At 73.1% G+C, this 49,928-nt stretch carries 54 protein-coding genes and 1 pseudogene; 25 read left to right on the top strand and 30 right to left on the bottom strand.

Annotated elements, in window-relative coordinates; genetic code table 11:
* Positions 1 to 144 precede the first annotated feature (144 nt).
* From ppdK to ACFRQN_RS12725, 5 genes are all read right to left on the bottom strand, one after another.
* Positions 145 to 2,853 (bottom strand): pyruvate, phosphate dikinase, encoded by a 2,709-nt coding sequence (ppdK, locus tag ACFRQN_RS12745; RefSeq protein ID WP_074000751.1) that lies wholly within the window; start codon positions 2,851 to 2,853, stop codon positions 145 to 147.
* 564 nt (positions 2,854 to 3,417) lie between these two features.
* Positions 3,418 to 4,599, bottom strand: a complete 1,182-nt coding sequence (gene dusB, locus ACFRQN_RS12740; protein WP_049650222.1) for a tRNA dihydrouridine synthase DusB — start codon at positions 4,597 to 4,599, stop codon at positions 3,418 to 3,420.
* Between the two features lie 184 nt (positions 4,600 to 4,783).
* Positions 4,784 to 5,608 carry a DUF4097 family beta strand repeat-containing protein gene (locus tag ACFRQN_RS12735; protein WP_380740174.1) on the bottom strand — a complete coding sequence of 275 codons (825 nt, stop codon included), beginning with the start codon at positions 5,606 to 5,608 and terminating at the stop codon, positions 4,784 to 4,786.
* 2 nt (positions 5,609 to 5,610) lie between these two features.
* On the bottom strand, positions 5,611 to 6,258 hold the full coding sequence (locus tag ACFRQN_RS12730) for a response regulator transcription factor (RefSeq protein ID WP_074000749.1): 648 nt from the start codon (positions 6,256 to 6,258) through the stop codon (positions 5,611 to 5,613).
* Positions 6,246 to 7,460 (bottom strand): histidine kinase, encoded by a 1,215-nt coding sequence (locus tag ACFRQN_RS12725; protein ID WP_380740172.1) that lies wholly within the window; start codon positions 7,458 to 7,460, stop codon positions 6,246 to 6,248. Before ACFRQN_RS12725 ends, ACFRQN_RS12730 begins: the two co-directional genes overlap by 13 nt.
* Before the next feature lie 135 nt (positions 7,461 to 7,595).
* Here ACFRQN_RS12725 and ACFRQN_RS12720 point away from each other — a divergent pair, with 135 nt between their 5' ends.
* On the top strand, positions 7,596 to 8,171 hold the full coding sequence (locus ACFRQN_RS12720) for a hypothetical protein (RefSeq protein ID WP_380740170.1): 576 nt from the start codon (positions 7,596 to 7,598) through the stop codon (positions 8,169 to 8,171).
* A complete protein-coding gene (locus ACFRQN_RS12715; RefSeq protein ID WP_049657058.1) occupies positions 8,168 to 8,557 on the top strand; it encodes a hypothetical protein in 390 nt (129 codons plus the stop codon). Before ACFRQN_RS12720 ends, ACFRQN_RS12715 begins: the two co-directional genes overlap by 4 nt.
* A gap of 43 nt (positions 8,558 to 8,600) precedes the next feature.
* On the opposite strand, the gene ACFRQN_RS12710 is transcribed toward ACFRQN_RS12715, so the two are convergent.
* Complete coding sequence (locus tag ACFRQN_RS12710; protein WP_049657061.1) at positions 8,601 to 9,479, bottom strand: helix-turn-helix transcriptional regulator; 879 nt, start codon at positions 9,477 to 9,479, stop codon at positions 8,601 to 8,603.
* Positions 9,480 to 9,590: 111 nt separating this feature from the next.
* Here ACFRQN_RS12710 and ACFRQN_RS12705 point away from each other — a divergent pair, with 111 nt between their 5' ends.
* A complete protein-coding gene (locus tag ACFRQN_RS12705) occupies positions 9,591 to 11,111 on the top strand; it encodes an MFS transporter (protein ID WP_369808341.1) in 1,521 nt (506 codons plus the stop codon).
* A gap of 142 nt (positions 11,112 to 11,253) precedes the next feature.
* Here the strand turns inward: ACFRQN_RS12705 and ACFRQN_RS12700 are convergent, their stop codons facing one another.
* Together ACFRQN_RS12700 and ACFRQN_RS12695 are read right to left on the bottom strand one after the other, a co-directional pair.
* Positions 11,254 to 12,102 carry an alpha/beta fold hydrolase gene (locus ACFRQN_RS12700; RefSeq protein ID WP_380740168.1) on the bottom strand — a complete coding sequence of 283 codons (849 nt, stop codon included), beginning with the start codon at positions 12,100 to 12,102 and terminating at the stop codon, positions 11,254 to 11,256.
* Positions 12,103 to 12,163: 61 nt separating this feature from the next.
* The gene (locus ACFRQN_RS12695; protein ID WP_117487704.1) at positions 12,164 to 12,535 is read right to left on the bottom strand and encodes a MerR family transcriptional regulator; all 372 of its coding nucleotides are present in this window, start codon (positions 12,533 to 12,535) and stop codon (positions 12,164 to 12,166) included.
* Between the two features lie 78 nt (positions 12,536 to 12,613).
* Here ACFRQN_RS12695 and ACFRQN_RS12690 point away from each other — a divergent pair, with 78 nt between their 5' ends.
* The 3 genes from ACFRQN_RS12690 to ACFRQN_RS12680 are packed head-to-tail and all read left to right on the top strand — an operon-like array spanning position 12,614 to position 14,593.
* On the top strand, positions 12,614 to 13,855 hold the full coding sequence (locus ACFRQN_RS12690) for an MFS transporter (protein WP_380740165.1): 1,242 nt from the start codon (positions 12,614 to 12,616) through the stop codon (positions 13,853 to 13,855).
* Positions 13,856 to 13,886: 31 nt separating this feature from the next.
* A complete protein-coding gene (locus ACFRQN_RS12685; RefSeq protein ID WP_063780313.1) occupies positions 13,887 to 14,180 on the top strand; it encodes a type II toxin-antitoxin system Phd/YefM family antitoxin in 294 nt (97 codons plus the stop codon).
* On the top strand, positions 14,177 to 14,593 hold the full coding sequence (locus ACFRQN_RS12680; protein WP_380740163.1) for a type II toxin-antitoxin system VapC family toxin: 417 nt from the start codon (positions 14,177 to 14,179) through the stop codon (positions 14,591 to 14,593). Before ACFRQN_RS12685 ends, ACFRQN_RS12680 begins: the two co-directional genes overlap by 4 nt.
* A 529-nt stretch (positions 14,594 to 15,122) precedes the next feature.
* Here ACFRQN_RS12680 and ACFRQN_RS12675 read toward each other — a convergent pair.
* Positions 15,123 to 15,719, bottom strand: a complete 597-nt coding sequence (locus ACFRQN_RS12675) for an alpha/beta hydrolase (RefSeq protein WP_380740161.1) — start codon at positions 15,717 to 15,719, stop codon at positions 15,123 to 15,125.
* Positions 15,720 to 16,033: 314 nt separating this feature from the next.
* Entirely contained in the window at positions 16,034 to 16,213 is a 180-nt protein-coding gene (locus ACFRQN_RS12670; RefSeq protein WP_380740177.1) for a hypothetical protein, read from the bottom strand.
* Between ACFRQN_RS12670 and ACFRQN_RS12665 the strand changes: the two are divergent.
* Positions 16,179 to 16,472, top strand: a pseudogene (locus tag ACFRQN_RS12665) (phosphatase PAP2 family protein); the annotation flags it as partial. The gene ACFRQN_RS12670 and the pseudogene ACFRQN_RS12665 sit on opposite strands and share 35 nt — an antisense overlap.
* Positions 16,473 to 16,700: 228 nt before the next feature.
* Here the strand turns inward: ACFRQN_RS12665 and ACFRQN_RS12660 are convergent.
* Positions 16,701 to 17,405 carry a response regulator gene (locus ACFRQN_RS12660; protein ID WP_380740159.1) on the bottom strand — a complete coding sequence of 235 codons (705 nt, stop codon included), beginning with the start codon at positions 17,403 to 17,405 and terminating at the stop codon, positions 16,701 to 16,703.
* 91 nt (positions 17,406 to 17,496) lie between these two features.
* Positions 17,497 to 19,077 (bottom strand): sensor histidine kinase, encoded by a 1,581-nt coding sequence (locus ACFRQN_RS12655; protein WP_198959295.1) that lies wholly within the window; start codon positions 19,075 to 19,077, stop codon positions 17,497 to 17,499.
* A 140-nt stretch (positions 19,078 to 19,217) separates the two neighbouring features.
* Between ACFRQN_RS12655 and ACFRQN_RS12650 the strand changes: the two genes are divergently transcribed.
* The 3 genes from ACFRQN_RS12650 (at position 19,218) to ACFRQN_RS12640 (ending at position 20,627) form a co-directional block, all read left to right on the top strand.
* Positions 19,218 to 19,712 (top strand): MarR family winged helix-turn-helix transcriptional regulator, encoded by a 495-nt coding sequence (locus tag ACFRQN_RS12650; protein WP_074000738.1) that lies wholly within the window; start codon positions 19,218 to 19,220, stop codon positions 19,710 to 19,712.
* Positions 19,709 to 20,242 carry a winged helix DNA-binding protein gene (locus ACFRQN_RS12645; RefSeq protein WP_079271725.1) on the top strand — a complete coding sequence of 178 codons (534 nt, stop codon included), beginning with the start codon at positions 19,709 to 19,711 and terminating at the stop codon, positions 20,240 to 20,242. Before ACFRQN_RS12650 ends, ACFRQN_RS12645 begins: the two co-directional genes overlap by 4 nt.
* 151 nt (positions 20,243 to 20,393) lie before the next feature.
* A complete protein-coding gene (locus ACFRQN_RS12640; RefSeq protein WP_049656043.1) occupies positions 20,394 to 20,627 on the top strand; it encodes a hypothetical protein in 234 nt (77 codons plus the stop codon).
* 23 nt (positions 20,628 to 20,650) lie between these two features.
* Here the strand turns inward: ACFRQN_RS12640 and ACFRQN_RS12635 are convergent, their stop codons facing one another.
* Both ACFRQN_RS12635 and ACFRQN_RS12630 read right to left on the bottom strand, forming a co-directional pair.
* Positions 20,651 to 21,778, bottom strand: coding sequence for a serine hydrolase (locus ACFRQN_RS12635; RefSeq protein ID WP_079271724.1), 1,128 nt, complete (start codon positions 21,776 to 21,778; stop codon positions 20,651 to 20,653).
* Between the two features lie 205 nt (positions 21,779 to 21,983).
* Positions 21,984 to 22,430 carry an Lrp/AsnC family transcriptional regulator gene (locus tag ACFRQN_RS12630; RefSeq protein WP_074000737.1) on the bottom strand — a complete coding sequence of 149 codons (447 nt, stop codon included), beginning with the start codon at positions 22,428 to 22,430 and terminating at the stop codon, positions 21,984 to 21,986.
* A 93-nt stretch (positions 22,431 to 22,523) separates the two neighbouring features.
* On the opposite strand from ACFRQN_RS12630, the gene ACFRQN_RS12625 reads away from it, so the two are divergent.
* The 9 genes from ACFRQN_RS12625 (at position 22,524) to ACFRQN_RS12585 (ending at position 30,464) form a co-directional block, all read left to right on the top strand.
* Entirely contained in the window at positions 22,524 to 23,333 is an 810-nt protein-coding gene (locus ACFRQN_RS12625) for an LLM class flavin-dependent oxidoreductase (RefSeq protein ID WP_074000736.1), read from the top strand.
* Entirely contained in the window at positions 23,330 to 23,767 is a 438-nt protein-coding gene (locus tag ACFRQN_RS12620) for a nucleoside deaminase (RefSeq protein WP_074001150.1), read from the top strand. Before ACFRQN_RS12625 ends, ACFRQN_RS12620 begins: the two co-directional genes overlap by 4 nt.
* A gap of 111 nt (positions 23,768 to 23,878) precedes the next feature.
* Entirely contained in the window at positions 23,879 to 24,448 is a 570-nt protein-coding gene (locus ACFRQN_RS12615) for a DUF6939 family protein (RefSeq protein WP_074001149.1), read from the top strand.
* 217 nt (positions 24,449 to 24,665) lie between these two features.
* The gene (locus tag ACFRQN_RS12610; RefSeq protein WP_074000735.1) at positions 24,666 to 25,523 is read left to right on the top strand and encodes an alpha/beta fold hydrolase; all 858 of its coding nucleotides are present in this window, start codon (positions 24,666 to 24,668) and stop codon (positions 25,521 to 25,523) included.
* Positions 25,524 to 25,620: 97 nt separating this feature from the next.
* Positions 25,621 to 26,277 carry a hypothetical protein gene (locus ACFRQN_RS12605; RefSeq protein WP_074000734.1) on the top strand — a complete coding sequence of 219 codons (657 nt, stop codon included), beginning with the start codon at positions 25,621 to 25,623 and terminating at the stop codon, positions 26,275 to 26,277.
* A 27-nt stretch (positions 26,278 to 26,304) separates the two neighbouring features.
* On the top strand, positions 26,305 to 27,414 hold the full coding sequence (locus ACFRQN_RS12600) for a low specificity L-threonine aldolase (protein WP_074000733.1): 1,110 nt from the start codon (positions 26,305 to 26,307) through the stop codon (positions 27,412 to 27,414).
* A gap of 88 nt (positions 27,415 to 27,502) precedes the next feature.
* Complete coding sequence (locus ACFRQN_RS12595; RefSeq protein WP_079271723.1) at positions 27,503 to 28,081, top strand: NADAR family protein; 579 nt, start codon at positions 27,503 to 27,505, stop codon at positions 28,079 to 28,081.
* Positions 28,078 to 29,238, top strand: a complete 1,161-nt coding sequence (locus ACFRQN_RS12590; RefSeq protein ID WP_074000732.1) for a hypothetical protein — start codon at positions 28,078 to 28,080, stop codon at positions 29,236 to 29,238. Before ACFRQN_RS12595 ends, ACFRQN_RS12590 begins: the two co-directional genes overlap by 4 nt.
* Before the next feature lie 68 nt (positions 29,239 to 29,306).
* Positions 29,307 to 30,464: a hypothetical protein gene (locus tag ACFRQN_RS12585; RefSeq protein ID WP_074000731.1), complete on the top strand. Its 1,158-nt coding sequence runs from the start codon at positions 29,307 to 29,309 to the stop codon at positions 30,462 to 30,464.
* Between the two features lie 177 nt (positions 30,465 to 30,641).
* Here ACFRQN_RS12585 and ACFRQN_RS12580 read toward each other — a convergent pair whose 3' ends face one another.
* Complete coding sequence (locus tag ACFRQN_RS12580) at positions 30,642 to 32,024, bottom strand: glycine--tRNA ligase (RefSeq protein WP_030233601.1); 1,383 nt, start codon at positions 32,022 to 32,024, stop codon at positions 30,642 to 30,644.
* Positions 32,025 to 32,215: 191 nt separating this feature from the next.
* On the opposite strand from ACFRQN_RS12580, the gene ACFRQN_RS12575 reads away from it, so the two are divergent.
* Genes ACFRQN_RS12575 through ACFRQN_RS12560 form a run of 4 tightly spaced genes read left to right on the top strand, consistent with a single transcriptional unit; the run spans position 32,216 to position 35,449 of the window.
* Positions 32,216 to 33,298, top strand: a complete 1,083-nt coding sequence (locus tag ACFRQN_RS12575; protein WP_241852702.1) for a metal ABC transporter substrate-binding protein — start codon at positions 32,216 to 32,218, stop codon at positions 33,296 to 33,298.
* A 14-nt stretch (positions 33,299 to 33,312) separates the two neighbouring features.
* A complete protein-coding gene (locus tag ACFRQN_RS12570; protein ID WP_049651099.1) occupies positions 33,313 to 34,077 on the top strand; it encodes a metal ABC transporter ATP-binding protein in 765 nt (254 codons plus the stop codon).
* Positions 34,074 to 35,003 (top strand): metal ABC transporter permease, encoded by a 930-nt coding sequence (locus tag ACFRQN_RS12565; RefSeq protein ID WP_049651098.1) that lies wholly within the window; start codon positions 34,074 to 34,076, stop codon positions 35,001 to 35,003. The genes ACFRQN_RS12570 and ACFRQN_RS12565 overlap by 4 nt, the downstream gene beginning before the upstream one ends.
* Positions 35,004 to 35,038: 35 nt before the next feature.
* Positions 35,039 to 35,449 carry a Fur family transcriptional regulator gene (locus ACFRQN_RS12560; RefSeq protein WP_049651097.1) on the top strand — a complete coding sequence of 137 codons (411 nt, stop codon included), beginning with the start codon at positions 35,039 to 35,041 and terminating at the stop codon, positions 35,447 to 35,449.
* Positions 35,450 to 35,524: 75 nt separating this feature from the next.
* Here ACFRQN_RS12560 and ACFRQN_RS12555 read toward each other — a convergent pair whose 3' ends face one another.
* From ACFRQN_RS12555 to leuA, 4 genes are all read right to left on the bottom strand, one after another.
* A complete protein-coding gene (locus ACFRQN_RS12555; protein ID WP_049651096.1) occupies positions 35,525 to 36,358 on the bottom strand; it encodes an isoprenyl transferase in 834 nt (277 codons plus the stop codon).
* Between the two features lie 4 nt (positions 36,359 to 36,362).
* On the bottom strand, positions 36,363 to 37,109 hold the full coding sequence (gene recO, locus ACFRQN_RS12550; RefSeq protein WP_049651095.1) for a DNA repair protein RecO: 747 nt from the start codon (positions 37,107 to 37,109) through the stop codon (positions 36,363 to 36,365).
* Positions 37,110 to 37,332: 223 nt separating this feature from the next.
* Entirely contained in the window at positions 37,333 to 37,908 is a 576-nt protein-coding gene (locus ACFRQN_RS12545; RefSeq protein WP_380740156.1) for a TerB family tellurite resistance protein, read from the bottom strand.
* Between the two features lie 359 nt (positions 37,909 to 38,267).
* A complete protein-coding gene (gene leuA, locus ACFRQN_RS12540; protein WP_074000729.1) occupies positions 38,268 to 40,064 on the bottom strand; it encodes a 2-isopropylmalate synthase in 1,797 nt (598 codons plus the stop codon).
* Positions 40,065 to 40,406: 342 nt separating this feature from the next.
* On the opposite strand from leuA, the gene ACFRQN_RS12535 reads away from it, so the two are divergent.
* Both ACFRQN_RS12535 and ACFRQN_RS12530 read left to right on the top strand, forming a co-directional pair.
* Positions 40,407 to 41,426 carry a M4 family metallopeptidase gene (locus ACFRQN_RS12535; RefSeq protein ID WP_074000728.1) on the top strand — a complete coding sequence of 340 codons (1,020 nt, stop codon included), beginning with the start codon at positions 40,407 to 40,409 and terminating at the stop codon, positions 41,424 to 41,426.
* A gap of 124 nt (positions 41,427 to 41,550) precedes the next feature.
* The gene (locus tag ACFRQN_RS12530) at positions 41,551 to 41,817 is read left to right on the top strand and encodes a protealysin inhibitor emfourin (RefSeq protein ID WP_049651101.1); all 267 of its coding nucleotides are present in this window, start codon (positions 41,551 to 41,553) and stop codon (positions 41,815 to 41,817) included.
* A 57-nt stretch (positions 41,818 to 41,874) separates the two neighbouring features.
* Here the strand turns inward: ACFRQN_RS12530 and ACFRQN_RS12525 are convergent, their stop codons facing one another.
* From ACFRQN_RS12525 to ACFRQN_RS12475, 11 genes are all read right to left on the bottom strand, one after another.
* Positions 41,875 to 42,579: an alpha/beta fold hydrolase gene (locus ACFRQN_RS12525; RefSeq protein ID WP_074000727.1), complete on the bottom strand. Its 705-nt coding sequence runs from the start codon at positions 42,577 to 42,579 to the stop codon at positions 41,875 to 41,877.
* Between the two features lie 123 nt (positions 42,580 to 42,702).
* Positions 42,703 to 43,632, bottom strand: coding sequence for a GTPase Era (gene era / locus ACFRQN_RS12520; RefSeq protein WP_049651090.1), 930 nt, complete (start codon positions 43,630 to 43,632; stop codon positions 42,703 to 42,705).
* 70 nt (positions 43,633 to 43,702) lie between these two features.
* A complete protein-coding gene (locus ACFRQN_RS12515) occupies positions 43,703 to 43,879 on the bottom strand; it encodes a hypothetical protein (RefSeq protein ID WP_158077653.1) in 177 nt (58 codons plus the stop codon).
* 180 nt (positions 43,880 to 44,059) lie between these two features.
* Positions 44,060 to 44,413 carry a cytidine deaminase gene (locus tag ACFRQN_RS12510; RefSeq protein WP_049651100.1) on the bottom strand — a complete coding sequence of 118 codons (354 nt, stop codon included), beginning with the start codon at positions 44,411 to 44,413 and terminating at the stop codon, positions 44,060 to 44,062.
* Positions 44,414 to 44,441: 28 nt separating this feature from the next.
* Complete coding sequence (locus tag ACFRQN_RS12505; RefSeq protein WP_049651089.1) at positions 44,442 to 44,993, bottom strand: DUF4383 domain-containing protein; 552 nt, start codon at positions 44,991 to 44,993, stop codon at positions 44,442 to 44,444.
* Positions 44,994 to 45,031: 38 nt separating this feature from the next.
* Positions 45,032 to 45,268, bottom strand: a complete 237-nt coding sequence (locus ACFRQN_RS12500; RefSeq protein ID WP_063780135.1) for a hypothetical protein — start codon at positions 45,266 to 45,268, stop codon at positions 45,032 to 45,034.
* A 33-nt stretch (positions 45,269 to 45,301) separates the two neighbouring features.
* Positions 45,302 to 46,627, bottom strand: coding sequence for a hemolysin family protein (locus tag ACFRQN_RS12495; protein ID WP_049651087.1), 1,326 nt, complete (start codon positions 46,625 to 46,627; stop codon positions 45,302 to 45,304).
* A 19-nt stretch (positions 46,628 to 46,646) separates the two neighbouring features.
* A complete protein-coding gene (gene ybeY / locus ACFRQN_RS12490) occupies positions 46,647 to 47,141 on the bottom strand; it encodes an rRNA maturation RNase YbeY (protein WP_049651086.1) in 495 nt (164 codons plus the stop codon).
* 14 nt (positions 47,142 to 47,155) lie between these two features.
* Positions 47,156 to 48,190: a PhoH family protein gene (locus ACFRQN_RS12485; protein WP_375876428.1), complete on the bottom strand. Its 1,035-nt coding sequence runs from the start codon at positions 48,188 to 48,190 to the stop codon at positions 47,156 to 47,158.
* 316 nt (positions 48,191 to 48,506) lie between these two features.
* Positions 48,507 to 49,430, bottom strand: a complete 924-nt coding sequence (locus ACFRQN_RS12480; protein WP_117487723.1) for a ribonuclease Z — start codon at positions 49,428 to 49,430, stop codon at positions 48,507 to 48,509.
* 6 nt (positions 49,431 to 49,436) lie between these two features.
* Positions 49,437 to 49,790 carry a histidine triad nucleotide-binding protein gene (locus ACFRQN_RS12475; RefSeq protein WP_049651083.1) on the bottom strand — a complete coding sequence of 118 codons (354 nt, stop codon included), beginning with the start codon at positions 49,788 to 49,790 and terminating at the stop codon, positions 49,437 to 49,439.
* Positions 49,791 to 49,928: the final 138 nt, after the last annotated feature.

Below are 49,928 nucleotides of genomic sequence, written 5' to 3'. Positions count from 1 at the left end.
GGCGGGAACGGACGCCGTTGTCCGTTCCCGCCCGGCCGTGTCACGTACGCCGGTTCTCCTGCGCCGAGCTCCGGTGTACGCCCTCCCGACGGGAGGGGAAGCGGTCAGTCGTGCCCGCGCGTGAGGTGGGGATGCCTACCCTCCTCAGCGCGAGTCGCTGCCCGCCGTCTCGATGGCGGCGCGGCCTGCCTCCAGGCGCGCCACCGGGATCCGGAAGGGGGAGCAGGAGACGTAGTCCAGCCCCACCTCGTGGAAGAAGTGGACCGAGTCCGGGTCGCCGCCATGCTCGCCGCAGACGCCGAGCTTGAGGTCGGGGCGGGTGGCCCGGCCGGCCTCGACGGCGTGCTTGACCAGCGAGCCGACGCCGTCGCGGTCGATGGTCTCGAACGGGGAGACCCCGAAGATGCCCTTCTCCAGGTAGGCGGTGAAGAACGAGGCCTCCACGTCGTCCCGGGAGAAGCCCCAGACCGTCTGGGTCAGGTCGTTGGTGCCGAAGGAGAAGAACTCGGCGGCCTCGGCGATCTGCCCGGCGGTCACCGCGGCGCGCGGCAGCTCGATCATGGTGCCGAGCTTGATGTCCAGCTTGACGCCGGTGGTCCGGGCGACCTCGGCGAGCACCCGCTCGCACTCGTCGCGGACCAGCTCCAGCTCCTGGACGGTGCCGACCAGCGGGATCATCACCTCGGGGCGCGGGTCCCCGCCGGCCAGCCGGCGCTCGGCGGCGGCCTCGGCGATGGCCCGGACCTGCATGCCGAACAGGCCGGGGATGACCAGGCCGAGGCGGACGCCGCGCAGGCCGAGCATCGGGTTCTGCTCGTGCAGCTTGTGCACCGCCTGGAGCAGGCGCAGGTCGTTCTCGTTCGGGTCCTTGCGGGCCTCGGCGAGGGCGACGCGCACCGACAGCTCGGTGATGTCCGGCAGGAACTCGTGCAGCGGCGGGTCGAGCAGCCGGACGGTGACCGGCAGGCCGTCCATCGCCTGGAAGAGCTCCAGGAAGTCGCCCTTCTGCAGCGGCAGCAGGGTGGAGAGGGCGAGCTCGCGGTCCTTGTCGTTGTCCGCCAGGATCAGGTGCTCGACCTCCTTGCGGCGCTCCTCGCCGAGGAACATGTGCTCGGTGCGGCACAGGCCGATGCCCTGGGCGCCGTAGCGGCGGGCGCGCCCGCCGTCCTCGGCGTTGTCGGCGTTGGCGCGCACCGCGAGGCGGCGGCGGCCGTCGGCGTGCGACATCAGCCGGTGCACGGCCTGGACGAGGCCGCCCTGGACGTCGGCGCCGGCGTGCAGGGTGCCCTCGAAGTACTCCACCACCGCGGAGGGGAGCACGGGTACCTCGCCGAGGTAGACCTTGCCGGTCGCGCCGTCGATCGAGACGACGTCGCCCTCCTCCAGCACCAGGCCGTCGGCGGTGGTCATCCGGCGGCGCTTGGTGTCGACCTCCAGCTCCTCGGCGCCGCAGACGCAGGTCTTGCCCATGCCGCGGGCGACGACGGCGGCGTGCGAGGTCTTGCCGCCGCGCGAGGTGAGGATGCCCTCGGCGGCGATCATGCCGTCCAGGTCGTCCGGGTTGGTCTCGCGGCGGACCAGGATGACCTTCTCGCCGGAGCGCGACCACTTCACCGCGGTGTAGGAGTCGAAGACGATCTTGCCGATCGCGGCGCCGGGCGAGGCGGCGAGGCCCCTGGCGATCTGCTTCGACTCGGAGTCGGGGGCGAAGCGCGGGAACATCAGCTGCGAGAGCTGGCCGCCGGTGACCCGCATCAGGGCCTCGTCCAGGTCGATCAGGCCCTGGTCGACCAGCTGGACGGCGATCCGGAAGGCGGCCGCGGCGGTGCGCTTGCCGACCCGGGTCTGGAGCATCCAGAGCTTGCCGCGCTCGATGGTGAACTCGATGTCGCAGAGGTCGCGGTAGTGGTTCTCGAGCGTCTGCATGATCGCCATCAGCTCGTCGTACGACTTCTTGTCGAGCTTCTCCAGCTCGGACAGCTGCAGCGTGTTGCGGATGCCGGCGACGACGTCCTCGCCCTGGGCGTTGGACAGGTAGTCGCCGTAGACGCCCTGGGTGCCGGTGGAGGGGTCGCGGGTGAAGGCGACGCCGGTGCCGGAGTCCTCGCCGAGGTTGCCGAAGACCATGCTGCAGACGTTGACCGCGGTGCCCAGGTCGTTCGGGATGCGCTCCTGGCGGCGGTACAGCCGGGCGCGGTCGCCGTTCCAGGAGTGGAAGACGGCGTGGATGGCGAGGTCCATCTGCTCGCGCGGGTCCTGCGGGAAGGCCCGGCCGGTCTCGCGCTCGACGATGCCCTTGAACACCTCGACCAGCGTCTTGAGGTCGGCGGCGTCCAGGTCCAGGTCGTTGACGGTGCCCTTGGCGTGCTTGGCCTCGTCCAGGGCCTCCTCGAACAGCTCGCCGTCGACGCCCAGCACGGTCTTGCCGAACATCTGGACCAGGCGGCGGTAGGAGTCCCAGGCGAAGCGCTCGTTGCCGGACTGGGCGACGAGGCCGGCCACCGAGGCGTCGGAGAGACCGATGTTGAGGACGGTGTCCATCATGCCGGGCATGGAGAACTTCGCGCCGGAGCGGACCGAGACCAGGAGGGGGTTGTCGGCCTGGCCGAGCTTCTTGCCCATCTCCTGCTCGAGGGCGTCCAGGTGGGCGCTGATCTCCTCGTGCAGGGAGGACGGCTCGCTGCCGGTCTCCAGGAAGACCTTGCAGGCCTCGGTGGTGATGGTGAACCCCGGAGGGACGGGGAGGCCCAGGTTGGTCATCTCGGCCAGGTTCGCGCCCTTGCCGCCAAGAAGATCCTTGAGGTCCTTGTTTCCTTCGGTGAAGGAGTAAACAAACTTCTGCTGGGACGGCACGGGTCGGTCTCCTCGTACGCGGTTGCCCTGACGCCGGAGAACATACCCATTTCGAAGGCACTTCTCTGCCCTGAATAGGCCACCCGAGGCTGGTACCCAGCGGTAACCCGCTAGATCGAAAGCACATAAAGGCGTTCACCTCTGTTGGTGAAATCGTCCGCCTGACGCGAGCAAGCATTCAACTCTTGAAGGTATGCACCCGCGAAGATCGTGCGATCCGGACGCACCGTAGCGACCGCGGGTCCATGGCGTTGCCCCGGCTTGATTTCCTGCACCCGGATCGCCCGATCACCGGTCGACCGACTTCGGGAAGCGATTCACAGCCGACCTGTCCATTTCGTCCACTGACCGGCCGTCAGCCCCCACCGCGTGTGGCAAGCGTCACCAGAGCGTCTCACCGGTCGAACGTAGAGCGCCTGCGCCGATCGTCGCACTGTGTCCAGAAACGTGCCCGCTCCGTGATGATCGGACGCCGAAAAGGAGCCCTCTTGTCCAGGATGGACAAGAGGGCTGGGACCGGGTGGCCATCGACCCGAACGGGTCATTTTCGCCAGGTCGTACAGATCATCCGCCGGAGGTGTCCGATTCGGCGTCCGCACCCGGGCGGGCGCAGTCGTACGGATCGTCCAACCAGCCCTCCGGCAGGACCACCCGGTTGTTGCCGCTGGTCCGCCCGCGCGGGCCGTCCGCACCGTCCGGCCAGCCCTGGGACTGCTCCACCTGGGCGAGGGTTTCGGCCAGTTCGGCCAACGAGGAGGAGCCGGCCAGCCGCACCCGCAGCTCGGAGCCGACCGAGAAGCCCTTGGTGTACCAGGCCACGTGCTTGCGGAAGTCGATCACGCCGCGCGCCTCGTCGCCCAGCCACTCGCCGAGCAGCTGCGCGTGCCGCACCATCGCCGCGGCCACGTAGCCGAAGTCGGGGCGGGCGTAGTCCACGTCGCCCTCGAAGATCGCGACCAGGTCCTTGAACAGCCACGGCCGGCCCAGGCAGCCGCGGCCCACCACCACGCCGTCGCAGCCGGTCTCGCGCATCATCCGCAGCGCGTCGTCGGCCGACCAGATGTCCCCGTTGCCCAGCACCGGGATGTGCGCCGGGACGGACTCGCGCAACCGGGCGATCGCCGACCAGTCGGCCGTGCCGCCGTAGTGCTGGGCGGCGGTGCGCCCGTGCAGGGCGATCGCGGCCACCCCCTCCTCGGCGCCGATCCGGCCGGCGTCCAGGTAGGTGAGGTGGTCGTCGTCGATGCCCTTGCGCATCTTCATGGTCACCGGCAGGTCGCCCGCGTTGGCGACGGCCTCGCGCAGGATCTCGCGCAGCAGGTTGCGCTTGTACGGCAGCGCCGAGCCGCCGCCCTTGCGGGTGACCTTGGGGACGGGGCAGCCGAAGTTGAGGTCGATGTGGTCGGCCAGGCCCTCCTCGGAGATCATCCGGGCGGCCTTGCCGACGGTCACCGGGTCCACCCCGTACAGCTGGATGGAGCGCGGCTTCTCGCTCGGGTCGAACTTGATCAGCTGCATGGTCTTGGCGTTGCGCTCGACCAGCGCCCGGGTGGTGATCATCTCCGAGACGTACAGCCCCTTGCCGCCGCTCTGCTCGCGGCACAGGGTGCGGAACGGCGCGTTGGTGATGCCGGCCATCGGCGCCAGCACGACGGGCGGCCACACCTGGATCGGGCCGATGTCGAGCGGCGCGAACTCGGTGCCGGACGCGGTGCCGGACGCGGTGGGTGCGGGCGTGACTGTCATGCGCGGCTGACCTCGGGTGGTGGGGACGGGACTCTCCATTGTCCCCCACCCGGGTGAGCGGCCTCCGCCCGCGCCGGGGCTCCCCCGGTACGGGGCGCCTCGGCCACCGGCCGCCTCCCCTTACCGGCTACCTCCGCTACCGGCCACCTCCTCTGCCGGACGCCTCCGGAACGGGCCGCCTCCGCTACGGGGCCGACGAGGCCGACGGAGCCGCCGGGGCGGTGGGCGCCGACGAGGCCGGCGCCGGAGCGATGGAGATCGACCCGGAGGTGACCGCGGCGTGCACCCGGTTCGGGCTCGCCGAGTCCGCCAGCCCCGGGTCGATCCGGCCGTTGCCGCTGCCGACCTCGCTGGAGACGGCGTACCGGCTGTCCTTCGGCAGGCTCATCTCCACCGAGCCGGAGGTGGCCGTGGCGTCCACCTCGCGCGGAGCCCTCGCGAAGCTCAGCTGCACCGAGCCCGAGGTGAGCTGCGCCGTCAACCGCGGGGCGCTCAGGTTGGTGCCCTGCACCAGACCGGAGGTGGCGTGCACGGTCACGTTCCCGGAGGTGTCGGACAGCAGCAGCTGGCCGGAGGTCAGGTCCAGCCTCACGTCCCCGCTCAGGCCCTCCACCTGGACGGAGCCGGAGGTCACCGAGCCGGACACCTCGGTCGCGGCCGGCACCTCCAGCTCGATCTCGGCACCGCAGCCGAGGTCCACGAACGGCAGGATCAGCCGGCAGTGCATCCCGACCGTGAGCACGCCCTTGTCGAAGACGGCGGACACCACCGGCTTGCGCACCAGCCAGTCCAGGCTCTGCCGGACCACCACGTGGCCCTCCCGTCCGGCCCGCACCCGGACCGACGCGGGGCCGGTCTCCAGCTGGACCCGGTGGATCTCCTCGTCGTACGGCCGACTGCTGCTGGTGCGCTGCTGCACCGCCATCGACCAGGTCTGCAGCCCGGCACCGATCATGACCAGGACGATCACGAGCGTCCCGGTGGCCCGCCAGCCCTTCACCCCCTTCACCGCTACCCGACCTCCAGGAAGCGCAGCACCGCCATCACCCGGCGGTGGCTGTCCTCGGCCTGCGGCAGTTCGAGCTTGGTGAAGATCGAGTTGATGTGCTTGGCCACCGCGCTGTCGCTGACCACCAGCGAGCCGGCGATCGCCGCGTTGGAGCGGCCCTCCGCCATCAGGGCGAGCACGTCGCGCTCGCGCGGGGTCAGCTTCTCCACCGGGTCCCGGTGCCGGCGGCGCACCAGCAGCTGGGCGACCACCTCCGGGTCCAGCGCGGTGCCGCCCTCGGCGACCCGCTGGAGCGCGTCCACGAAGTCGTCGACGTTGGCGACCCGCTGCTTGAGCAGGTAGCCGACGCCGCTGGTGTTGGTCGCCAGCAGGTCCGCGGCGTAGCGCTCCTCCACGTACTGGGAGAGCAGCAGGACGGCGGTGTCCGGCCACTGCCGGCGGATCACCATCGCCGCCTTCACCCCCTCGTCGCTGAAGCCCGGGGGCATCCGGACGTCGGCCACCACCACCTTCGGGCGGTGCTCCTCGACGGCGGCCAGCAGTTCGGTGGCGTCCCCGACGGCGGCCACGACCTCGAAGCCCACCGCCTCCAGGACCTTGACCAGGCCGACCCTCAGCAGGACCGAGTCCTCGGCGATCACAGCGCGCACGGCAACTCCACGGTGATGGTGGTGGGGCCCCCGAGGGGGCTGAGAACGGACATCGTGCCGTCGACCGAGGCGGCGCGCTTGCGCAGACCGGTGAGCCCGGTGCCGCGCGAGGCGTCCGCGCCGCCCACGCCGTCGTCGCTGATGACCAGGCGCAGCCGGCCGCCGGTCGTCCGCACCGAGAGGTCGACCCGGCGGGCCCTGGCGTGCTTGGCCACGTTGGTGAGCGCCTCGGAGACGGTGAAGTAGGCGACCGCCTCGACGGTCGGGGCGATCTGCTCGGAGAGGTCGACGTCCAGGTGCACCGGCAGCGGGGCGCGGGCGGCGATGCCGGACAGCGCCGCGTCCAGGCCGCGGTCCTCCAGGACGGCGGGGTGCAGGCCGCGGACCAGGTCGCGCAGCTCGTCGATGGCCGCCTGGGCCTCCTCGTGCGCGTCGATGATCACCTGCATCACCTCGGGCGGCACGTCCTTGAGGGTGCGCCGGGCCAGGCCCAGGTTCATCGCGAGGGAGGTGAGCCGCTGCTGGGCGCCGTCGTGCAGGTCGCGCTCGATCCGGCGGCGCTCGGCGTCCACCGCGTCGACCAGGCCGGCCCGGCTCTCGGCGATCTCCTCGACCCGCCGCTCCAGCGCCTCCGCCCGGTCCGGGCCGAGCAGCCGCCGGGCCACCCACACCTCCAGCCGGGCCAGCTGGGTGCCCGACAGCGGGAGCACCGCCAGCAGCAGCACCCCGCCGAGGGTGAGCAGGACGTCCTCCCCGGCCAGGCCGGTGCGCAGCGCGGTGCCGGCGGGCAGCAGCCAGATCCAGCCGTACACGGTGGCCAGCACCACGGCGGCCGCCCAGGCGTACAGCACCACCAGCGCGCCCGCCGCCAGCAGCGGGCCGGCCACCAGGTGGTGGAGGACCTGGCGCCAGGTCACCCCGAGCAGCCAGACCCGGCGCCCCGTCGGCGGGCGCAGCCGCGGCACCTCCACCCCGTACAGGGCGCGCAGCCGGCCGCGCTGGACGGCGGTCAGCGGGTGGGTGCAGAGCAGGACGGCGGCGAGCACCGGGAAGAGCAGCTTCGACTCGGTGACGGCCAGCCAGACCGGCAGCGCCACGGGTATCCCGGCGGCGGTGAAGCGGACGTCCCGCCAGACCTCGGGCGACCACGGGGGGCGCCGGAGGCTCCTGACGAACGCTCGGCGCAACGTGGTGGAGGGCATGGCCGACAGCGTAGGGCCCGGTGATCACGAGCCGCCATGAAGGGGGGTTCCCGATGGGGGTGTAGCTAGCTACACCCCCGATTCGGTGTGGAGCACCACCGACAGGAGGGGGGTCCGGGCGGAAGGCTTGAGGGCATGACGAGCACTGCATCGCACTCCGCCACTCCGCCGCACGGGCGGCCCGGCCCCGGGAGTGCCGCCGGAGCGGCGGCGGCCCAGGGGGCGCTGCCGGAGCGGGCGCTGCCGGCAGGAGCCCTGCCGGAGGAGACGCTGCAGGAAGGGGAGCTGCCGGAGGGCGCGCTGCCCGCCGGAGCCGGCCCCTGGTCGGTCCGCTGCGTCGCGTCCGGCCGCGGCCGCGCCGCACTGGAGCTGTACCAGTACGGGGAGTTGGCCGACGTCCTGGTCGCCGCCCGGCTCACCCCGCACCTGCTGCGCGGGGCCCGGCACTGCCCGTCCGCCGGGCGGAGCCGGCACGTGCTGGCCTGGGGCCGGCTGGCGGCCGACGGCACGGCGCCCGCGGTGGTGTTCACCGGGCGGCGGCCGTTCCGCCGGGTGTGCTCGACGGCCGAGGCGGTCACGGTGGCCGACCGGTTCTGGGTCGCCTGGGCCGAGGGGCCGTTCGACGCGGTGCGGGTCGAGCACACGGCGGGCGGGGCCGCCGAGCGGCTGCCGCTGGAGCGGGTCCGGGAGCGCGGCCGGGGTGCGGCGTGAGCGGCACCTTCGCCCTTGCCCTCGGCCCCGCCCGTTCGTCCGTCCTGCCCGCGCGCTTCGCCCAGGTCCCGGTCCTGGCCGCGGTCGCGCTGCTGCCCTGGCTGGCGGTCCTCGCCGTCTGCCACGAGACCCCGTGGGTCGTGCTCGACCTCACCGAGTTCGCCGCCCTGCTCTCGCTGGACGCGCTGCTGCGCCGCCGCAGCCCCGCCGCGCTGTGGGCGGGCGCCGCGGTGGCCCTGCTGCTCACCGGGGACGCGCTGGCCGACATCGCCTGCGCCGGGCCGGGCCACGCGGTGCTCGCCGCGCTGGTCATGGCCTCCTGCATAGAACTGCCGCTCGCCGTGGTGTGCCTGCGGCTCGGGCGGGACGCGGCGGTACGGGGCTGAGGCACGTCGACGCCGCCCGTCCGACGCGAGCCCGAGGAACTCCCTAGGCCCCGGTGGGCAGGCGGTCCATCAGCGCGCGGGTCTCGTCGTCCAGCGGGGTGTACGTGATCATCCGTGTCCCCAGCTGCGGGCTGAGCCAGAAGTTGGTGTACTCGCAGCGCAGCAGCCCGACGTCCGGCACCTGGAAGCGCTTGATCCCGTTGCCCGGCCGCATCACGTCGTGCCGCTGCCAGACCTCCGCGAAGTCCGGAGAGGCCTTGAGCAGCCGGGCCAGCAGCGCCTTCCAGGCCGGCTCCGAGCTGTGGTCGGCCATCGCCGAGCGGAACCGGGCCACCATGCCGAGGCGCTCGGTGCGGTAGTCGATCAGCACCTCGCGGAACTGCGAGGGCGTGAACGCCATCCACATCAGGTTCCGGTCCTCGGGAGCCATCCGGTCGAGGTCGCCGACGACCGCGGTGTACTGGGCGTTGTACGCCAGCACCTGGTAGCGGGAGTTGAGCACCACGGCGGGGTACGGCGCCAGCCGCTCCAGCAGCAGCCGCACGCTCGGGGTCACCGAGGGGCACTCCTTCACCGGCGCCGGGTCGTCCGTGCCGGCCAGGGTGAACAGGTGGGCGCGCTCGCTCGGGTCCAGCAGCAGCGCCCGGGCCACCGCGTCCAGCACCTGGGCGGACACCTGGATGTCCCGCGCCTGCTCCAGCCACGTGTACCAGGTCACCCCGACCGCGGCGAGCTGGGCGACCTCCTCCCGGCGCAGCCCCGGTGTCCGGCGGCGGCCGGTCATCGGCAGGCCCACCTGCTCGGGCCCGAGGCGCTCGCGGCGGCTGCGCAGGAACGCGGCCAGCTCGTGCCGACGGGCGTCGCCGGGGGCGCTCCGGCGCTGTGCGGCGCTGTGCGCGGCGTCTTGCGCGGCGGGGGTCATCAGGCTCATGCTCCCCAGCATGCGCCAGCCGTAAGCCTGTTGCCAGGTACTTCTTATACCTGGATAACCACACTCTGGTACCAGGGTACGGCGCGGCGGATCGTAGGACCCGTGACCCAACCACTCACCGTCGCCCCCGCATCGAGCCGCGCCGCCACCACCCCGGGCACCGCGGCCGCCCGTACCTCCGGCACCGGGCCGGCCGGCTCCACCGGTCCCGCCGGTCCCGCCACCGGCTCCACCGGTCCCGCCGCCACCCTCGGCACCGCCGGACTGGTCACCGTCCTGCTCGGCGCCTTCCTGCCGATGCTCGACTTCTTCATCGTCAACGTCGCCCTGCCCACCATCGACCACGACCTGGCCGCCGGACCCGCCGTCCTGGAACTGGTCGCCGCCGGCTACGGCATCGCCTTCGCCGTCCTGCTCGTCCTCGGCGGGCGCCTCGGCGACAGCTACGGCCGCCGCCGGCTCTTCGTCATCGGCGCCGTCGCCTTCGCCCTCACCTCGCTGGCCTGCGGCCTCGCCCCCGGCGCGTGGTCCCTGGTCGCCGCCCGGGCCGCCCAGGGCGCCTCGGCCGCGCTGCTGATCCCGCAGGTGCTCGGCACCATCACCGCCGCCACCGAGGGCGCCCGGCGCGGCCGCGCGCTCAGCGTCTACGGCGCCGTCGGCGGGATCTCGGTGGTGATCGGGCAGGTGCTCGGCGGGATGCTGGTCGCCGCCGACCTGTTCGGCACCGGCTGGCGCTCGGTGTTCCTGCTGAACGTGCCGTTCGCGCTGCTCGCCGTGGTGCTCGCGGTCCGCTACGTCCCGGAGAGCCGGTCCACCACGGCCGCCCGGGTCGACGTCCCCGGCACCGTCCTGCTCACCGCCACGCTGCTCTCCCTGCTCGTCCCGCTGATGGAGGGCCGGGCCGCCGGCTGGCCGCTCTGGTCCTGGGTGCTGCTGGCGCTGTTCCCCGTCTTCGCCGTCGCCTTCGGTGTCGTCGAGCGGCGCGCCGAGCGGCGCGGGGACACCCCGCTGGTGCCGCCGTCCCTGCTGCGCATCCCGGAGATGCGGCGCGGCCTCGGCATCGCGCTCCCCTACTTCGCGGGCTTCGGCGGCTTCATGTTCGTCATCGCGGTCGCCCTCCAGCAGGGCCTCAGGCTCGGCCCGGTCGCGGCCGGCTGGGCGCTCGTCCCGATGGCCGTCGGCTACTTCTCCGCCTCGCTCGCCGGCCCGCGGCTGATCGGCCGCTGGGGCAGCCGGGTGCTCAGCGCGGGCGCCGTCGTCCAGGCCACCGGCCTCGCCACCCTCGCCCTGACCGTCCTGGCCGACTGGTCGCACTTCTCCCCGCTGCGGATGGCCCCGGGCGTCGCCCTCGCCGGCATCGGGCAGGGCCTGATCGGCACCCCGCTGTTCCGGGTCGTCCTCGCCAAGGTGCCCGCCGCCCGGGCCGGCGTCGGCAGCGGCGTCCTCGCCACCGGCCAGCAGTCCAGCCTCGCGCTCGGCGTCGCCACCCTCGGCACCCTCTACCTCTCCCTCTCCCCCGTCCTCGGCATGGACCGCGCGCTCGCCCTCTGCCTGGGCATCCAGCTCCTCGGGTCCTTCACCATCCTGTACCTGACCACCCGCCTGCCCCGCTCCATCGGCTGAGCCGTGGCTCCGGGGGCTCCGGGGGCCGGTTCACGGGTTCCGAGCTCCGGACTCCTGCGGCGGTGGACGGCCTCGCGACCGGTACGACCGGTCGCGGGGCCGTCAGCGTTCCCAGGGCCGTCGGCGTTCCCGGCGCCGGCCCTCAGCGCGGGAGCGCGTCGAGCCAGCGGCCGACCAAGGTGCGGACGGTATCGGCGGCCTCGACCTGGGGGTTGTGGCCGACGCCGTCGAGGACGGCGGCGGCCATCCGGGGGTAGTGGTCGAGCAGGGCGAGCTGGTCGCGCCAGCCGACCAGGGCGTCCTGCCGGGTGGTGACCAGCAGGTGGCGGCCGCGGTGCCGCGCGGCCCGGTGCTCGGGCCAGTGCGGCAGCAGGAAGTCGGCTTCGAGCTCGGCGGCGGCCGCCCGGTCGTGCGCCTCCCAGCCGGGCCGGACGTACCGCTGGAACAGCTCCCAACTCGGGCCGGTGTGGCGGGCCATGACGTACCGGAACAGGTCGCGGTCGGCCGCCGGGAGACGGGCGAGGAGGTCCTCGTCGCGTTCGACCACGGACTCCTCCGGCAGGTCACGGTCGGCACCCCAGCGCACCACCGGCACCAGCAGCGCCGAGCCCAGCACCTGCTCGCCGAAGCGCGCGGTCACCGCCCGGGCCAGCTGGCCGCCGAAGGACTGCCCGACCACGGCGAAGGGCCGCCCGCCGACCTGGGCCTCGATCCACCCGGAGAGCGCCTCGGCCAGGGCGGCCGCCGAGGTCGGGCCCGGCAGCCGGGGGCTGGCGCCGTGGCCGGGGAGGTCGACGTAGAGGCGCCGCCAGCCGGGGCGGTCGGCGAAGGCGGGTTCGAGCGGGAGCAGGACGCGGTGGTCGACGGTGTAGCCGTGGATCAGGACGATCGGGGTGCCGTCGCCGAAGGCGGTGTGGTGGATCGCAGGGGCGGTCGCGACGGTCGTGTCGGTCGCGGCGACGGCGTCGTTCAGGTCGGTCGTGTCGGTCATGACGGCAGCGTCCAACCCTGACACCCGTGGCAAGGTCAAGCCGTCGAGTCCGGGTGGTGGATCAGGAGAGGCCCTTGACCACGTCCAGGTACTCCCGGATGGCGTCCCGGTTGCGCGTCAGGCACAGGATCCGGCGGGTCATCCGGTCCGTCTCGGACTCCAGGGTGGCGAGCATCTCCGGTGTGGCGTCGGCGAAGTGGATCGTCCGCGGGGCGTCCAGGGTGTCCAGGCAGGGCAGGATCTGCTTGATGATCCGGGTCGGCAGCCCCGCGTCCAGCAGCCCGCGGATCTGCAGCACCCGGTCCACGAGGTACTCGTCGTACGCGCGGTAGCCGTTCGCCTCACGGCGCGGTGTGATCAGCCCCTGCTGCTCGTAGTAGCGCAGCAGGCGCGGAGTGGTCTCCGCCCGCCGGGCGAGCTCGCCGATGCGCATGTGTGACCACCCTCACCCCGGGCCGGCGCCATCCCGGCTGGACCTTGACACGAATGTCAACGATAGACGATCGGGCCCATGCCCACTCCCGAACTCCGCACCCCCGCACAGCCGGTGGCCCCCGCACCGAGGCTGCCCTGGCCCGCACTGCTGGCCATGAGCACCGCCGGATTCGTCACGATCATGACCGAGGCCCTGCCCGCCGGAGTACTGCCCGCGATGAGCGCCGACCTCGGCGTCGGCCAGTCCGCCGCCGGGCAGTCCGTCACCCTCTACGCCGTCGGCTCGATCGCGGCCGCCATCCCGCTGACCGCCGTCACCGGCCGCCTGCCGCGCAAGCGCCTGCTGCTGGTCGCCGTCGGCGGCTTCGCCGCGGCCAACGCCGTCACCGCCGTCTCACCCGACTACCCGCTCACCATGGCCGCCCGGTTCGCGGCCGGCCTGGTCGCGGGACTGCTCTGGGCACTACTGGCCGGGTACGCCCGGGGCATCGTCACGCCGGAACAGCGCGGACGGGCGATGGCCGTCGCCATGGCCGGCTCGACCGTCGCCCTGTCGGTGGGCGTACCCGCCGGCACCCTGCTCGCCGGCCTGGTGGGCTGGCGGGTCACCTTCGGGCTGATGTGCGTGATCGCCGTGGCACTGACCGGCTGGATGCTGCTCGCGCTCCCGCCACTGCCCGGCCGCGCCGACCAGGCCCGCGTCCCCGTCCGACGGGTGCTGCGGACACCGGGCGTGGCCACCGTCCTGGCCGTCACCGCGACCTTCGTGCTCGCCCACAACGTTCTCTACACGTACGTCGCCGCCCTGCTCGCGCCGCTGGGGCTCGACGGCCGGACGGACACCGTCCTGCTCGTCATCGGACTGTCCTCGCTGGTGAGCATCCTCGGCACCGGCGCCCTGATCGACCGGTACCTGCGCCCCCTGACCATCGCCGCCTCCGTCCTCCTCGCGGCCGCGGCCCTGCTCCTCGCCGCCGCCCTGCTCGGCTCGACCGGCCGGCCCGCCTACGCCGCCGCCGCGCTCTGGGGCCTCGGCTTCGGCGGCGCCGCCACCCTCCTCCAGACCGCCGTCGCCGACGCGGCCGGCCCGGCCGGGGACATCGCCCAGTCGCTGCTCGTCACCTGCTGGAACCTCGGCATCGCCGTCGGCGGCCTGGCCGGCGGCCTCCTCCTCGACCACGCCGGGCCGGCCGCCCTGCCCTGGTCCGCCCTCGTCCTGCTGGCCGCCGCCCTCGCCACCACCATCGGCGGGCGCCGGCACGGGTTCCCGGGGCATGGCGGCACTCGTTCGTGTGAAGTCGACGCACATTCCTCGTGATCGCCGCACGCCTGGCTCTACCGTGAGTCGTATGACAGCCAGAGTCCCCATCCGACAGCTCCAGCAGCACGCCAGCGAGTTGATCGACCGGGTCGCGGCCGGCGAACGCGTGGAGATCACCCGCAACGGGCGGCTGATCGCCGTCCTCGCGCCGCCCGACCCGGAACAGCGGGTGCTGGAGGACCTCGTTCGAGACGGCACGATCGCCCCCGAGAACGCCGCGACCGCGCGTGGCCTGGCCGACTGGACGTTGCCCGAATCCGGCGCCGGGCTCGCGTCGGCCGCCGACGCCCTGCACGCCATGCGGGAGGAGGAAGGCCATTGATCTACCTCGGCTCATGCGCGATCCTCAAACTTCTGGTGCCTGAGGACGAATCCACCGCACTGCGCACGTTCCTCTCCTCGCACGGCTCCGAGGGCCACGCGACCAGCGCGCTGGCCCAGGTCGAGGTGCCGCGCGCGCTGATCCGGGTCGGCGCACCACAGGAGTTGCTGGACGCGTCGGTGGACCTGCTCGACCGGCTTCTCCGCGTCCGGCTCTCCGATCCCGTCCTCAGGGCCGCCTGCCTGTTCCCCACCCGACACCTCCGCACCCTCGACGCCATCCACCTCGCCACCGCCGAGCACCTCGAGCACGCGCTCACCGCCTTCGTCACCTACGACAAGCGCCTGGCCGACGCAGCCGAGGAGCGAGACCTGCCAGTGGTCGCGCCCGGACAGCCGACCGGCTCCCGGTAAGCGGGCGCCCGGGCGCCCTTGGCCACGTCGGCGCCGGACGGTGGCACCGGCGGGCGGTGACCGGCTCGCTGCCGCGCTTCCACGAAACCAGGCAGTGATACCTGTCGACGTCGTAGCCGCGGTCGGGGAACAACCGCCACGGCCGTTGGCGCGGCCGACCGTCTTCCCGCGGATGCGCGGAATCGCGTGCGGCAGCGGCAGCGGCAGCAGCCGGGAGACGTCGTGGCGGTGGCCGGCGGTGTGCCCCGGCCAGCGGTGACCACGTGATGCTTCAAGCGGCCGGGCGCGGCCGCTCCCTGGCCTGGTGCCGGTCCCCGCGGTCGGCGCCGGCAGGTCATGCCCGAGCCGAAGCCGGGCTCCCGCGGCGGCCAATCCCCTTGGATCCCGGTATGCGACACGAACAGGCTCCCCTGCGGACAGCCCCGGTCGCCCGGCGGCCGACGGCCGGGCTTGCGAAGCCGGTGCGGCCGCACCGGTAGCAGCGGCTCGGCCCGGCCACGGCGGTCTCTGCCCCGCAGGGCTTCCGTCCCTACTCCCTCGTCGCCAGGGAGGCGACGAAGCGGTCCAGGCGGGAGGTGACCTGCCGCAGGACGTCGATCGAGCCCAGGGGGTCGTCCGGCAGCTCCAGACCGTGGTCGGCGGCGGGTACTTCCAGGACCTCGTGTCCGGTCGATTCGGCGATCCGGCGGTCCCACAGCTTGTCGGCGCCGCCGCCGACGAGGAGGGTCGGGGCTTCGGCGCGGGCGAGGGCGCGGGCGACCGGCTCGGAGGTCAGGACGGGGGTCAGCCAGGCTGCGGCGAGGCCGCGGTCGGCGGCAACGCCGCAGGCGAAGGAGGCCAGGGACTTGCCGACGAGCAGGCGGCAGGCGCCGCGCTCGGCGTCGACGGCCTCGGCGACCTGCCGCTCGACCCAGGCGGTCCGGTCCTCCGGCTCGAACACCCGGAAATCGTCCGGGAGTTGCCACCACAGCTCCTGGACCGTCCAGCGGTGCCGGAGGAGCACCGAGCGGGCGAAGTGGAGGAGGGGCCTGGCGGGCGTGTACCCGACGCCCGGGACAACGAGCGCGACACGGTCGGGGGCTCCGTCGAAGCGGGTGGGGACGGCGAGCGGGGAGGGATCCGGCATGGGCGCAGGGTACGTGGCCGGTCGTTGTGACGTGATGTCAACCCTGACCATCGTCAGGGGCATTGCTTGACTTTCGGGTCGGGTGCCAAGGGGGTCTCGGCCTCTACCGTCCGGACCATGACGTACACGGACAGGAATTCGAGGCAGACCGGCGCCACCAGGGCCATCGCCAGGCCCAGGGCCAAACCCGGAGTGAGGCCCAGGCCCGTCCTCGCCGTGGCCCTGCTCTGCGCGGGGGCCGGGGTGGTGGCGTGGCTGGCGCCGGAGCGGGGTGGCGGGGCGGGGCCGGTGTCGGCCGGGTGGTCGACCGGCGGCTACCGGCGGGTGGCGGAGGCCGTCGGCGAGGCCCCGCACGCGGTGGCCTCGCTGCTGGAGCCGGCCACCGAGGTCGGGCTGCTGGTGCTGGGTCTCCTGCTGGCGTTCTGCTGGTGGACGGCCCGGGCCCGGCGGGCCACCGGGGTGGTCGCGGGGGTGGCGCTGGTCGGGCTGGGCACGGTGCTGGCCTACGGGGCGAGCGAGGTACTGAAGGTGGTCCTCGACGAGGAGCGGCCCTGCCGGGCGCTCACCGGGCTGCCGGGCACGGCGGTCGCCGCGTGTCCGCCGCCGGGCGACTGGTCCTTCCCCAGCAACCACGCCACCCTGGCGGTCGCGCTGGCCACGGGGCTGGTGCTGCTGCGCCCGCACTGGGCGGTGCTGGTCATACCCGTCGGCGGCGCCACGGCAGCGCTGCGGGTGGCGGCCGGGGTGCACTACCCGCACGACGTGATCGCCGGTGCCGCGCTCGGCGGCACGGTCACGGCGGCGGCGGTCCTCGCCCTGCGGCCGGCGGCCACGACTGCCGTGACGGCCCTGGCCGGGGTGCCGGTCCTCGGGCGGCTGCTGTCGGTACCGCCGATACCGTCGGCCCCGGGCTCGGGCTCGGGCTCCAGCTCAGGCGCGGGTTCCGGCTCCGACTCCGGCACCGCCCCGGGCGCGGCGGCCTCAGTCCCGTGGACCGCCCGCGCAGGTCGCGCCGAGGGTCAGTCCGGCCTCGTGCGCGAGGACGGCGGCGGCCGCCCGGTTGGCCACGCCCAACCGGGCCAGGATGGAGCTCACATGGGCCTTCACGGTGCCTTCCACCACCCCCAGCCGACGGGCGATCTGACCGTTGGACAGCCCGGCGGCGATCAGCGTCAGCACGTCCCGTTCCCGGGCGGTCAGGGCGGCCACCTGCTCCCGGGCACCGGCACGCCGGTCGGCGGGGCCGCCGGCCCCGGTGGCGGCCAGGTGGGCGACCACCCGGGCGGCCACTTTGGGTGAGAGGTAGGCCGCCCCTCCGGCCACCGCGTGCACCCCGGCGAGCAGTTCCTCGGGCTCGCCGGACTTGATCAGGAAGCCGTTCGCGCCGCCGCTGAGCGCGCGCAGGATGTAGTCGTCCTCACCGAAGGTGGTCAGCATGAGTACTCCGGTGGCCAGGCCGTTCCGGCGGATCTCGGCGGCGGCCGTGATGCCGTCCGTCCCGGGCATCCGGATGTCCAGTACGGCGACGTCCGGCCGGTGGCGCCGGACCAGTTCGACGGCCTCCCGGCCGTCCCCGGTCTCGGCGACGATCTCGATGCCCGGGTCGGTGGCGAGCACCGCGCGCAGTCCCGCGCGGATCATGGGCTCGTCGTCGGCGAGCAGCACCCGGATCGGTGCGGTGGTCATCGGTGGCTCCTGTCGGTCGCTCGGTACGGAGGTGGTGGGGAAAGGGAGTTGCGGCGGGAGCGCGGGAGGTGGAAGGCCGGAAGACAGGGCTTCAGGAGACGAGCACGTCCCGCGAGACCAGCCGGGAGTCCTGGAAGCAGAGCCGGTAGGCATCGCCGGCCCGGTCCACGAACAGCTGGGCGGTGATGGCGTAGTACACGCACGAGACCCCTTCCCCCGGCGGCGGCGCGGGCGTCGCCGGCCCGCTCGGCGGGCGGTACGGCAGCCGGTGGCCCGGCAGCAGACGCTCGACGGAGGCCTGGTCCTGCCCCATCTGGAGGGCGGCGTAGACCTCCGGCTCCAGCACCGACAGGCTGACCACGTAGAGCGTCCATACTCGCAGCGCCACGGTCAGCAGTACGGCCGTCCCCAGCGGGACGAGCACCACGGCGGCCAGCGTACGGCCCACCCTGCGCCGCGCCCGTCGCAGCTCGCGCACCGGCGACGACGGGGCGGCGGGCGGCAGCGGGACGGGCCCGGCGGCGCGGCGCGGCAGAGTGGCCTCGACCTCGAACCCGCCGTCCGGGCGGGCGCCGTGGGCGAAGGTGCCGCCCGCGAGCCGGACCCGCTCGGCCAGCCCGACCAGGCCGCGGCCACCGGTGGGCGGCACGGCAGGCGTCGAGGCGGACCTTCCCGCGGGTGCGGCGGACGTGCCGACGAACGCTCCGGTGAACGTTCCGGTGGGCGTTGCGCCGCGCGGGGTTGACGCAGGTGCCGAGCCCGTCGCCCGGGCGACGGTGAACGCGGGCGCAGGTGCGGGCATGGGCGCAGATGCAGGCATGGGCGCGGGCACAGGCCCGGGGCCGTTGACCACCCGGAGGCGGGCGCCGTCGGCCGAGTACGCCACCTCCACGGTGACGGCCGCTCGTGGTGCGTGCTTGGCGGCGTTGGTCAGCGCCTCCTGCACCACCCGGTACGCGGCGTGCTCGGTGGCGCGCGGGAGCCCGTCCGGCTCACCGGTGATCTCCGAGCGGACGTCCAGGCCGGCGGCGGCCGCCTCGGCGACCAGGTGCGGGATGTCCGAGTCGGCCGGTCCGTGGGCCGCGCGGGCGGCGCCACCGCTCTCGTCCCCGTCGCACAGGATGCCGATCACCTCGCCGAGCCGGTCGACGGCGGCGGCCGCGCCCGCCCGGATCTCCTGGACGGCCTCCCGGTGGGGCGGGGCCAGGTCGGGGGCGAGCTTGAGGGCCCCGGCGCGCAGGGCGATCAGGCTGAGGTCGTGGCCGAGGGCGTCGTGCATGTCCTGGGCGATCCGGGCCCGTTCGCGCAGTCGGGCCTGCTCGGCGACGAGTTGCTGCTCGCGCTCCAGCCGCTCGGCCCGCTCCCACCCGGCGCGCACGAGTTCCTGCGACTGCCGCCAGAACCGGCCCAGCAGCCAGGGGCCCATCCCGGTGCTCACGGCGAGCGCGACGAACCGCAGCCCCAGGACGATCCAGGAGGGCACCGCCCCGACCACCAGCACCCCGGCCGCGACCAGCACGGCGAACACCACTGCCGCCGGCCGCACCCGTTGCATCCGCAGCCCGGCCAGGAAGGAGAACCCGATCGCCGGCAGCGCCCACCAGAGGCTCGTGACACCGAGCCCGATACACACCGACGCCACCACGGGCAGCGCCGCCCCACTCATCCGCATGCCCACGACCCTACGAGGGCCGCCGCCGCACCGGATCTGTCGAAAGTCATGCCCGAGGCGCTCCGCCCGGCACCCCGAGCCCCATTCCCCGGCCCTGAAAATAGTAGCCATGGACATAGCAGCTATGTACTGTATCTGCCGTGAGTTCAACAGCTGAGGGCGCCACCGCAGGATTCCTGGTCTGGCGCCTGTCGATGAAGTGGCGGGTGGCGGTCGACCGGGCGGTCGCACCGCTGGGTCTGACGCACGCCCAGTACGCGGTGCTGGCCTCCCTGTACGGCATGTCGCGCTCCGGGCTGCGCCCCAGCCAGCGCCGCCTCGCCGACCACACGGGCCTCGAAGCGCTCTACGTCTCCAAGCTCGCCCGCGCCCTGGAGGCCGCCGGGCTGGTGGCCCGCACCCGGGACCCGGACGACCCGCGCGCCATGCAGCTGTCGCTCACCGAGCAGGGCGGCGACGTCACCCGCCGCGCGATCACGGTGGTCCAGGGCCTCCTGGACCAGCTGCTGGCGCCACTCGGCGGCCAGGACAGCCCCCGCGCCCGGGAGTTCACCCGCGAACTGGCCGCCCTGCTCGACGCACCTCTGGATCCGCCGCACGCCGAGACCGTCGAGAACGCCGAGGAGCCGTCATGACCACCGCCGCCGCGCCCGACACCGCCACCAACACCGCCACCACGGCCAACGCCGCACCGGCCACGGCCCCCACCGCCCCCACCGCCCCCACCGCCCCCACCGCCGTCAACGGCCGGGTCATCGCCCTGGCCCACTACGCGGCGCGCGCCCTCCTGGAGGGCGTGCTGGACCGCCACGGAGCGACCTTCCACCAGAGCGTGACGCTCCGGGTCGTCGCGGTCGCGGGCGGCTCCATCGCCCGGGACGCGCTCGTCCGCGACGTCACCGGCTCGCTGAAGGCCGAGGAGTCGGTCGTCCACGGCGTGATCGGGGAACTGACCTCCGCCGGGCTGCTCTCGCAGGACCCGGCGGAGGCGTCCCGGCTGCACCTCACAGCGGCCGGCCGCGAACTCTACGAGCGCACCACCACCGAGGCCGCCGGGATCACCGCCCGCCTGTACGCCGGCATCCCGGCCGAGGACCTCGCCATCGCGGGCCGCGTCCTGGCGCTGGTCACGGAGCGCGCGAACGCCGAACAGGCCCGCCCCTGACGCCCCGTACGGTCGCCGGAACAGTCGGCCGTCGCGACGGTCTGCCGTCCCGACCACCCGACTGTTCCGACTGTTCCGACGACTCGGGTGCGACCGCCCTACGCCCGTGAGATAAAGGTTGGACGCATTCGAACGGGGGGAAGGTGACGGTATGGTCTTCGTCACGGTGTTCCTGGTCGCGCTCGTCGGCGCCATCGTCGGTGCCACGGCCTTCCTGGTACTCCGGGAACGCGCGCGGCGGCACCAGTCCGACAACGCCGAGGGAATGCTGATCGAACAGCACCGGACGGCTCACGCCACGCGCATGCGGGCGACGTACTCCAGCGTGTCCGTCCACCACGGGAACGGTGTGATCGGCGACGAGGGGAACCACCACCGCTCCTGACCGCTCACGGCCCGGTCACCACCTCAGCGGCACAGGGCGGCGTCGACGACGCCTTCGAGGTGCCGGGTGACGGCGTAGTCGGCCGGGATGGTGGTCATCGCGATGTTCACGGCACGGCCGTCGTCGGTGGCGCCGCCCCGGGTCTCGTAGCCCGGGATGTCGCCGCCGTGCCCCCAGTAGACCCCGCCGCAGGTGAGCGTCCGGCTGAAGATGCCCAGTCCGGCGGCCATGCCGTCGCCGACCGGGACGGTGGTACGCATCTGGGCGAGTTGGGCCGCGGGCAGCAGGCGGTCCGGGACCAGCAGTTCGGTGAAGAAGCGGTTGAGGTCCGAGTTGGTGGAGATCATCTGCCCGGCCGCCCAGGCCGCCGACGGGTCCAGCTCCGTGAAGTCGGTCAGCGGCGCGTCGGCGGAATCCCTGCGGTAGCCCTTGGGGTGGGCCTCCCGGATCGTCCGGTCGCCCACGGCCGGGAAGTAGGTGTGCCGCAGCCCGACGCGCCGGATGATCCGCCGGTCGATCTCCTCGGCGATCGGCCGTCCGGTCACCCGCTGGACGATCAGGCCGGCCAGCACGTAGTTGGTGCTGCTGTAGCCGAACTTCTCCCCGGGCGCGAAGGCGGGCTTCTGCCCGAGGGCCATGTCCAGCAGCTCCCGGGGCTCGAAGTACCGGGTCCGCAGGGCGGTTTCCTCCAGCAGCCCCTCGTAGTCGGGCAGTCCGCTGGTGTGCTGGAGCAGCTGCCGGACGGTGATGCCGTGCCCGTCGATGCCCTCTCCGCGGACCAGGCCGGGGAGGTAGGTGTCGACGGAGGCGTCGAGGTCGACCTTCCCCTCCCCGACCAGCTGGAGCACGACGACGGCGGTGAAGGTCTTGGTGTTGCTGCCGATCCGCACCTGCCCGTCGACGGGGACCTTGGCGCCGGTGGCCAGGTCCCCCACCCCCGCGGTGTAGTCGCGGGTCCGGCCCCGCCCGTCCCGGACGGTCGCGAGCGCGGCGGGTATCCCGTCCGTCCGCACCAGCGCGTTCAGTCCCTGCTGCACGGCGTCCGAAGAAGCCGCGGCCGGCGCGGCCGCCGGTGCCGCCATGGCGGACGGTGCCGACGCCCCGACGGCCGCGACGGCCCCGACGGTCGAGAGCGTGAGGGCGAGTGCCATGTGGCGGATGCGCGAACGACGCACGGGTCAACTCCTGTGGAATCGTGGGGGGTAGGAAACCCCCGGTCACGATCGCCAGTCTGTCCGCGCGACGGCCGGCCGACCTCCCCCGATCGAGGGAGCACCTTTCCCTCCCGACTCCCCTCCGACGACTCCCGTCCGACTCCCCTCCGACATCAGGGCTGAGTCCGACGCCCCTCCGGCATCAGGGCCGAGCGGGCCCGCGCAGCGGCAGCGTCCGGCTGTAGACGACGCTCGTGGTGGTGCTGCCGAAGCCGGCCAGCTCGTCCACCAGGGTCTCCAGGTGCTCCATGGAGGTCGCCGCCACCTTGAGGGTGTAGCAGTCGTCGCCGGTGGTCCGCAGGCACTCCAGGACCTCCCGCCGCTCGGCGAGCAGTCGCCGCAGCGGCTCGTGCCGGTTGCCCGGGTACTTCAGCCGGACGACGGCGAGCACCGGGTAGCCGACCTTCGCCAGGTCCACCGTCGCGTGGTAGCCGGTGATGACGCCCAGCGACTCCAGGTTCCGCACCCGTTCCGTGGTCGCCGACGGGCTGAGGGACACCCGCCGCCCCAGCTCGCTGAGCGAGATGCGGGCCTCCTGTTGCAGCTGCTCGATGATCGCCCAGTCGGTGTCGTCAAGATTCACGGCCATGGCGCGAATCTACCGGGAAATCCCCGGCGATCCGCAGGTGACAGAGGGAGGATGCCGTTCCGTCCGCCATGATCACGGGGATAGCCTCGATCCATGCAACTTGGCCTCAACGTACCGAACTTCGGCCCCGGGACCGACCCCGGCGTGCTGCGCGAGTGGGCCCGGACCGCGGAGGGCCTCGGCTTCGACCTCCTCATGGTGTCGGACCACGTCGCGGTGACCCCGGACGTGGCCGAGCGGTACCCGGAGCCGTTCTACGAGCCGTTCACCACGCTGTCCTGGCTCGCCGGGACCGCCCCCGGCCTGCGGCTGGGCACGACCGTCCTCGTCCTGCCCTACCGGCACCCGCTGCTGGTGGCGCGGACGGCGAGCACCCTCGACCGGCTCAGCGGCGGCCGGTTCGTCCTGGGCGTGGGGATCGGCTGGGCGCGCCGGGAGTTCGAGGCCCTCGGCGTGCCGTTCGGCGCCCGCGGCAGACTGACCGACGAGTACCTGGCCACACTGCGGGACACCTGGGCGGGCGAACCGGGCCACCGGCCGGTACCGGTGTGGGTCGGCGGCCACAGCGAGGCGGCGCTGCGCCGGGCGGTCCGGTTCGGCGACGCCTGGCACCCGCTGCGGCTCCCCGTCGCCCGGATGCGGTCGGTCCTGGCCGAGCACCCGGTGCCGGGGTTCGCCCCCCGCATCGCCCTGCGGCTGACCACCGCGCCGGTCGACGACCCCGAACGGCCCGCCGGCGTCGGCACCCTCGACCAGGTCCTCGACGACCTGCGCCAGTTGCGCGACCTCGGGGCCGAGACCGTCGTGTTCGACCCCTACCACGGCGATCCGGAGGACACCCGTCGTCCGCGGCAGGCCTGGCGGACCCTCACCACCGTCTCCACCCAATGGAGGACCGCGTGATCACCGAAGCCGACGAGGCCCTGCTGCGCCGCGCCATCGCCATCGCCGCCCACGCGGTCGCCCTCGGCGACGCCCCGTACGGCTCCCTGCTGGCCGGCCCGGACGGCGAGGTCCTCGCCGAGGCCCACAACACCGTCCGGCGCGACGACGACATCACGGCCCACCCCGAACTGAAACTCGCCCGCTGGGCCGCCCGCGAACTCTCCCCGGACACCGCCGCGCGCACCACGATGTACACCAGCTGCCAGCCCTGCGGCATGTGCGAAGGGGGCATCCTCCGCTCCGGCATCGGCCGGGTCGTGTACGCGCTCGCCACGGAGCAACTCGTCGAGCTCAACCCCGACTCGGGCGCCTGGCCGGCGGTGCCGACGGACGGCCCCGCCCTGCCCGAGGAGGCCCGGGCCCCGGTCGCGGCCTACTACCGGCGCACCTGACCACCGGCCCCCCGCGCCGGATCCGCTCCCGTCCGCCCGCACCCCGGCGAGGAATGTCAGTGGCACCGGGGACACTCGGTGGCCCGCGCCGTCGAGCAGGAGAGCCCGCACATGCCGATCCACATCGCCGGCCGTCGCCGTACGGCGGCCGCACTGACCGCCGCGTTCCCCGGCGCGGAGATCGTCGACGTCACCTCCAGGGCGCCGGACCCGTGGGTGCGGCTGAGCCCGTTCTACCCGCACGGCGGCATCCCGGTCCCCTACGGCGACGGCGCGACCAGCCAGTCCGTGGAGGGGATCTGGCAGGCCCTCAAGGTCTTCCGGGACGCCGATGTCGACCCCGCCAAGCTGCACGTCACCTCGATGAAGGGCCTCAAGCGGACGGTGCGCCGCTTCGGCCCCGTCCAGGGCCACCGGACCGGCCTGCACGGCGACCGGCTCCTGTCGTACGAGACGGCCCGCCGCCGGATCTACCTGCCGGCCTACCGATGGGTCCTCGAACACCGCGCCGCCGACCTGGTCGAGCGGCTCCGGGAGAAGGACGAGGTCGTACTCCTGGACTACACCACCAACGGCGACGTCGCCGACCCCACCAGCCCGCTCTCCCACGCCGCGCTCGTCCGGCTGTACGCGGAGGGCCGCTGGCCCGCCGAGGACGGCACGGACCCGCACCCCGAGTAACCCCGGGGTGAGCGGTGGGCGGTGGAGCACCGAAGCCGTGCCGCCGGAGGGTGGGCTGATGATCATTCACTGAGTAGGGTGAATCACCGGACCGTGGGCAGCCGTTCGCACGCCGCCCTCGCGCGTCCGCAGGTGACCGCCGGCGCCTGCCACGCACGAAGCAGTCCCCGCGGCCGGCCAGTGCGGCGCAGGGGACCGGAAAGTGAGCAGTAGACAGATGCAACCCACCTTCGTCCTGGTCCACGGGGCTTTCGCGAACTCCTTCTCCTTCGCGCCGCTCCAGGCCGAACTCGGCCTCCTCGGACACCGTTCCGTCGCCGTCGACCTCCCCGGCCACGGCTTCGCCGCGACGTACCCCCGGGCCTACCAGGCGCCGCAGGACCTCGAAGGGCTCGCCATCGCCCCCGGGGCCATCAAGGGCGTCACACTCGCCGACAACGTCGCGCACCTCATCGGGATACTGGAGCGGGCCAAGCGGAACGGGCCCGTCGTCCTCGTCTCCCACAGCCGCGGCGGCCTGACGGCCACCGCCGCGGCCAACCAGCGGCCCGACCTGGTCGACCGCATCGTCTACGTCTCCGCCTGGTGCCCCGTCGACCTCGACATCAACGCCTACTACGCCGAGCCCGAGATGGCCACGGCCGACGCCGCGGGGCTGATGGCGGCGCTGGTCGGGAACCCAGCCGAACTCGGTCTGCTGCGCATCAACTTCCGCACCGCCGACCCCGGCGTCCTCGCCTCCTTCAAGGCGTCCTTCCTCGCCGACGGCACGGACGACGAGTTCATGCTCTTCCTCAACACCTTCCAGCCCGACGAGAACCTCGACACCGGCACCCCCGACGACCGGGCCCGGCCCGACACCTGGGGGCGGATCCCCAGGTCGTACGTCCGGCTGGCCGAGGACGCCGGCATTCCGCTCGCCATGCAGGACCGCATGATCCGCGAGGGCGACGCGCTGACCCCGGAGAACCCCTTCGACGTCCACACGCTCCCCGGCAGCCACCTGAAGTGGCTGGTCGACCCGGCGCCGGCGGCCCGGCTCCTGGGGGACATCGCCGCGCTGCTGCCCGCCTAGTCCTGACCGGAGCCGGAGGCCGTCCGCCGCGTCGATCCCGGCGTGGGCGGACGGCCTCGCGGCCCCGACCCGCTCCGGCCCCACCCCGAGGAGGACGATGAACCCCGACGGCCCGCGGAACATCCTGGAGGTCGGCTCCCCGACCGCCGCCGCCCACCCGCCGTACGACGGGGTCCGCGCCACCGACCCGGTCCGCCTGATCCCCTACGGCTGGGTTCGGCAGACCAGGCCCGGCGGCACCGTCTCGGCCGTCCTCGGCACCTGGCAGGAGGGCGCCGGCCGGGTCGAGCTCACCGTGCTCCCCGACGGCACCGCCGAGGGCCGGGTCACCGGCCGGGCCGCCGTCCCGCGCCCGTCCCGCCCGCCGTTCCTGCCCGGCTGGTCCGGTGCCGACGGCACCGGGCGTCCGACCGACACCTCCCCCACCCTCCTCAACGACCCGACGCCCGCCTTTCTCGTCCAACTCGCCTTCCCCGAGGCATGGTTCTGGGTCACCACGGGCGAGGACCTGGAATCGGTCTACTGTCTCTCCGTCCCCGGCGCCTCCGCCCAGGTCCAGGACGACACCTACGGCTGGACGGTCCACCAGGGCGGCCGGCCCGCCCTCTGGAACGAGATCGAGCGGCTCCTCGCCGCCTGGCAGGAGGCCGGGCGCCCCGACCTCACCGCCGTCCGGCTCCGCGTCACGGCGGACACCCAGACGGCGTGGGTACCCGGACACCCCGCCCTGCGGTGGGAAAAGCGGTTGGTCTGACCGCGCCACCGGGCTGACAATCGCCGGATGACCGACGACCAGAGTGAGTTCCGCCGGCGCCGCGCGGCCCGCATGACCTGCGAGCGCTTCCTCTCCACCGACCGCGTCCTCAGCATCCGCGAACGCCTCGCCCAACTCGCCGCCCTGGACGGTCTGGACGTCCTGCCCGACTTCTACGGCAGCGACGGGCCGGTGCGGCAGCTGGAGGAGCGGACCGCCGCACTGCTCGGAAAAGAGGACGCGGTCTTCTTCCCCACCGGGACGATGGCCCAGCAGGTCGCCCTCCGCCACCACGCCGAACGCACCGGCAACCCGGCCGTGGCGCTGCACCCGCTCAGCCACATCGAGCGGCACGAGCGGCACGCCTACACCCAGCTCACCGGCCTGCGCGGCCTCTGGCCCACCACCGAACAGCGCCAGCCGACCCCCGGGGAACTCCACGCGGTCGGCGAGCCCTTCGGCACCCTCGTCGTCGAACTCCCGCTGCGCGACCCCGGCTACCTCCTCCCCACCTGGGACGAGCTGACCGCCCTCGTCGCCGCGGCCCGCGAGACCGGCGCCCGGGTGCACTTCGACGGCGCCCGGCTCTGGAACACCACGGTCCACTTCGACAAGCGGCTCGACGAGATCGCCGCCCTCGCCGACAGCGTCTACGTGTCCTACTACAAGGACCTCGGCGGCATCAGCGGCGCCGCCCTCGCCGGCGACAAGGCCCTCACCGCCTACGCCCGCACCTGGCGCCACCGCTACGGCGGCCAGCTCTCCCAGCAGTGGCCGGCCGCCCTCGCCGCCCTCCACGGCCTGGACACCGCCCTCCCCCGCATCCCCGCCCACATCCACCACGCCGCCACCGCCCTCACCCCGGCCCTGGCCGCCCTCCCCGGCGCCCGCCTCTACCCCGAGGTGCCGCCCACCCACGAGTACCAACTCTGGCTCCCCCACCCGGCCGAGGCCCTCAACGCCGCCCACCTGGCACTGGCCGAGGAAGAGGGCATCTGGTTCGTCTCCCACTGGGAGGACGCCGCCCCCGGCCTCGCCGTGGCCGAAGTCAGCCTCGGCGAACCGGCCCTGGGATGGACGGCGGACGAGGTGACGGAGGTCGGCCTGCGCTTCCTGGACATGGCCGCCAAGGCCTGACCGGGGAAGACTCGCCGGGTCACCACCCCGAGGGTGATTCACCGCGAAACGGTTCGCGGCACCCACCCCTTCATGTCAGACTGACGATATGAGCGAGATGCACGTGGGGGACCTGTCCACCGTCCGCAGCCGCGAGGAGTTGGCCGTGGCGATGGCCGACGGGGTGCGGCCGAAGTGGGTGATGTTCTGGGGGCACACCGAGCGCAAGGGCGGCGGGACCCGGCAGGAGTGCCTGAGCCAGTGGTGGCCCGGCGAGTTCACCGTCGACGGGGTCGCGTACGCCTCCGCCGAGCACTGGATGATGGCCGGCAAGGCCCGGATGTTCGGTGACGAGGAGATCGTGCGGCAGGTGCTGGCGGCCCGCACGCCCGCCGAGGCGAAGAAGCTGGGGCGGCTGGTCAAGGACTTCGACGAGAAGGCCTGGGTGGACGGCCGGTTCGAGCTGGTGGTGGCGGGCAACGTCGCGAAGTTCGGGCAGGACGAGGCGCTGCGCAGCTACCTGCTGGGCACGGGTGACCGGGTGCTGGTCGAGGCCAGCCCGGTGGACCGGATCTGGGGCATCGGGCTCGCCGCCGACGACATCCGGGCCCAACAGCCCGCCGAGTGGCGCGGGTTGAACCTGCTCGGCTTCGCCCTGATGGAGGCGCGGGCACGACTGGCCGCATGAGCGGGATCGCTCCGCTGCTGGACGGGACAGTCGTGGCCTCGGCCGCCGCCGCCCTGTTCCTGGCGCCGAGGGTGCTGCGGCGGGAGGCCGGGCCCGCGCGGCGCGGGCGCTCGTACGGGCCGGAGCCGGTGCTGGCGGCCGTCGTCGCGCTGATCTACCTCAACCAGGTGCTCGTCGCGGTCTACGTGAACCGCGTCCACCACGGCGACGTCTCCTTCATCACCCGCTACCTCCAGCCCGGCTGGTTCGACGTGCCCCGCCTCGACGCCCTCGCCGCCCGCTTCCCCGCCCCGGAGCTCCTCGCCCCGTCCGTCCTGCGGGTCCAGGCGTTCCTCGAACTGCCGCTGGTACTGCTGGCGTTCGTCGCCGTCGTCCGCCGGCTGGACCGCGCGCTGTACGTCCGGCTGGCCCGCTCGCCGCTGGTCCCGTTGGCCGCCGCCTCGTACACGGTGGCGTTCTGCGCGGTGGAGTGGGACCTGCGGAACCCGTACACCGTGGACGACCTCGTCCTGCGTACGCTCGCGGCCTGCCTCACCCCTCCCCTGATCGCCTGGCTGGCCCGACGCGAAACCGGAGCCGAGCCCGGAGCCGAAGCCGAACCCGAGGCCAAGCCCGTACCCGAGCCCGGACCCGCCCGCGGCCTGTTCCGCTTCGCCCTCGACCTGTGGGCGTACGGCCAGCTGATGCTGGTGCTGTACGACACCGCGCTGCTCTACAACCTCGCCCGGATCGGCGACCATCTCCCGTCTGCCGCGGCCGCGTTGGCGGTGCTCGTCGCCACCCGCACCGTCCCGCCCCGAGGCCCGCGCCCGCAACCCGGCCCGTACACCGCCGCCCTCGCGGGGACGATCGGTCGGGCGCTCGCGCTGTTCCTCGTCCCCGCCCTGTCGATCCGCTACTCGGAGTCCTTCGGCACTCCCGAACTCGCCGCCCTGGCAGGGCTCCTGGTGATCGGCGCGGCGGCCCGCCGGGACGCACCACGGCTCCTGCTGCCCGCCCTGGCGGGCGCGGTGGTCGGATACGCCGTCGCGGCCCTCGCGCCCGGCCCGTACTACGAGGCGACCCTCCTGCGGAGCGCGACCGGCGCACTTCTCGCAACGACCGCCCTCTGCGCGCTCCTTGACACCACTCGGGCACGACTGGTCGTGCGCTCGTAACTCCCCAGCCACATACTGTCGCCAAGATGTCACGCAGTCAGGGTCCGGATGGACAGGTTGGGGCGATCATGCGCATGCGGCCGACGGAACAACCCGCGGGCGGGCAGCCGGAGGGCGAGCTGCAGGCCGCCGAACTCCGCGCGGAGCTGGACGAATTACTCCGCGCGAGCCGCTACGCGAGCCAACGCGAACGGCGCCTGAACGAGGCGATCCGGGCGACCCCGGGCCGTCAGCGGCCGGACGGGGAGCTGCTGCGCCAGCTCGCCCAGGCCCGGACCCTGCGCGAGGGCCTGGGCGCCCGCTGCCTCCAACTCAGCGACCAGCTGGAGGCGTTGGAGAGCCGGATCCGCCACCAGCACCAGCCGCCACCGCCACCGCCACCGCAGCAGCACCAGCACCCCCAGCAGCAACAGCCGGCCCCGCAACCGCCGCGACAGCACCACCAGCCACCCCGGCACCAGGCCCCGCCGCCGCCCGTCCGCCCCGACCTCGGCGCCCTCACCGAGCGGATCACCGCCCTCCACCGGGCCGGCTCCCTCGCCGAGGCCACCGAGGTGATCGACACGGCCGCCGCCCGCCTCACCTCCGCCGACGCGGCGCTGCTGGTCGGCATGCTGGCCCGGTACGGCCCGACCGGCGGCTCGCTCCACCTCGCCCGCAGCATCGCCCGGACCGCGCCCGACCACTCCGTCGCCGTGCTCGCCGAGCTGCGCGAACTGGGCCTGGCCGAGGAGGCGGCCGAGGTGTTCCACGCCTTCTGGGGCTACCCGGCCGCCTCCGTGCCCGGCCTGCTCTCCGCGCTGGACCAGGCCGGACTGGCCGCCGACAGCGCGACCCTGCTCTGGGAGTGGGGGTCGGCGCCGATGCCCGAGCTGACCTCCCTGGCCGCCTGCCTCCAGCAGCACGGCCGCGCCGACGACGTCCGGACGCTGCTGCGCCAGGCCGCCGGCCGCTCCACCGCCGACCTCGCCGCCCTCGCGACCGGACTGCCGCCCGCACTCGCCACCCTCCTGCTGGGCGAACTGGCCGTCCTGCGCCCGCCCGCCGAGGTGGTCGGGCTGGCCACCGCCCTGGACGGCGCGGGCAACTCCGAGCTGTACGCGCAGCTGCTGGCCGCGCTGCTCGCCGACGAGGCCCGCCACCGCACCACCCTCGCCGCCCTGCGCACCGCCGGCCTGCCGACCCGCCCGCCCGCGGCCCCGCGCTCCCGCTGGGGGCGCCGGTAGCGGCAGCACCGGCAGGCGGCCCGAGGGCAGGCCCGAGGGCGGGGCCGAGGACAGGGCCGCAGGCAAGCGCAGGAGGCGCACCAAGGGCCCCGAAGCCCCCCGGAACAGCAAGGAAGCCCCCGCCCGCCCCACCAGGGCGGACGAGGGCTCCCCGAGCAAAAGCTCGGCCACCCGCTGCTAGCAGCCGATCAGCCGCGCGCCCAGGTACGCCTTGACCTGGTCCAGCGACACGCGCTCCTGCGACATGGTGTCGCGGTCGCGGACGGTCACCGCGTTGTCCTCGAGGGTGTCGAAGTCGACCGTGACGCAGAACGGCGTGCCGATCTCGTCCTGGCGGCGGTAGCGCTTGCCGATGGCGCCGGCGTCGTCGAACTCGACGTTCCACGCGGTGCGCAGGTCGGCGGCGAGGCCGCGGGCCTTCGGGGACAGGTCGGCGTTGCGCGACAGCGGCAGGACCGCGACCTTGACCGGGGCCAGGCGCGGGTCGAGCCGCATGCCGACGCGCTTCTCCATGACGCCCTTGGCGTTCGGCGCCTCGTCCTCGAAGTAGGCGTCGATCAGGAAGGCCAGCATGGCGCGGTTGAGGCCCGCCGCCGGCTCGATGACGTACGGGAAGTACCGCTCGCCGGACTCCTGGTCGAAGTACTTCAGGTCCTGGCCGGAGGCCTCGCTGTGCACCCGGAGGTCGTAGTCGGTGCGGTTGGCGACGCCCTCCAGCTCGGAGAACTCGCTACCGCCGAAGTTGAAGCGGTACTCGATGTCCACCGTGCGCTTGGCGTAGTGGGAGAGCTTCTCCTTCGGGTGCTCGAAGAAGCGCATGTTCTCGGTGCGCAGGCCGAGGCCGACGTACCAGTCCCAGCGCTGCTGGAGCCAGTACTCGTGCCACTGCTCGTCCTCGCCCGGCTTGACGAAGAACTCCATCTCCATCTGCTCGAACTCGCGGGTCCGGAAGATGAAGTTGCCGGGGGTGATCTCGTTGCGGAAGCTCTTGCCGGTCTGGGCGATGCCGAACGGCGGCTTCTTGCGCGAAGTGGTCTGGACGGCCTTGAAGTTGGTGAAGATGCCCTGGGCGGTCTCGGGGCGCAGGAACGCCAGGCCGCTCGCCTCCTCGGTGACGCCGAGGTGGGTCTTCAGCATGCCCGAGAAGTCCTTGGGCTCGGTGAACTGGCCCTTGGTGCCGCAGTCGGGGCAGTTGACGTCCTTGAGGCCGTTCGGCGGCGGGAAGCCGTGCTTGGCCTCGTACTTCTCCTCCAGGTGGTCGGCCCGGTGGCGCTTGTGGCAGGAGAGGCACTCGGTCAGCGGGTCGTTGAAGGTGGCGACGTGGCCGGAGGCCTCCCAGACCTCGCGGGCGAGGATCACCGACGAGTCGAGTCCGACGACGTCCTCGCGGGCCTGCACCATCGCGCGCCACCACTGGCGCTTGATGTTCTCCTTGAGCTCGACGCCCAGCGGCCCGTAGTCCCAGGCGGCACGCGTGCCGCCGTAGATCTCGCTGCAGGGGTAGACGAAGCCACGGCGCTTGCTCAGGCTGACGATCGTGTCGATCTTGTCGGCGGCCACAGTGCTCTCTTCAGTACGTACGGCACGGTCAGGGCACGGCTGGTTGCGCGTACCCGAATACCTCAGGTTACCGGCCATACGGGTACGTGATTCAAATCGGTATCGTCCGGCCACTCCCACCCTCCGTCACCTCTCGTTCACCCGTCCGAGTGATTTGACAATCATTTCCATGTGAGATGAGAATGATTGTCATGATGATCGGACTGCCTCGACTCGGACTCTCCCGCCGCACCCGCCGCTCCATAGCCCTCGGCACCACCGCGCTCGCCGCCTCCCTCGCCCTCACCGCCTGCGGAGGCAGCAGCAGCGCCGACAGCGGCGGCGGCCGGCTGAAGGTCGTCGCGTCCTTCTACCCGATGGAGTTCCTGGCCCAGCAGATCGGCAAGGAGCACGTCGCGGTCACCGACCTGACCGCCGCCGGCGTCGAGCCGCACGACCTGGAGCTCACCGCCAAGCAGGTCGGCACGGTCCAGAAGGCCGACGCGATCATCTACCTCAAGGGCCTCCAGCCCACCGTCGACCAGGCCGTCGCGCAGTCGTCCAGCAAGCACAAGATCGACGCCACCGCCGCCAGCCCGCTGGTCGACCACCACCTCGACGAGGGCACCGAGGCCGGGGGCGCGGCCGACGGGGCCCACGGGGCCGACGGCCACAAGCACGAGGACACGGCCGGCGACCCGCACATCTGGCTCGACCCGACCCGCTACGCGGCGATCGCCAAGAGCGTCGGCGACGAGTTCGCCAAGGCCGACCCGGCGCACGCCGAGGACTACCGGAAGAACACCGACGAGCTGGTCGGCAAGCTCACCGCGCTCGACCAGGAGTTCCGGGACGGGCTGAAGGACGCCGGGACCCGGACCTTCGTCACCAGCCACGCCGCCTTCGGCTACCTCGCCGAGCACTACGGCCTCACCCAGGTCGCCATCAACGGCGTCGACCCGGAGTCCGAGCCCACCCCGGCCCGCCTCGCCGCGGTGCAGAAGGCCGCCAAGGACAACGGCGTCACCACCGTCTTCTTCGAGACCCTGGTCAGCCCCAAGCTCGCCGACACCGTCGCCAAGGACCTCGGCCTCAAGACCGCCGTCCTGGACCCGCTGGAGGGCGTCAAGGACCCCGCCAAGGACGACTACCTGACCGTCATGAAGCAGAACCTGGCCAACCTCCAGGCCGCCCTCGGCGCCCCGGCCGGAACCGCCGGAACCGCCGGCACCACCGGCGCCGCCCCGACCGCGCCCGCCACGGCCGACGCCACCACCCCCGCCCCCGCGAACTGACGGGACCGAGCACCATGACCGACCCGATACCCCCGGCCGTCCGCCTCCGTGACGCCGTCGCCTCGCGCGGCGGCCGGCCGGTGCTGCGCGGCGTCGACCTCACCGTCCGCCCCGGCGAGGTCGTCGCCCTGCTGGGCGCCAACGGCTCCGGCAAGTCGACCACCGTCAAGGCCGTGATCGGCTCCGTCCCGCTGGAGCGGGGCACCCTGGAGCTGTTCGGCACCCCGTACGGCTCCTTCCGCGCCTGGCACCGGATCGGGTACGTCCCGCAGCGCACCACCGCCGCCTCCGGCGTCCCCGCCACCGTCCGCGAGGTGGTCTCCACCGGACGGCTGCCGCAGCACCGGCTGCTCCCCTTCCGCCGCCGGGACCGCGAGGCGGTGGACCGCGCGCTGGCCGCCGTCGGCATGCTGGAGCGGGCCGGGGACGGCGTGGCCGACCTGTCCGGCGGCCAGCAGCAGCGGGTGCTGATCGCCCGCGCCCTGGTCGGCACCCCCGACCTGCTGATCATGGACGAGCCGATGGCCGGCGTGGACGCCGCCAGCCAGCAGGTGCTCGCGGACACCCTGCGCGCCGAGGTCGGCCGCGGCGCCTCCGTCCTCCTCGTGCTGCACGAACTCGGGCCGCTGGAGCCGCTGATCGACCGCGCCGTGGTGCTGCGGGACGGCTGCGTCGCCCACGACGGCCCGCCCGTGCCCAACACCGGGCTGCACGCGCTGCCCGGCCACGACCACGTCCACCCGCACGCCGACCTGACCCCGCCGAGGCTGCTGGCATGACCGAGATGCTCTCCTACGACTTCATGCAGCGGGCCCTGCTCGCCGCCGTCCTGGTCGGGATCACCGCCCCGGCCGTCGGCATCTACCTGGTGCAGCGCCGCCAGGCGCTGATGGGCGACGGCATGGGCCACGTCGCGATGACCGGCGTCGGCCTCGGCTTCATCTTCCAGACCAGCCCGGTCTGGATGGCCGTGCTGGTCTGCGTGCTCGGCGCCGTCACCATGGAGCTGGTCCGCTCGCGCGGCAACCAGCGCGGCGACATCGCCCTCGCGATGCTCTTCTACGGCGGCATGGCCTGCGGCAAGCTGCTGGTCTCGATGTCCGCCCAGGCCGGGGCCGGCTCGCTGGAGAGCTACCTGTGGGGCTCGATCCTCACCGTCGCCCCCGCCGACCTGGCCACCATCGCGGTGCTCGGCGCGGTGGTCGTCGCGGTCACCGTGGGCCTGCGCCGCCAGCTCTTCGCGATCTGCCAGGACGAGGACTTCGCCCGGGTCACCGGTGTGCCGGTGCGCACCCTCAACCTGCTGCTCGCGGTGATGGCCGCGGTCACCGTCACGGTCGCCATGCGCGTCGTCGGGCTGCTGCTGGTCAGCGCGCTGATGGTGGTCCCGGTGGTCGCCGCCCAGCAGCTCACCCGGTCCTTCGCCGCCACCCAGGCCGCCTCGATCGCGCTCGGCGTGGTCGTCTCGCTGGCCGGCGTCACCGGCTCCTACCACCTGGACGTGCCCTCCGGCCCGGCCATCGTGCTGCTCGCCATCGCGGTCTTCGCGGTGTTCAGCCTGCTCGCCGCGCCGCTCGCCCGGCGGCGCCACCGCGGCACCGGCGAACACGGGCCGAAGGTGTGCGACGTCGAACTGCCGGAACAGGCCTCCGGCGAACCGTCCGGCACGACCACACCTGAGGGGCGGGCGGGGCTGGCACAATGATGTGCGAGACGCCCACGACCCCAGGAGGACCCACGGTGACCACCGCAGGCCCGTCGCCGCGCGCCCGCTCGACCCGGCAGCGAGCCGCCGTCTCGGCGGCCCTGGACGAGATCGCGGACTTCCGCAGCGCGCAGGAGCTCCACGACCTGCTCAAGCACCGCGGGGACTCCGTCGGTCTGACCACGGTCTACCGCACGCTCCAGTCGCTCGCGGACGCCGGCGAGGTGGACGTGCTGCGCACCGCCGACGGCGAGGCGGTCTACCGCCGCTGCAGCAGCGGGCACCACCACCACCTGGTCTGCCGGCACTGCGGCGCGACCGTCGAGGTGGAGGGTCCCGCGGTGGAGCGCTGGGCCAACTCGGTCGCCGCCGAGCACGGCTTCAGCGACATCGCGCACACCCTGGAGATCTTCGGGACCTGCGCGGAGTGCGCCAAGAAGGTCTGAGGCTCGTCCGCGCGCGTACGGCGAAGGGGACCCACCGGGCAGATCCCGGTAGGTCCCCTCCGTCGTACGCGCCCGTCAGCGCGGGGACGGCACCGGCGCGCCGACCTCGTTCGGGATCGCCCCGCCGAAGCGCCGGTCGCGCATCGCGTACTGCTCGCAGGCGCGCCACAGGTCGCGGCGGTCGAAGTCCGGCCAGAGCACGTCCTGGAACACGAACTCGGCGTAAGCCGACTGCCAGAGCAGGAAGTTGGAGGTGCGCTGCTCCCCGCTGGGGCGCAGGAACAGGTCCACGTCCGGCATGTCCGGGTGGTACATGTACTTGGCGAGGGTCTTCTCGCTGACCTTCTTCGGGTCGAGCTTCCCGGCCGCGACGTCCAGGGCGAGCGCCTGCGCCGCGTCGGCGAGTTCGGCCCGGCCGCCGTAGTTGACGCACATGTAGAGCGTGACGGCGTCGTTGTCCTTGGTCTGCTCCTCGGCGACCTGGAGCTCCTGGACGACGCTCTTCCACAGCTTGGGCATCCGGCCGGCCCAGCGGATCCGCACGCCCATCGCGTCCATCTCGTCGCGGCGGCGGCGGATGACGTCCCGGTTGAAGTTCATCAGGAACTTCACCTCGTCGGGCGAGCGCTTCCAGTTCTCGGTGGAGAACGCGTACAGCGAGATGTTCCTGACCCCGAGCTCGATCGCGCCCTTGAGGACGTCCAGCACCACGGACTCGCCGACCTTGTGGCCCTCGGTGCGGGGCAGTCCGCGCTCCTTGGCCCAACGGCCGTTGCCGTCCATCACGATGGCGACGTGGTCGGGGACCAGCTCGCCGGGGATCTTCGGGGGCTGTGCGCCGCTGGGGTGGGGGGTCGGGGGGACGTACGTCCTCTGCTTGCCGCCGCCGAAGAGCCGTCGCGCTGCCATGTGCTCACTTCTCCACGTATCTCATCGAGCGGATGCCCCGCTCCAGGTGCCACTGCAGATAGGCCGCGACCAGGCCGCTGCCCTCCCGCCAGTACCGCGGCTCGCAGGCGTCGGCCGTCTGCCAGTCCCCTGACAGCAGCGCCCCGAGCAGTACCAGTGTCTCAGGGGAGGGTACGGCACATCCGGGCACTCGGCAGTCGCCGCAGAGCACCCCGCCCGCGGGGAGGGAGAAGAAACGGTTCGGCCCCTCCAGGCCGCATTTGGCGCAGTCGGTGAAGCTCGCGCCGTACCCGTTCACCGCGAGCGAGCGCAGCAGGAAGGCGTCCAGCACCAGGTGCGACTCGTGCACCCCGGCCGCCAGCGTGCGCAGCCCGCCGACCAGCAGCAGGTACTGCTGGACGGCCGGTTCGCCCTCGTTCTCGGCGAACCGCTCGGCCGTCTCCAGCATCGCGGTGCCGGCCGTGTAGCGGCCGTAGTCGGTGACGATCGAGCCGCCGTACGGGGCGATCGTCTCCACCTGGGTGCAGAGCGGCAATCCCCGGCCGAACAGCTCACTCCCCCGGCTGAAGAACTGCACGTCCACGTGCGAGAACGGCTCCAGCCGGGCGCCGAACTTGGACTTGGTCTTCCGCACCCCGCGCGCGACCGCCCGCACCTTGCCGTGCTGGCGGGTCAGCAGGGTGATGATCCGATCGGCCTCGCCGAGCTTCTGCGCCCGCAGCACGACGCCGTCGTCCCGGAAAAGACTCATGGGGACCATTCTCCCCCACCCGCCCCCGGCTCCGGACGGCCCCGCCCGCCCGCACCGGGCTCCGGACAGCCGTGTTGCCCGCACCGGCGGTCGTGGGGGAGACCACGGCGGTGCGGGTCACGGCGGGCCCGGGGTGGGGAGGCCAGGCCCGTTGTGGGGGATTCCGAGGTGGTCTGAGGTGGTCCGCGGATCTTCGGAGGTGGACGGTACGGAGAGGCGGTCGCTACTGGTACGGCGTCCTGGTCGCCGCCTCCAGCAGCGCCCCGACCCGGGACCGCGGCAGGTCCAGGCAGCGCCCGACCGCGGCCAGCGCCTCGCGCTCCTGCGGCAGGTAGCGGCCGTCCGCCAGCGCGATCGCCGCGCCCTGCAGCAGCAGCCGCTCGCGGCCGGAGTGGGCCAGGTGCGGGGTGAGCGGTTCGACCACGGCGTGCAGTTCGACGGCCAGGCCGCCGGCCTCCGCCAGCCCCCGGCCGGGCGGCGCCTCCAGGTCGTGGGCGTGGTAGAGCTCGCCGCCGAGCCCGGAGAGCGCGGCGAGCGCGGCCAGCACCTGGGCCTCGCCGCAGTCCTCGAACCCGGCCTCGCGGACCGCCGCGCAGGCCGCCTCGCGGGCCGCCCGGTGGGCGGTGCCGCCGGCCGCGAGCATGGCCAGCGCGATGGTGTACTGGGCGTCCCGCAGCATCGCGCCGAGGCGCACGCAGGTGGGCTGCTCCAGGCTCTCGACGCCGTACCGGCCGTGGCAGCTGGTGCACTGCACGCTGCCGAGCACCGGCCCGAGCGGGACCACCGGGGTCCCCAGCAACCGCAGCCACCGCCGGCCGTGCTGCCGGCGGTAGTTGCGGTCCCCGCCGCAGCCCGGGCAGAAGAAGTCACCGAGAACGTCAGTCCGCCACCGCGGGCGAACACCCCACAACCTGGTCACGGCGCCACTCCCCAGACATGGCAGGCGGCCTGCTCGACTATGGGCAGGTCACGCGACCGGACACCGAGGCCGTCCCACCGACCCGGCTTTCCGGTGGATCGATGTTGCCACGGTTACCGGCACGTGTCAGTACCTCGAACGGCTTCCGATTCGAAAAAATGTGGCGCAGGCCACAATCCGGGGCGGGGACGACGAAGGGCCGCCCCGTGGGACGGCCCTTCGCATACCACCCGTTCGAATTAGCCGCGCTGCGAGCGGTTGACGGCGCTGATCATGGCCTTCAGCGAGGCCAGCACGGTGTTGCCGTCGATGCCCACGCCCCACAGCACCTTGCCGTCCACCGCGCACTCCACGTACGCGGCGGCCTGGGCGTCGCCGCCCTCGCTCAGCGCGTGCTCGGCGTAGTCCAGGACGCGTACGTCCACGCCGATCCGGGCCAGCGCGTCGGCGAAGGCCGAGACCGGGCCGTTGCCGGTACCGGTCAGGGTCACCGGGGCGCCGTCCAGCCGGGCCTCGGCGGTCAGCGCGTCCCGGCCGTCCTCGGTGGTCAGGGTGCGCGAACCGCTCAGCGAGATCCGGCCCCACGGGTTGCCGGTGGTCGGCAGGTACTCGTCCTCGAAGACCCGCCAGATCTCGGCCGGGCTGACCTCGCCGCCCTCGGCGTCGGTCTTGGCCTGGATGATCCGGGAGAACTCGATCTGCATCCGGCGCGGCAGGTCCAGCTTGTGGTCGTTCTTCAGCACGTACGCCACGCCGCCCTTGCCGGACTGGCTGTTGACCCGGATGACCGCCTCGTAGGTGCGGCCGACGTCCTTCGGGTCGATCGGCAGGTACGGCACGCCCCAGGTGTGCTCCTCCAGCGGCACCCCGGCCGCCTTCGCGTCCGCCTCCAGGGCGTCGAAGCCCTTCTTGATGGCGTCCTGGTGCGAGCCCGAGAAGGAGGTGTACACCAGGTCGCCGGCGTACGGGTGGCGCGGGTGCACCTCCATCTGGTTGCAGTACTCGGCGGTGCGGCGCACCTCGTCGATGTCGGAGAAGTCGATCTGCGGGTCGATGCCCTGCGAGAACAGGTTCATCCCCAGCGTCACCAGGTCGACGTTGCCGGTCCGCTCGCCCTGCCCGAACAGGCAGCCCTCGATCCGGTCCGCGCCCGCCATGTAGGCCAGCTCGGCGGAGGCGACGGCGGTGCCGCGGTCGTTGTGCGGGTGCACCGACAGGCAGACGAACTCGCGGCGGGACAGGTGGCGCGACATCCACTCGAACTGGTCGGCCTGGACGTTCGGGGTGGCCCGCTCGACGGTGGCGGGCAGGTTCAGGATGATCTCGCGGCCCTCGCCCGGCTGCCAGACGTCCATGACGCCCTCGCAGACCTCCAGCGCGAAGTCCAGCTCGGTGTCGACGAAGATCTCCGGCGAGTACTGGTAGCCGAAGACGGTGTCGTCGCCCAGCAGCTTCTCCGCGTACTCCATCACCAGCCGGGTGCCCTCGGTGGCGATCGCCTTGGTGGCCGCCCGGTCGTTGCGGAACACCACCCGGCGGAACAGCGGCGCGGTCGCGGCGTACAGGTGGACGGTCGCCCGCGGGGCGCCGACCAGCGCCTCCACGGTCTTCTCGATCAGGTCCTCGCGGGCCTGGGTCAGCACCGAGACGGTGACGTCCTCGGGGATCGCCCCCTCCTCGATCAGCGACCGTACGAAGGCGTGGTCGGTGGCCCCGGAGGCGGGGAAGCCGACCTCGATCTCCTTGTAGCCCATGGCCACCAGCAGGTCGAACATCTTGCGCTTGCGGGCCGGCGACATCGGGTCGATCAGCGCCTGGTTGCCGTCCCGCAGGTCGGTGGACAGCCAGCGCGGCGCCTTGGTGATCACCTTCTCCGGCCAGGTGCGGTCCGGCAGGTCGACGGTGCCGAACGGCAGGTAGCGCCCGTGCCGCATGCCCGAGGGCTGCTGGCGCACCGAGGCGGCGGTGATCGGGGTGGGGCGGTCGACGAAGGGGCGGCCGGCGGGGACGGACGCGGCGGAGTTCTGCTCGGTCATGGAGGTGACTCGGCTTCCTGTGATGCGTGGTGCGGGCGGGTCGGGGGTGGTCAACACCTGGTCAACACCGACTGGCCGGCCTCTGCTGCCGCTCGCGATACACCCTTGGATCGCCGATTGCGCGCACAGCACGTTCCCCGCGGCGAGGGTGCCGGCCCCAGTGGACTACAGGCCCTCGACGCGGCAGCTAAGAAGAAGCAGCCCGTTGCGCATGATGGGCCCAGCGTAACCCAGCACCGCGCGCCCCCGAAGTGATCCGGGCCACCGTTCCACTCCTTGAGACGCCGACCGGTCCTGCCGGAGGTGGTGACAACCGGTCATCGAGGCCTCACCCTGGGCAACATGACCGCAGCAGCACCGTTCTGCACGATCGTCCCGCCGTTCGTCCTGGACCGCCTCGCCGAGGCCGGCCACGAACCCGCCGTCCACTCCCTGGCCCTCGACGCGGCGCACCGCGCGGCCCGCCTCTCCCCGGCCCCGCCCGTCGCCGCCCCCGGTCTCAACCGGGTCGTCTACGACGCCGGCCACGGCCAGCGGCTGCCCGGCCGCTCCGTGCGCACCGAGGGCCGCGCGGCCTCCTCCGACAGCTCCGTCAACCACGCCTACGACGGCCTCGGCGCCACCTTCGCGCTCTACGCCGACGTCTTCGGCCGGCACTCGATCGACGACCGCGACCTGCGGCTGGACGCCAGCGTCCACTACGGCCGCGACTACGACAACGCCTTCTGGAACGGCCACCAGATGGTGTTCGGCGACGGCGACAACGTGGTGTTCGGCGACTTCACCGCCTGCGTCGACGTCATCGGCCACGAACTCACCCACGGCGTCACCCAGTTCACCGCCGGACTGGACTACCAGGACCAGCCCGGCGCGCTCAACGAGTCGGTCTCCGACGTCTTCGGCTCGCTGGTCAAGCAGTACGCGCTGCGCCAGGCCGCCGCCGACGCCGACTGGCTGATCGGCGCCGGACTGCTCGCCCCGGGCGTCCAGGGCGTGGCGCTGCGCTCGATGAAGGCGCCCGGCACCGCCTACGACGACCCGCGGCTCGGCAAGGACCCGCAGCCCGCGCACATGCGGGACTACGTGGACACCTCCCAGGACAACGGCGGGGTGCACATCAACTCCGGCATCCCCAACCACGCGTTCTACCTGCTGGCCACCGCGCTCGGCGGCTCGGCCTGGGAGCGCGCGGGCCGGATCTGGTACGACGCGCTGACCGGGCGCACGCTGCCCGCCGACGCCGACTTCACCGCCTTCGCCCGGGCCACCGTGGCCGCCGCCAGGTCCCGCTACCCCGACGACCGGTCGGTCGTGGACACCGTCACGGCCTCCTGGGCGCAGGTCGGGGTCAGCCCGGGGTGAGCGGGGCCGCGGACGGCCCCGGGAGTACGCCTGAAGGGTGGTTGAGACCGGGTTGAGGCGGGCTTAAGGTCACGGTCCGGGAAAAGCCCGGCAAACCCCCTCCCCGGGTAGCACCATGGACACCATGCGTATCCAGGTGACCCGGACCGGCGGCTTCGCGGGGATCGTCCGCCAGGCGGAGATCGACACCGCCGACCGCACGGACGCCCCGCACGTGCACGCACTCGCCCGCGAGGCCGTCGCGGGCGGGCTGCGCGCGCCCTCGTACGGGGTGCCGGACGGCTTCCACTACGAGATCACCGTCGACGGCCGGTCGGTGTACTGCGCCGACCCGAAGCTCACCGACTCGCAGCGCGAGCTGGTCTCCCTGGTGCTGCGCGAGGGCGCGTAGCACCAGGGAGCCCGCGGTCGGGGCCTTACAGGGCCTGTCGGGCGGCGGCCCCCGGACTCAGAGCCAGCCGTCGAGCGCCGCCAGGAAGCCGGCCGGGTCGTCCCGGTGGACGGTGTGGCCCGTGCCGGGGACGGTGCGCACCTCGAAGCCGCGGGCAGTGAGCTCCTCGGCGCTCGCCGCGTCCACCAGCATGCTGCCGTCGGCCAGGACCACCAGCGAGGGCACCGCCGGCCCGGCCGGCAGGTCCGAGCGCTGGTCGGCCAGGGCCAGCGCCGAGTCCTCGTCCCAGGCGGCCGCGGCGGCGATCTCGTCGTCCACGTCGGCCGGCTCCCAGGTCGGGCTGAGCGCCACGACCTGCTCCCGGGTGAGGTGCCGCAGCTGCGCCATCACCCGCGGGTCCATCCCGGTCTGGACGAACCGCCAGGCCGGGTCGACGTACACCGCGCGAGCCGGCTTCAGCCGCTCGACCGCGTCCGCCAGGACGATCCCGCCCAGCGAGTGGCCGATCGCGAGCTCGACACCGGCCGGCAGGCTCTCCAGCAGGTCCTCGGCGTACGCCGCCAGGGGGTAACGCTCCAGCGCGGTGGCGCCGGTGCCGCGCGGGCTGGCGCCGTGCCCGCGCAGGTCCACGGCGAGCACCCGGTAGCCCCTCCCCGCCAGGGCCGGGCCGACCAGCCGCCAGGTGCGGTGGTCGGACATGATGCCGTGCACCAGCACGGCCAGCCGGTCCCCGCTGCCCCACTCCCGGGTGTGCAACTCCATCGCGGTGTAACCCTTCTGACGTCGCGTACGGCCGGACCACGGCGAAGGCCCGCCCGGACGCACAACGTCCGAACGGGCCCCAGGCCTCCCGGCTGCCCGAACTCCCTCGTCGGGAGCCCGGGTTCAGAAGCCGAGCTTGCGCAGCTGCTTGGGGTCGCGCTGCCAGTCCTTGGCGACCTTGACGTGCAGGTCCAGGTAGACCGGCGTGCCGAGCAGCGCCTCGATGTGCTTGCGGGCGGTGGTGCCGACGTGCTTGAGCCGCGCGCCCTTGGCGCCGATCACGATCGCCTTCTGGCTCTGCCGCTCGATGTAGACGTTGGCGTGGATGTCCAGCAGCGGGCGGTCCGCCGGGCGGCCCTCGCGCGGGAGCATCTCCTCGACCACCACGGCCAGCGAGTGCGGCAGTTCGTCGCGCACGCCCTCCAGCGCGGCCTCGCGGATCAGCTCGGCGACCATGATCTGCTCGGGCTCGTCGGTGAGGTCGCCCGCCGGGTAGAGCTGGTCGCCCTCCGGCAGCAGCTTGGTGAGCAGGTCCGCGACCAGCTCGACCTGCTTGTCGCCGACGGCGGAGACCGGGATGATCTCGGCCCACTCGAAGCCCAGCTCGATGCCGAGCTGGTGGATGGCGATGAGCTGCTCGGCCAGGCGCTTGGAGTCGACCAGGTCGGTCTTGGTGACGATGGCGACCTTCGGGGTCTTCTTGATCCCGGCGATCTCCTTGGCGATGAACTTGTCGCCGGGGCCGATCTTCTGGTCGGCGGGCAGGCAGAAGCCGATCACGTCGACCTCGGCCCAGGTGGTGCGGACCAGGTCGTTGAGGCGCTCGCCGAGCAGGGTGCGCGGCTTGTGCAGACCGGGGGTGTCGACCAGCACGAGCTGGGCGTCCGGGCGGTGCACGATGCCGCGCACGGTGTGCCGGGTGGTCTGCGGGCGATCGGAGGTGATCGCGACCTTCGTCCCCACCAGGGCGTTGGTCAGGGTCGACTTGCCCGCGTTGGGCCGGCCGACGAAGCACGCGAACCCGGAGCGGTACGAGGAGGAAGGGGCATTCATGGGCTCCATTCTCCCTGATCACCGGAGCCCCGCCGTCCGGGCCCACCCCGCGGGGGTGTCCGGGGCGCGCTCAGCCCTTCTTCCCGGCCTTCCCGCCCTTGCCGGAGGTGGGGATCAGCGAGACCACCACCAGCACCAGCAGGAAGCCCAGCGAGCCGTACAGCCAGAGCTCGGACCCGGTCTCCTGCCACTTGCCCAGCCCCATCACGAACAGCACCAGCCCGGCGAAGAACGCCACCGCCCCCATGCCCCAGTCCCCTCACCGAGTCCACTCCCCCGGTGAGATTATCTGCAAGGCCTGGGCTCCAGGACCATGCCGTCCGACAGCGCCGTACGGGGCACACGGCGGGCCGCCGAAGGCCCGCCACGGGCCCCCGGCGGCCCCGTACGGGCCCCCGGCGGCCCCGTACGGGCCCCTCGACGGGCCTCAGCGCGCCTCGGCGGACACCCGCAGCGTCCCGTCCGGCCCGGCCAGCAGCACGGGCGTCCCGGCCCCGCCCAGGTCCCGTACGGCCGCCAGGTCCGTCTCGGCCGGCTGCTCCGCCTCGCTCACCACGGCCGCCGCCTCCAGCGACCGGGCACCGCTGGCCACCGCCATCGCCACCGCCGTCTGCAGGGCGCTCAGCCGCAGCGACTCCAGCGCGACCGTCCCGGCCACGTAGGTGCGCCCGGTCTCGTCACGCACCGCGGCCCCCTCGGCCACGCCGTTGCGGGCGCGGACCGAGCGGGCCAGGGTGATGATCTTCTTGTCTTCGGGGTCGAGCTCGACGATGTCACTCATGCCGCCGAGCATAGGCACCCGGCGCCGTTCAGTGGCCGACCGGGTGGGTGGGCCCCGGGTTCGGCTTGAGGACCTTGACGAAGGTCTTCGCGGCCCCGCTCGGCCGCGCCTCCTCGCGCTCGATCCGCTGCCGCCAGTACGGGTTGTCGTGCGGCAGGTGGCCGCTCACCCGGCCGTACATGCCGAAGGTCGTCAGGACGATGCCGAAGATGAACGCGAACAGCACGTTCGACATCCGGAAGTTGAGGATGTTGGCGTCCGGCCGCCCGAGCACCGTCAGGCCGTAGAAGCCCGACAGGACGAACAGCACGCCCACCGCCATGTTGAGGTTGGACGCGAAGTTCCCGCCGACCACCGCCCCCAGCACCAGGACCGCGCCCGCCACGATGGACAGGATGCTCAGCGCCCCGTTGGTCGACAGCCCGGCGATCCGGTCGCCGTGGGTGGCCAGGAAGCCCGGCTCGCCGGCCAGCCCCAGACACCCGAACACGATCAGGAAGACCCCCCCGAGCCCCGCCCCGACCCGCCACACCATGGCGAGCCGACGGTCGACGGTGGGCAGTTCGTCTTGCAGCTTCATGGCGACCTCCAGAGCTCGGCCATGGTCCAGCCGGGTGCCTAGCTGTAGGGGTGGCTCCCCTGCATGTGCGGCACCTCGTGCATGTAGAGCGAGCCGCACTGCTGGCAGCAGCGCAACCCGGTGCCCCACTCCTCCTCGGGCCGCGTCTCGGCGTCGTCGGACATGGTCCGGCCGCAGAGCGCCACCGACAGGTCCTCGTCCCGCACCACGTGCCAGGACTTGACTCCGCCGGCCGCCCCCTGCGGGCCGTACTCCGCGCGAAGTTTGTGCGTCATGCCCTCCATGGTCGCTCGGCGACCGCCCACCCGCTACTCGCCCGCCGGCTCCTCGGCGTCCTCGGTGCGGCGGACGGGGGCGGCGACCATCGAGCCGATCCGGTTGCGGCGGCCCGCCGAGGACTCGGCGGTCAGCAGGATGCCGGACAGGCCGCCCTCCACCGGGTCGGGCAGCGGGATCTCGCAGGAGGAGCCGGGGATCGGCACCCGGCCCAGGTGCTTGGCCAGCAGGCCGCCGACGGTCTCGACGTCCTCGTCCTCCAGCTCGATGCCGAACAGCTCGCCCAGGTCCTCCACCAGCAGCCGGGCGGTGATCCGGTACGAGCCGTCCCCGAGGTCCTCCACCGGGGCGATCTCCCGGTCGTACTCGTCGGTGATCTCGCCGACGATCTCCTCCAGGACGTCCTCGATGGTGACCAGGCCGGCCGTGCCGCCGTACTCGTCGATCACGATCGCCACGTGCGAACGGCGCTGCTGCATCTCGCGCAGCAGGTCGCCGGCCGGCTTGGAGTCCGGGACGAAGACGGCCGGCCGTATCACCGCGCCGACCTCCTCGGACTCCGCCTCCCGGTTGATGTGGGTGCGCCGCACCAGGTCCTTGAGGTAGACGATGCCGACCACGTCGTCCTCGTTGTCGCCGACCACCGGGATCCGCGAGAAGCCCGAGCGCAGCGCCAGCGTCAGCGCCTGCCGGACGGTCTTGTGCCGCTCGATCATCACCAGGTCGGTGCGCGGCACCATCACCTCGCGCACGATGGTGTCGCCCAGCTCGAAGACCGAGTGCACCATCCGGCGCTCCTCGTCCTCGATCAGGTCGTCCTTCTCGGCGAGGTCCACCAGGGCCCGCAGCTCCGCCTCCGAGGCGAACGGACCCTCCCGGTAGCCCTTGCCCGGGGTCAGCGCGTTGCCGAGCAGGATCAGCAGCCGCGGGATCGGGCCCAGCACCGCGGCCAGCGGCAGCAGTACGAAGGAGGCCGCCGTCGCGGTGGTGAGCGGGTGCTGGCGCCCGATCGTGCGCGGCGAGACCCCCACCGCGACGAAGGACACCAGCACCATCACGCCGAACGCCAGCAGGACGGCCTGCCAGGTGGGCGTCACGTTGCGCACGCACACCACGGTGACCAGGACGGCCGCCGCCATCTCGCTGGCCACCCGGATCAGGGTGGCCAGGTTGAGGTAGCGGATCGGGTCGGAGGCGACGGTCAGCAGCCGCGCGGAGCCGCGCCGACCGCTGCGCACCGCCTCCTCCGCCCGGAACCGGGAGACCCGGGAGATGCCCGCCTCGGCGCACGCGGCCAGCCAGCCGAGCACGACCAGCAGCACGGCACCGAGGATGAAGCTCGTACTCTCACCACTCACAGGGGTTCGGGCTCCGCGCTCAGTGGGTGGTGGGGGCCGGGGAGATGCCGCCGAGGCCCCGGCCCGTCCGCCAGTCGTCCAGGATGCGCTTCTGGAGGGCGAACATCTCCTCCTCTTCCTCCGGCTCCTCGTGGTCGTAGCCGAGGACGTGCAGCACGCCGTGCACGGTGAGCAGTTGCAGCTCCTCGTCCATCGAGTGCTTGGAGGGGGCCGCCAGGCCCTGCTGCTCGGCGACCTCGGGGCAGAGCACGATGTCGCCGAGCAGGCCCTGCGGCAGCTCGTCGCCCTCCTTGCCGGGACGCAGCTCGTCCATCGGGAACGACATCACGTCGGTCGGGCCGGGCAGGTCCATCCACTGGATGTGCAGCTCCTCCATCGCCGCACTGTCCACCAGGATCACGGACAGTTCGGACTGCGGGTGGATCCGCATCTTGTCCAGTGCGAAGCGGGCGACGTCGAGGATGGCTTCCTCGTCGGCCTCCCAACCGGACTCGTTGGCGATGTCGATCGACATGACGGGCTGTGTGCTCAGCTTTCGGTGCGATGGGACTGGCGGGGTGCGCGGGGTGCGCGGGGCGCCGTGGCCTTGCCGGGGCGCCGCTGGGCGGGCTTGCGGTCCGCCGGGGCGGCCTCCTCCGCCTCCTGGCGGGCGTCCCAGCGCTCGTAGGCGTCCACGATCCGGCCGACCAGCTTGTGGCGGACCACGTCGGTGCTGGTGAGGACGGAGAAGTGGATGTCGGGCACGTCGGCCAGGATGTCCTGGACGACCTTGAGACCGCTGCGGGTGCCGCCCGGGAGGTCGATCTGGCTGGTGTCGCCGGTGACCACCACCCGGGAGTTGAACCCGAGGCGGGTGAGGAACATCTTCATCTGCTCGGGCGAGGTGTTCTGGGCCTCGTCGAGGATGATGAAGGCGTCGTTGAGGGTGCGGCCGCGCATGTACGCGAGCGGGGCGACCTCGATGGTGCCGGCCGCCATCAGGCGCGGGATGGAGTCCGGGTCCATCATGTCGTGCAGCGCGTCGTACAGCGGGCGCAGGTACGGGTCGATCTTCTCGTAGAGGGTGCCGGGCAGGAAGCCCAGCCGCTCCCCCGCCTCGACCGCCGGGCGGGTCAGGATGATCCGGTTGACCTCCTTGGCCTGGAGGGCCTGGACGGCCTTGGCCATCGCCAGGTAGGTCTTGCCGGTGCCCGCCGGGCCTAGGCCGAAGACGATCGTGTGCTTGTCGATCGCGTCGACGTAGCGCTGCTGGTTGAGGGTCTTCGGGCGGATCGTCCGGCCCCGGTTGGACAGGATGTTCGCGGTGAACACCTGCGACGGCGCCGGGCTGTCCGGGTCCTGGCTGCGGATCATGGCGATGGAGCGCTCCACGGAGTCCTCCGTCAGCGGCTGGCCGGTGCGCAGCACCAGCATCATCTCGGTGAAGAGCCGTTGCACGAGGGCGACCTCGGCCCGGTCCCCGGTGGCGGTCACCTCGTTGCCGCGGACGTGGATGTCCGCGGCGGGGAAGCCCTGCTCGATCACGCGCAGCAGCGAGTCCGCGGTGCCGAGCAGGGTGACCATCGGGTGCTTCTCGGGGATCACGATCCGGGCGCTCACACGGCCGTCGTCGGTCGTTTCGGGGCGCGACTGTCCGTTGGTACGGGTCTGCGATGTGTCACTCATAGGTCGGCGCTGGGGCCTGCCTCATCCCATCCGTGGTCTCGGGTGCCGCTGGGTGTCTCCGGGGCACCAGGGTACGCCGCGAGCGTGATCGCCGTGGCGGGCGGCGGGGCCGCACCCGACGATGCTCCGGCAGATCGCAGGCCGGCGCGAGCCCATTTTTTTCACCGGGGACACTGCCGGGACTCTCCCGTGCCGCTCCGGTTCCCCGGGCCGGTCACGACGGGCGGCGGGCCGGCACCGGCACCCGGTCGAGGTCGGCGGCCAGCACCAGCTCCCCGTCGAAGTGCTTGCGGGCGTCGGCCAGGTGCTGGCCGAGGTCCGGGTAGCGCTGCGAGAAGTGGGTCAGCACCAGGGTGCGCACCCCGGCCTCGGCGGCGGCCTTGGCGGCCTGCCCGGCGGTGAGGTGGCCGTGCTCCTCGGCGAGCCGGGCGTCGGCGTCGGTGAAGGTCGCCTCGACGACCAGCAGGTCGGCGCCCTCGGCCAGCGCGTACACGCCGTCGCACAGCCGGGTGTCCATCACGAAGGCGAACTTCTGGCCCGGCCGCGGCTCGCTGACCTCGGCCAGGGTGACGGTGCGGCCGTCCACCTCGATCGCGCCCTCGTGCTGGAGCCGGCCCACCGCCGGGCCGCGCACGCCGAGGGCGGCCAGCCGCTCCGGCACCAGCCGCCGGCCGTCCGGCTCGGAGAGCCGGTAGCCGAAGGACTCCACCGGGTGGTCCAGCCGGACGGCGTCCAGCGCGAAGCGGGCGCCGGGCGCGGGCAGCGGCCCGGGTTCGTCGATCGGCCGGGGCCGCAGCACGGCCGTCTCGTGGTAGGCGGTGGAGTGCCGCAGCCGCTCGAAGTAGACCTCGCCGGAGGCCGGGAAGTAGACGTCGACCGGGTGCGGGACCCGGTCGAGGTTGATCCGCTGGATCACCCCGGCGAGGCCCAGGCAGTGGTCCCCGTGGAAGTGGGTGACCGCGATCCTGGTGATCTGGGTGGCCGTCACCCCGGCGTGCAGCATCTGGCGCTGGGTGCCCTCGCCGGGGTCGAACAGCAGGCCCTCGCCGTCCCAGCGCAGCAGGTAGCCGTTGTGGTTGCGGTGCCGGGTGGGCACCTGGCTGGCGGTGCCGAGGACGACGAGTTCGCGCTGGGACACCTGCGGTCAGACCATGCGCTCGGTCATCGACATGCCGCCGAGCACGTGGACGTGCGCGTGGAAGACGGTCTGCCCCGCGCCGGCACCGGTGTTGAAGATCAGCCGGTAGTCCTCGATGCCCTCGTCCGCGGCCACCGCGCCCGCCTCGGCGAGCAGTTCGCCGGCGGTCTCCGGCTCGGCGGCGGCCAGCGCGGCCGCGTTCGGGTAGTGCGCGTGCGGGATCACCAGCACGTGCACGGGAGCCTTGGGGGCGATGTCGCGGAAGGCGAGGGTGCGCTCGGTCTTGCGCACCACGGTCGCCGGGATCTCGCCCGCCACGATCTTGCAGAACAGGCAGTCGGGCTGCGGCTCGCCGGCCATGGCTCTCTCCTCGGGATCGGTGTGTCGGGTGGTGGGGCCGTACGGGCGCAGCCTAGCCGAGCCGGGCGACGGCCTGCTGGCGCTTCCGGCGCCCCGGGGCCGCACCCGCGGGGCGGGACGCCGGACCGGCCGACGTCC

Origin of the sequence: Kitasatospora sp. NPDC056800 (assembly GCF_042789775.1) — a bacterium.
In the GTDB taxonomy this organism is placed as follows: Bacteria; Actinomycetota; Actinomycetes; order Streptomycetales; family Streptomycetaceae; genus Kitasatospora.
The sequence above is the reverse complement of the archived record's forward strand: the minus strand, read 5'-3'. Positions and strand labels throughout refer to the sequence as shown.

Excerpts from the sequence above, each read along its gene's own strand:
- ACFRQN_RS12690 (WP_380740165.1), top strand. The coding sequence starts at position 12,614 with ATGCCCACTCCCGAACTCCGCACCCCCGCACAGCCGGTGGCCCCCGCA.
- ACFRQN_RS12585 (WP_074000731.1), top strand. The coding sequence starts at position 29,307 with ATGCGCATGCGGCCGACGGAACAACCCGCGGGCGGGCAGCCGGAGGGC.
- ACFRQN_RS12515 (WP_158077653.1), bottom strand. The coding sequence starts at position 43,879 with ATGGGGGCGGTGGCGTTCTTCGCCGGGCTGGTGCTGTTCGTGATGGGG.
- ACFRQN_RS12610 (WP_074000735.1), top strand. The coding sequence starts at position 24,666 with ATGCAACCCACCTTCGTCCTGGTCCACGGGGCTTTCGCGAACTCCTTC.
- ACFRQN_RS12645 (WP_079271725.1), top strand. The coding sequence starts at position 19,709 with ATGACCACCGCCGCCGCGCCCGACACCGCCACCAACACCGCCACCACG.
- ACFRQN_RS12530 (WP_049651101.1), top strand. The coding sequence starts at position 41,551 with ATGCGTATCCAGGTGACCCGGACCGGCGGCTTCGCGGGGATCGTCCGC.
- ACFRQN_RS12635 (WP_079271724.1), bottom strand. The coding sequence starts at position 21,778 with ATGGCACTCGCCCTCACGCTCTCGACCGTCGGGGCCGTCGCGGCCGTC.
- ACFRQN_RS12595 (WP_079271723.1), top strand. The coding sequence starts at position 27,503 with ATGAGCGAGATGCACGTGGGGGACCTGTCCACCGTCCGCAGCCGCGAG.
- ACFRQN_RS12655 (WP_198959295.1), bottom strand. The coding sequence starts at position 19,077 with ATGCGGATGAGTGGGGCGGCGCTGCCCGTGGTGGCGTCGGTGTGTATC.
- ACFRQN_RS12570 (WP_049651099.1), top strand. The coding sequence starts at position 33,313 with ATGACCGACCCGATACCCCCGGCCGTCCGCCTCCGTGACGCCGTCGCC.
- ACFRQN_RS12675 (WP_380740161.1), bottom strand. The coding sequence starts at position 15,719 with ATGCCGGATCCCTCCCCGCTCGCCGTCCCCACCCGCTTCGACGGAGCC.
- era (WP_049651090.1), bottom strand. The coding sequence starts at position 43,632 with ATGAATGCCCCTTCCTCCTCGTACCGCTCCGGGTTCGCGTGCTTCGTC.
- ACFRQN_RS12640 (WP_049656043.1), top strand. The coding sequence starts at position 20,394 with ATGGTCTTCGTCACGGTGTTCCTGGTCGCGCTCGTCGGCGCCATCGTC.
- leuA (WP_074000729.1), bottom strand. The coding sequence starts at position 40,064 with ATGACCGAGCAGAACTCCGCCGCGTCCGTCCCCGCCGGCCGCCCCTTC.
- ACFRQN_RS12525 (WP_074000727.1), bottom strand. The coding sequence starts at position 42,579 with ATGGAGTTGCACACCCGGGAGTGGGGCAGCGGGGACCGGCTGGCCGTG.
- ACFRQN_RS12485 (WP_375876428.1), bottom strand. The coding sequence starts at position 48,190 with ATGGTCACCCTGCTCGGCACCGCGGACTCGCTGCTGCGCGTGATCGAG.
- ACFRQN_RS12660 (WP_380740159.1), bottom strand. The coding sequence starts at position 17,405 with ATGACCACCGCACCGATCCGGGTGCTGCTCGCCGACGACGAGCCCATG.
- ACFRQN_RS12510 (WP_049651100.1), bottom strand. The coding sequence starts at position 44,413 with ATGAGTGACATCGTCGAGCTCGACCCCGAAGACAAGAAGATCATCACC.
- ACFRQN_RS12535 (WP_074000728.1), top strand. The coding sequence starts at position 40,407 with ATGACCGCAGCAGCACCGTTCTGCACGATCGTCCCGCCGTTCGTCCTG.
- ACFRQN_RS12600 (WP_074000733.1), top strand. The coding sequence starts at position 26,305 with ATGACCGACGACCAGAGTGAGTTCCGCCGGCGCCGCGCGGCCCGCATG.
- ACFRQN_RS12725 (WP_380740172.1), bottom strand. The coding sequence starts at position 7,460 with ATGCCCTCCACCACGTTGCGCCGAGCGTTCGTCAGGAGCCTCCGGCGC.
- ACFRQN_RS12625 (WP_074000736.1), top strand. The coding sequence starts at position 22,524 with ATGCAACTTGGCCTCAACGTACCGAACTTCGGCCCCGGGACCGACCCC.
- ACFRQN_RS12505 (WP_049651089.1), bottom strand. The coding sequence starts at position 44,993 with ATGAAGCTGCAAGACGAACTGCCCACCGTCGACCGTCGGCTCGCCATG.
- ACFRQN_RS12575 (WP_241852702.1), top strand. The coding sequence starts at position 32,216 with ATGATGATCGGACTGCCTCGACTCGGACTCTCCCGCCGCACCCGCCGC.
- ACFRQN_RS12565 (WP_049651098.1), top strand. The coding sequence starts at position 34,074 with ATGACCGAGATGCTCTCCTACGACTTCATGCAGCGGGCCCTGCTCGCC.
- ACFRQN_RS12695 (WP_117487704.1), bottom strand. The coding sequence starts at position 12,535 with ATGCGCATCGGCGAGCTCGCCCGGCGGGCGGAGACCACTCCGCGCCTG.
- ACFRQN_RS12555 (WP_049651096.1), bottom strand. The coding sequence starts at position 36,358 with ATGGCAGCGCGACGGCTCTTCGGCGGCGGCAAGCAGAGGACGTACGTC.
- ACFRQN_RS12500 (WP_063780135.1), bottom strand. The coding sequence starts at position 45,268 with ATGACGCACAAACTTCGCGCGGAGTACGGCCCGCAGGGGGCGGCCGGC.
- ACFRQN_RS12475 (WP_049651083.1), bottom strand. The coding sequence starts at position 49,790 with ATGGCCGGCGAGCCGCAGCCCGACTGCCTGTTCTGCAAGATCGTGGCG.
- ACFRQN_RS12615 (WP_074001149.1), top strand. The coding sequence starts at position 23,879 with ATGCCGATCCACATCGCCGGCCGTCGCCGTACGGCGGCCGCACTGACC.
- ACFRQN_RS12700 (WP_380740168.1), bottom strand. The coding sequence starts at position 12,102 with ATGACCGACACGACCGACCTGAACGACGCCGTCGCCGCGACCGACACG.
- ACFRQN_RS12720 (WP_380740170.1), top strand. The coding sequence starts at position 7,596 with ATGACGAGCACTGCATCGCACTCCGCCACTCCGCCGCACGGGCGGCCC.
- recO (WP_049651095.1), bottom strand. The coding sequence starts at position 37,109 with ATGAGTCTTTTCCGGGACGACGGCGTCGTGCTGCGGGCGCAGAAGCTC.
- ybeY (WP_049651086.1), bottom strand. The coding sequence starts at position 47,141 with ATGTCGATCGACATCGCCAACGAGTCCGGTTGGGAGGCCGACGAGGAA.
- ACFRQN_RS12630 (WP_074000737.1), bottom strand. The coding sequence starts at position 22,430 with ATGGCCGTGAATCTTGACGACACCGACTGGGCGATCATCGAGCAGCTG.
- ACFRQN_RS12685 (WP_063780313.1), top strand. The coding sequence starts at position 13,887 with ATGACAGCCAGAGTCCCCATCCGACAGCTCCAGCAGCACGCCAGCGAG.
- ACFRQN_RS12590 (WP_074000732.1), top strand. The coding sequence starts at position 28,078 with ATGAGCGGGATCGCTCCGCTGCTGGACGGGACAGTCGTGGCCTCGGCC.
- dusB (WP_049650222.1), bottom strand. The coding sequence starts at position 4,599 with ATGACAGTCACGCCCGCACCCACCGCGTCCGGCACCGCGTCCGGCACC.
- ACFRQN_RS12605 (WP_074000734.1), top strand. The coding sequence starts at position 25,621 with ATGAACCCCGACGGCCCGCGGAACATCCTGGAGGTCGGCTCCCCGACC.
- ACFRQN_RS12710 (WP_049657061.1), bottom strand. The coding sequence starts at position 9,479 with ATGACCCCCGCCGCGCAAGACGCCGCGCACAGCGCCGCACAGCGCCGG.